Source organism: Paenibacillus nasutitermitis, assembly GCF_014641075.1.
Classification (GTDB): Bacteria; Bacillota; Bacilli; order Paenibacillales; family Paenibacillaceae; genus Paenibacillus_Z; species Paenibacillus_Z nasutitermitis.
This window is the reverse complement of record NZ_BMHP01000013.1, coordinates 1-57,671: the sequence shown is the minus strand read 5'-3', so window position 1 is coordinate 57,671 and position 57,671 is coordinate 1. Positions and strand designations below refer to the sequence as shown.

30 protein-coding genes and 1 pseudogene (1 of these 31 running past the window's edge) are annotated in these 57,671 nt (G+C 42.7%); all 31 read right to left on the bottom strand.

Translation table 11 applies throughout. The annotated features are described in order from the left end of the window. Positions 1 to 2,090 (bottom strand): annotated as a pseudogene (locus IEY46_RS34000) (DEAD/DEAH box helicase family protein) (it extends 361 nt beyond the left edge of the window). Beyond that, positions 2,074 to 2,400 (bottom strand): nucleoside triphosphate pyrophosphohydrolase, encoded by a 327-nt coding sequence (locus IEY46_RS33995; RefSeq protein ID WP_189000213.1) that lies wholly within the window; start codon positions 2,398 to 2,400, stop codon positions 2,074 to 2,076. The pseudogene IEY46_RS34000 and the gene IEY46_RS33995 overlap by 17 nt, the downstream one beginning before the upstream one ends. A 523-nt stretch (positions 2,401 to 2,923) precedes the next feature. Further along, positions 2,924 to 5,173 (bottom strand): hypothetical protein, encoded by a 2,250-nt coding sequence (locus tag IEY46_RS33990; RefSeq protein ID WP_189000211.1) that lies wholly within the window; start codon positions 5,171 to 5,173, stop codon positions 2,924 to 2,926. Then, positions 5,170 to 6,087 (bottom strand): caspase family protein, encoded by a 918-nt coding sequence (locus IEY46_RS33985; protein WP_189000207.1) that lies wholly within the window; start codon positions 6,085 to 6,087, stop codon positions 5,170 to 5,172. Before IEY46_RS33985 ends, IEY46_RS33990 begins: the two co-directional genes overlap by 4 nt. A gap of 185 nt (positions 6,088 to 6,272) precedes the next feature. Continuing rightward, entirely contained in the window at positions 6,273 to 6,530 is a 258-nt protein-coding gene (locus tag IEY46_RS33980) for a hypothetical protein (RefSeq protein WP_229750732.1), read from the bottom strand. Between the two features lie 649 nt (positions 6,531 to 7,179). Then, positions 7,180 to 7,410, bottom strand: coding sequence for an AAA family ATPase (locus IEY46_RS33975; RefSeq protein ID WP_268239558.1), 231 nt, complete (start codon positions 7,408 to 7,410; stop codon positions 7,180 to 7,182). 204 nt (positions 7,411 to 7,614) lie between these two features. Continuing rightward, positions 7,615 to 8,919, bottom strand: coding sequence for a TIGR02679 domain-containing protein (locus IEY46_RS33970; protein WP_189000200.1), 1,305 nt, complete (start codon positions 8,917 to 8,919; stop codon positions 7,615 to 7,617). 18 nt (positions 8,920 to 8,937) lie between these two features. Further along, positions 8,938 to 13,116, bottom strand: coding sequence for a TIGR02680 family protein (locus IEY46_RS33965; protein WP_189000198.1), 4,179 nt, complete (start codon positions 13,114 to 13,116; stop codon positions 8,938 to 8,940). Positions 13,117 to 13,118: 2 nt separating this feature from the next. Continuing rightward, the gene (locus tag IEY46_RS33960; RefSeq protein WP_189000195.1) at positions 13,119 to 14,315 is read right to left on the bottom strand and encodes a TIGR02678 family protein; all 1,197 of its coding nucleotides are present in this window, start codon (positions 14,313 to 14,315) and stop codon (positions 13,119 to 13,121) included. Then, complete coding sequence (locus IEY46_RS33955) at positions 14,287 to 15,825, bottom strand: TIGR02677 family protein (RefSeq protein WP_229750730.1); 1,539 nt, start codon at positions 15,823 to 15,825, stop codon at positions 14,287 to 14,289. The genes IEY46_RS33960 and IEY46_RS33955 overlap by 29 nt, the downstream gene beginning before the upstream one ends. Before the next feature lie 902 nt (positions 15,826 to 16,727). Further along, positions 16,728 to 17,120 (bottom strand): HD domain-containing protein, encoded by a 393-nt coding sequence (locus IEY46_RS33950; RefSeq protein WP_308422872.1) that lies wholly within the window; start codon positions 17,118 to 17,120, stop codon positions 16,728 to 16,730. Positions 17,121 to 17,545: 425 nt separating this feature from the next. After that, on the bottom strand, positions 17,546 to 17,740 hold the full coding sequence (locus IEY46_RS33945; protein ID WP_189000189.1) for a hypothetical protein: 195 nt from the start codon (positions 17,738 to 17,740) through the stop codon (positions 17,546 to 17,548). 922 nt (positions 17,741 to 18,662) lie between these two features. Further along, entirely contained in the window at positions 18,663 to 19,934 is a 1,272-nt protein-coding gene (locus IEY46_RS33940) for an McrC family protein (RefSeq protein WP_189000187.1), read from the bottom strand. Continuing rightward, positions 19,931 to 22,285 (bottom strand): DUF8426 domain-containing protein, encoded by a 2,355-nt coding sequence (locus tag IEY46_RS33935; RefSeq protein WP_189000185.1) that lies wholly within the window; start codon positions 22,283 to 22,285, stop codon positions 19,931 to 19,933. The genes IEY46_RS33940 and IEY46_RS33935 overlap by 4 nt, the downstream gene beginning before the upstream one ends. A gap of 79 nt (positions 22,286 to 22,364) precedes the next feature. Then, positions 22,365 to 25,115 carry a DEAD/DEAH box helicase gene (locus IEY46_RS33930; RefSeq protein WP_229750729.1) on the bottom strand — a complete coding sequence of 917 codons (2,751 nt, stop codon included), beginning with the start codon at positions 25,113 to 25,115 and terminating at the stop codon, positions 22,365 to 22,367. 3 nt (positions 25,116 to 25,118) lie between these two features. Continuing rightward, entirely contained in the window at positions 25,119 to 27,593 is a 2,475-nt protein-coding gene (locus tag IEY46_RS33925; protein WP_189000181.1) for a DEAD/DEAH box helicase, read from the bottom strand. Between the two features lie 678 nt (positions 27,594 to 28,271). Further along, the gene (locus IEY46_RS33920) at positions 28,272 to 33,128 is read right to left on the bottom strand and encodes a PDDEXK-like endonuclease domain-containing protein (RefSeq protein WP_189000179.1); all 4,857 of its coding nucleotides are present in this window, start codon (positions 33,126 to 33,128) and stop codon (positions 28,272 to 28,274) included. A 469-nt stretch (positions 33,129 to 33,597) separates the two neighbouring features. After that, positions 33,598 to 36,819: a DEAD/DEAH box helicase gene (locus tag IEY46_RS33915; RefSeq protein WP_189000177.1), complete on the bottom strand. Its 3,222-nt coding sequence runs from the start codon at positions 36,817 to 36,819 to the stop codon at positions 33,598 to 33,600. Positions 36,820 to 36,831: 12 nt separating this feature from the next. Next, the gene (locus IEY46_RS33910; RefSeq protein ID WP_189000175.1) at positions 36,832 to 37,614 is read right to left on the bottom strand and encodes a hypothetical protein; all 783 of its coding nucleotides are present in this window, start codon (positions 37,612 to 37,614) and stop codon (positions 36,832 to 36,834) included. Then, positions 37,550 to 39,448, bottom strand: a complete 1,899-nt coding sequence (gene pglZ / locus IEY46_RS33905) for a BREX-3 system phosphatase PglZ (RefSeq protein ID WP_189000173.1) — start codon at positions 39,446 to 39,448, stop codon at positions 37,550 to 37,552. The genes IEY46_RS33910 and pglZ overlap by 65 nt, the downstream gene beginning before the upstream one ends. 19 nt (positions 39,449 to 39,467) lie before the next feature. Continuing rightward, complete coding sequence (locus IEY46_RS33900; RefSeq protein WP_189000171.1) at positions 39,468 to 42,278, bottom strand: DNA methyltransferase; 2,811 nt, start codon at positions 42,276 to 42,278, stop codon at positions 39,468 to 39,470. Between the two features lie 8 nt (positions 42,279 to 42,286). After that, on the bottom strand, positions 42,287 to 45,970 hold the full coding sequence (locus tag IEY46_RS33895; protein WP_189000169.1) for a DUF6079 family protein: 3,684 nt from the start codon (positions 45,968 to 45,970) through the stop codon (positions 42,287 to 42,289). A gap of 18 nt (positions 45,971 to 45,988) precedes the next feature. Next, positions 45,989 to 46,444: a BREX-3 system P-loop-containing protein BrxF gene (gene brxF, locus IEY46_RS33890; RefSeq protein ID WP_189000167.1), complete on the bottom strand. Its 456-nt coding sequence runs from the start codon at positions 46,442 to 46,444 to the stop codon at positions 45,989 to 45,991. Between the two features lie 97 nt (positions 46,445 to 46,541). Continuing rightward, positions 46,542 to 49,841: a UvrD-helicase domain-containing protein gene (locus tag IEY46_RS33885; RefSeq protein WP_189000165.1), complete on the bottom strand. Its 3,300-nt coding sequence runs from the start codon at positions 49,839 to 49,841 to the stop codon at positions 46,542 to 46,544. Further along, positions 49,834 to 52,710 carry a PD-(D/E)XK nuclease family protein gene (locus tag IEY46_RS33880; RefSeq protein WP_189000164.1) on the bottom strand — a complete coding sequence of 959 codons (2,877 nt, stop codon included), beginning with the start codon at positions 52,708 to 52,710 and terminating at the stop codon, positions 49,834 to 49,836. Before IEY46_RS33880 ends, IEY46_RS33885 begins: the two co-directional genes overlap by 8 nt. A 629-nt stretch (positions 52,711 to 53,339) precedes the next feature. After that, on the bottom strand, positions 53,340 to 54,179 hold the full coding sequence (locus IEY46_RS33875) for a hypothetical protein (RefSeq protein WP_189000162.1): 840 nt from the start codon (positions 54,177 to 54,179) through the stop codon (positions 53,340 to 53,342). Positions 54,180 to 54,199: 20 nt separating this feature from the next. Continuing rightward, positions 54,200 to 54,907: a hypothetical protein gene (locus IEY46_RS33870; protein WP_189000160.1), complete on the bottom strand. Its 708-nt coding sequence runs from the start codon at positions 54,905 to 54,907 to the stop codon at positions 54,200 to 54,202. Between the two features lie 57 nt (positions 54,908 to 54,964). Next, entirely contained in the window at positions 54,965 to 55,276 is a 312-nt protein-coding gene (locus tag IEY46_RS33865) for a VWA domain-containing protein (RefSeq protein ID WP_268239557.1), read from the bottom strand. Positions 55,277 to 55,405: 129 nt separating this feature from the next. Beyond that, the gene (locus tag IEY46_RS33860; protein WP_189000156.1) at positions 55,406 to 55,759 is read right to left on the bottom strand and encodes a hypothetical protein; all 354 of its coding nucleotides are present in this window, start codon (positions 55,757 to 55,759) and stop codon (positions 55,406 to 55,408) included. Between the two features lie 135 nt (positions 55,760 to 55,894). Further along, positions 55,895 to 56,845 (bottom strand): helix-turn-helix transcriptional regulator, encoded by a 951-nt coding sequence (locus IEY46_RS33855; RefSeq protein WP_189000154.1) that lies wholly within the window; start codon positions 56,843 to 56,845, stop codon positions 55,895 to 55,897. A gap of 249 nt (positions 56,846 to 57,094) precedes the next feature. After that, on the bottom strand, positions 57,095 to 57,259 hold the full coding sequence (locus tag IEY46_RS33850; protein ID WP_189000152.1) for a hypothetical protein: 165 nt from the start codon (positions 57,257 to 57,259) through the stop codon (positions 57,095 to 57,097). Positions 57,260 to 57,671: the final 412 nt, after the last annotated feature.

The window sequence follows — 57,671 nt, the reverse complement described above, 5'->3', positions numbered from 1 at the left end:
CGTTCGAGCATATTTAACAGCACGACCATTTTGTAGCTCTTCGACATGGCCGTCTTCTCCACATCCCGGAGCCACGCCTCATAACGGTAATAGACCTCGCTCTCCGCAGGGGTCAGACATTCAGCCCAATGGAGAAAACCAACATAAGAGCCGAACTCATTGCGATATTCCATGCTGTTGGACCTTCCATGCAGATGCAGCTCAAGATAGGTCGGAGTTCTCCCCCTCTCATTCTTCAACTCCAGGAACGAACGGAGCAGCTGATCCCGGTGCGGCATTCTTTTGCGGCTCAATTCATCAAGCAGATTGATAACTTCGGTCTCCAGGTTGATTTCACAATCCAGCGGAACGGAGGGAATGATCGGCTCTTTCTTGCTGCCTTTCCCCTGCCCGTCGTCTCTGGCGAATAGACTCAGCTTCACATCGGCATTACGGTAATTGCCAATCAGATCGATAATGGAGCAGTATGATTTGTCATCGGTCAGGCGAAGACCGCGCCCAATTTGCTGGGTGAACACCGTCAGGGATTCCGTAGGCCGCACAAAAAGCAGCGTGTCCACGCTCGGAATATCCACGCCTTCATTGAACAAATCCACCGTAAAAATAACCTCCAGGCTCCCTTCGGTTATTTGGCGTATCGCCTCTTCTCTGGTCATTCCGACCGTTCCCGAGTGAAGGCTGAGGGAAGCGATTCCCTGCTCCTGAAAATATTGCGACAGATAATCCGCCTGCCGAATGGACGAACAGAAACCAATTGTCCGGGTCTGTCTGTGCTTATCCCATGCCTCGTAGATCTTGACCGCCTGACTCTCCCGGAGCTGAAGGGCAGCGAGCTGCTCCTCATCATACCGGCTGCCCATCCATCGAAGCTTCGTGTAATCCGTATCGTCGTGGATCCCGAAATAACGAAAAGGCGATAACCATCCGCGGCGAATCGCTTCAATAAAATGAATCTGGTAGGCCACATTGCCGTCGCAGATCGCATAAATATCTTTGCCGTCCATACGATCGGGTGTCGCGGTGATGCCCAGCAGAAATTTCGGCTTAAAATAGCTGATGACCGATTGATAGGATGCTGCCGCGGCATGGTGGAATTCATCCACCACGATCAGGTCGAACCGATCCGGGGCAAAAGACTCGCGGTGCTTCTTCATCCCCAGCGTATAAATGGAAGCAAACACGCAGTCCGCTTCCCCATCTTTAAACTGGCCATTGTAGATGCCATATGTACGATCAGGCATGATCCGTTTGAAGGATTTATGTGCCTGATACAGAATTTCCTCACGGTGGGCAACGAACAGGATCCGGGTGAAGCGCTGGGCAAAAAAGCCTGCCAGATACGTCTTGCCCAGACCAGTGGCCATCACGACCATGGCTTTGTCATATTCCTCTTCCAGGGTTCGCTCCAGTTCTTCAAGCGCCGCCTCCTGTGCTGCCCTTGGTTTAAGGGGTATCCAGGAATCGGTTGAGGGCTCGGCTTCCTGATGCTCAGATTCGGACGGGCGGTATTCGGCCTCTTCCATCTACGTGATTTGCCGGATCAGCTCCGGATTCTTGCGGTGATAATGCTTATACTCCTCTTCGTACAAAGAGATGGTGCTTTCGTTGAGCGACAGCGTGGATTCATGATAGAAATTGCGCATGAACTTCTCAATGGCAAGCTGAAACGTGTATGGTTCCACCTGGGCATTCATAGCCAAATTCCATTCCATGCCCATCCTCATCGCAGACAGCGAGAAATTGGAGGAGCCTACGATCAGGAGCCCTTCATCATTCTCGTAATCAAACAAATAGGCTTTGGGGTGAAAAGAAGTCCCGGAGCTGCGCCATAGCCGTGCTTCCAGCCGATCATCGATTTCCTTGAGCGCCCTGAGCCCCTCAGGCTGGGTGATATACAAGTAATCTCCGGTAAGCATCATCACTTCCGCCCCCTTATCCAGGGCTCGCTTGAGATGAGGTGCCAGCAGCCTCACACCGGACTGCATCACAAAGGATGTCATGATATAAATACCCGAGGCATTCTGCATGCCGGTAATGAGTTCGTCTGCCAGGTTGCCTGTAATCAGCTTGACGTTAATCTTCGTTGACATCAATCAAATACACCCGATCTTCAAAGCCGCCGCGGGCTTCTGCTTTTTTCACCCGAATAGCTTCGAGCTGCTCCCAGCTTGCCCCCTGCGCCCCAGCCAATGCCCGGATCACTTCCAGCATATCTGCCAACTCTTCCAGAGCATCCTGCGGATTCGCAGCCTGGAAATACTCTTCAGTCTCTTCGCGGAGCTTGGTCCGTAGCACACTCTGATATTCGTCGGCACTCAATATGCGAGTGTGAGGTGTCTTTCCATTTGCTTCAATAATTTGAGGGATTTTATCCCGAACAAGTTTGTTGTATGTTGGCACGGTTTCACCTGCTTATTTGGATAATACTTACATGGTAAGTTTAACATAAAAGAGGCAGCTGCTGTTTTTAAATAAGGGGGATTGGGTAGGGTGGAAATATAAAGAACCTGAGCGGAATTGATTTAAAAATCGCTCAGGTCCATTTTTTGTTCATTATAAAGATTTACATGTACCGTATGCGGGAACAAACCTGCTTCGGATCTAGTCCGTTGTAACCCGAAGAAACCTTGATATGACGCGGTTTTTGCCAACTACCTTCGGATCTTTGGGCTGCAATCCTAGGGCTCCTATTGATTTTTTACATCAATTTTACATCAAGATTAATGCCAAATCAGTCCCACATAAGTTTGGAAAGTAGGGGCAGAATCACAGGAAAATACATCAAGGAATCCTCGAAGCAACTCTTGTTCCAAGAGTTGCTTCGAGGTGGTTCGGTCAGCTGAAAGTTTCTATCACCGACAGACGACATTACGCGACATGATAAAAGATGGTGGAACGAATTCATCTTCTAAAGTAATGCACGTTACGTTTCGTTGATTAACCTATAAAACTCCGGCTTTTCCATTCTGGAATCATAATTGTGCTTATAATCCAAGTAAAGAGTTTCTTTTTCTTGTAGATAAGATGACTGCGAACGCTTCGCTTTATTTGCCGCAACCTTGATATTATGATTTCTGCACTGATCAATTAATGCCTTGTTCATCCTATTGGAGAATATTTCACTCCAATCTTCATAAAAATTCTCGTTACACTTCATTTTAAAATCATGCATATGAATCAACCAATCAACGACGCGGGGATACCGATCAGCGGCGGTAAACTCATCCTCCGGAATACACTTCAATAAAATGCCCCACATACAATCCTTCTGTTCCGTTTCGGTTGCATAATCGATCCAATTGATTTCATGCTGCCATAGTGGCAATACGTCACCCATGTATTTCACATTGTATAAGTATTTATAGAATCCAGTCATCAATTCATCGAATGCAATTTTCTCATTTCCTTCCAGTCTAAACACTTCAGATAACATGGTGCTTTTGCCGTCGATGTTCACTCTCTTGGTGAAAGTGTGATTATATGCGTCACTGAATACTCGATACCAAGTGACATCTGCCGTACTACCGTTAAACCCTAATATTTTAGAACCTAAGTTCTGCCTAAGTTTTCCTTTAGTTCTGGGTCCTACATCTGAGAATAGTTCTTTGAATCTCTCTGTGGCTTTCGCAATCATAATTTTAGCAAACGGAATGATTTGTTCTTTATTCTTAAGATTTTCCTGTAATGCATTGATATTAATGTATCCATTACCAAGATGCTCCTTATCAATAATAGACGTCATGACAGAAGTAATTGATACGATATTCATTTCGTTCATCAGGGTCATCACATGGTGTTTGTGTTCGGATATTTCTTGTATATTTCCACAGAACAATCCGAATCGTTTACGCATAACCTCTAACCGTTTATAAGCAAGCGTCTCTGGTACACCAGATCGCTTTAAGGTATTGGCGATTCGATTGCTATCAAAAACCGTCTCCAGTACTCTTCCATCAAAATTGGGGTAATCGTTATTCTTTTCCTTTAATAGGAGCCAATCTTTATTATGAATAATAGTTTCTTCATTCTGCTCATCTACATAAGAAGCTATAATGTAAGTCATAATATTAGGCTTCTGGGAGTACAGTACTTCAATCTCCTTCAAGAAGTCATTGGCGGCACCAGCCCGGATCGGCTCTACGAAAAATGCCACAGACAATTTGGGATAATCATCGTTAAAGATTCTATGATATCTTTCGCGTAACACCCGGTCATCGATAGCCTGGGCATGATCTAGCCCAAAAGTATCAACAAGCAAAATCGTTTTAAAATTGAGCGAATGCAATTTTTCGAAATATTGTTTGCTGATGACAGATGTTATCCTTGTTTTATTAACAATGCTTGAAAGGGATCGTTTTTCCGTCGAGTTTTCAACTTGGCTGACTTTTAAGCAGAGCTCGAGAAATTCCGTCTTGCTTCCGTCTGCTAGATCAAATGAAAATGTAGTATCTTCGATATCATTTTGGATTTCCGCACTCCCTCTGTATACGGATCTGATTGTCTCCATTATGTACTTGTAAGCAGTTGTGAAATACTGGGACCATACCATTTCGATCGCTTCTTCTTCTCTTTCCTTGTTAGTGCTTATCGCATCTGATTGCGTTTTGTCCCCATCATCAGCAGCATTGGAGGTTTTCAACCTTCGTTTGATCTCATTTATCCTCTTTATGTCGAGAAGATGAATATCTTCCTTAGAGTCTTCGTCATTCAAGGTTACTATAATTTGGCACGCTTCAACGAACAACTGATCTAATGTACTTGTTAGTAAAGGTGATAAAAAAGAAAATTCGCGAATGTCAAAGAAGTCACTTGAATGAATAACAACTTCTTTGACATCGTCCAAGTATTCAGCTATTTGTTCTTTCATCCAGTCAAGTGTAAGCAACGGTCTACCTAGGCCTGGTTCCATATAGGCGTATAGTTTCTCGATCACTTGGGCTGTTCTTCTTTGCACAAAATTTCTTTCGCTCATGAGAGCAATATTCACTGATATTGGTTGGTCCGTATCTGTCACTAAAAAGTTATACTCGGAGTAAGAACGCGTGGTTTGTCCTTTTCCGACGGAATTAATCTTTTCCGGATATTTACTGAATGACCTTATGAATGCTGACTTGCCTGAGGCAGATTTCCCTATTACGGCAACACCAATTGACTGATTTTGCGACTTCTTCAACTTATCGTCACCTCTCCGGATCTTTCAAGAGTCAGTTCATCAATTTTCTGCAGTATAATTTGTATAAATTGTTCTTTGCTCTTTTCCTTTACAAGTCCCTTATCAAAGTCCGAATAATACCAGTTTTCAATCTCGCTGACCAACTGAGAGTAGCATAAATTTCGCTCAATTATTTTATTTAGCTTACTATCCAACTCCGCTTGGCTTTCGACAACAACTTCTATCTCAAGGAACTCTTGTCGCCCCTTGAAATAAAAGTCCCCCAACATGGAGGAGTAGTCCCAGGGAATTTGATCACGGTGTTCTTTCATTACTTCTCTGCGCACTGCTTTAAAAATATCTTCTATTTTCTCATCCCCTTGTTTTTCGATCATTTTTCCCATTGAACTCGTAAAAATACCATGATTACCGGATTCATGAGATGCTCCATCCGGCCCGGTAGCGAATGCTATGTACACACCCCTTGACTTGAAAATATCCCTTGCTGGGGAAGTCTCTCCTCTTGAAAGGAAGTGTCTCTGCACTCTTTTTCTGCAGCAATCGAGCAATACAAGACCAGTAAAATCATCACATGATGAAAAATTAAGGATTAACTCAGTAGTATCCACCAGACTATCCAGCAAAGCATCGTCGCCAAGGCTAACACAATCGCTTGGCACAATATATTGACGTCCCTCTAACTCTACTCCATGTCCGGCAAAAAATAGGAGCCCCGTATCATACTCCCTTAATCTCCAGCAGAACGACGCCAAGGCCTCACGCAAGGTTTCCTTGTTCGAGTCTAGTAATAACTCAGTCTCGAAATCGCAGGACTTGAGCACCTCTTGCATATATATCGCATCATTCACCGAACAATGAAGCGGTTGCCAATTCAAATACTTGTTTATTCCAATGATGTATGCCAACCTGCCCAAAGAGAAATCCCCCTTCTATAAGGATGATTCTAGCCAATAACACGCCACAAACTAATGAGTTTTTGACTAATTCCAATAATTGAAACTGCGACAATCAAGGACGAGAAAATTATGCCCTAGACTGTCACTGTTTCATTGAACTAACTTCTACATTCGTGGAATTATCCTTATGTCTCATTATGTTCCTACTTGGATTTTCTTATTTCTTCAAAAACAGCATCCTTAATTTCACTAGTTAGTTTAGCCCAATCAGTTTTACTATTCCTTTGAATATTGTCAATAATAGATTTGAAACGAACGTTATCGTCACTTACCAAAAACCTTCCAAACATGCGATCATGCTCAAAAATTATCTCTCCTACTTGATCTTCAATTGTAACTGAAACTGGATAAAACGGGTCTTCAAATCTCTCTGGAATAGGTGTAATGAAACAACCCCGCATGGAAATCATCCTTTCTTTTTAACCTTAGAATTGTTTCTTTCCCTCGCCAACAGTTTTGTCAATATGATTTCTTCGATATTACTCATTATGATCCTATAGTGAGTCTTGATAAATCCGAGTCAAAGGATCTTAACTTCCGAGACAGCAGCCGTTATAGACGAGATAAACAACTCTTTGGGTAACACTGATCTGTGATTTCCGTTTCCGGCAACTAACAGATTCCCATTAAGCATTTCTAGCAATACTATTGTTGAGGGTCTTCATTTGTCCAACCTTATTCCGGCTCTTCGCTATACTTCGTGGGAAAAGTCGAGGTATTCGTTACTAATAGAGCGATTTGACATGGAGCCTCTACGGGCATGATTTCAAGCGAAAGGGCGAAACCACAAGGGTTTCGGATGGCAGGACAGCCTTTCATGCCCGCCACTCCATGTAAAATCGCAATCTAGTTTACCCATTTCGAATTGCGAGGAAGCCTTTTTCCTCAACACTCTTCTTCAACTTGTCAATTTTATAATCGTGTAAAATAGATGGATATTCGTATGTCTCATTAATTGCTATTACTCGTTTGGATCTACATGTTTTATTACTGAATCAAACGTAGAAATTTGTTTATTCTTGTTTTTCCAATGACTTCTGCGATGACTTTTCAACCCGTTTTATCTAGTTTACTAACAATTTTATCCACCCCGCGAACATTGGTGGCAGTACCTTCTTCCAGGAACGAAAAGAATTCCTCTACCGGAATTTTCTTTATATCATTTAACAAATAGTTCAAGGCGGATAAAATTGAACTCTTGCCGACATTATTCTCGCCTATCAGAAAGGTAGCGTCCGAAAAAAACACCTCTGTATCCAGATGCCTACGAAAACCTTCAATTTTCTAACTATAAAGTTGCATACGTAAACTCACCCATTCATCGATTATAATAATAACAAGGATTCGACAAATGGTTACATTTTCCTGCAAAAATAAAAAACAAGCGAAAATAGAAGTATTTCCTCATTTTCACTTATTTTCATTTCATATCAAAACTGCCATTATTATCGGTGCTGAACACTGCGCCGACTCCATCTTGGGATTTTAGGTTGTTAATTCACGAAGAATGTCATTGTAATAATGCTCAATTAACTTTTCTTGAAAGGCGGACTTCCGATGTTCAAGCATAATTTGAATAAGTTCTTGTAGCTGTGGTTCTTTAATGTTGGTTAACATCTTTTCAGAATCAAACGTTTCATCAGATAAACTTAGCAGATAACTTTCATTATCGAACCGCCATGGCTTAACTTTAGACTCTAACCGCTTTATAAGATTTTCAGCGATAGATAAGCCTTGCGGATCATGGTCGCCAGCATAAAAAATAACATTGTTACTTTTAGCTATTTTATCGAGTAACTGGAGTGCGGATAATTTCATTCTTCCATGAGTACATAGGATACTTGGCATGAACGGCTTGTCTTGAAATTCTTCAATTAAACTTGCATACAAAGATGAGTTCTCAACAACGAATACCTTTTGCTTATATGCTTCTACTCTCTTTAGACGAAATACATCACGTAAAGGTAAATTACAAATCGTTTTTTCTTCAATAGCGCCCTCAAGCACCTTAAACAAATCTTCGTTATCTTTATATCCACGAATCCCGAAGCAAGAAACAAAGTTAAGTACATCATCTCGCCATATCCTGTGAGTGCTAAGGATCTCCGTGATTTCTTCTGCATTGGGATTGGGTTTATATACCCAGCCTTCCCTTTCTAGTAGTAATTGTAAAAAAGAAATGAGGAGATGCCCCGCTTCTGTTTTAACATCAAAGAAATGCGGACTATCCGTTACATCTGTTGCGAAAAGTGCGAGTCTCTTGGGTTGTTGAAGCGGAAGTTTATTTACCGCATTAAGGGAAGCACCTAGCACGGTTTTAAGTGCTTTTTTGTCTTGTTGATAAAGTGCATGAACTTGCAGTGTCCCTGGAGACTTCTCGCTAATTTTAGCCATGATAAAATCGGAATTGGAACCAGGATGCGCCTGATGGAGTTCAATGAAGAAACGTTCTTTCTCCTGTTCAAATGTCAATTGTTTTTCTTTGTTCGTGATGATTGTTTTGCCGGTATACGCCTCTATTAGCGTTAAGAGTGTGATGCCGGAAAATTTTGTGCCTTGGAGCTTTTCTTCAAAAAGAAGTAAGGGGACGGATAGCTTGTCCCCGTTTCTCTTAAGTTTGTCTCCGATTACACCTCGGATGGTAATAAACTCGTCATCCGTAACGTGTTCCAGGATGGCGTTGCCGCCAATGCGTTCTAAGCCTTTATACCGTTTTTCAAACTCAACGAAAAGACGGTCGAAGCCCTTCTTCTCTTTGAAATATTTCGCAGCCTCGTTGGCTATGCTCATGACGTGTTCCCCACTTAGTTAAAATAAGGTGATTTGCGAGTTAAATGATTCGCTGTTATCTTCCGGAACTTCTTGAGATTCATCGACAGGCAGTTTTCGAATGCCGTTCCATGTATAGGCTGTGGACATAACCACGTTTGCATTGCCTAACCGGCTTAGAACCGCAATATAAAGGTCCGGTACTTCTTCGTAGCAAGCCCATATTGCTTGCGAATTCAGCGTGTAATCAAAATCATATGATTCGATAACTTTGAATGCTTCTCTGATGTTCTTTTCGTCGACGCCGGCAAATGCTTCATCCAGTGCAAATATGCGCGGTGCATCAGGTCTCGCATTTTGCAGCCTGGCATCTACCGCGGCAAGTAGCGGAGTATACATTGCCATCGCACGCTCGCCGCCTGAGAAGGTATTAAAATTACTTTTCTTCATTTCTCTGCGCGGTTCGCCGGCCTTGGTGTAATAAATGATGAATTGGTACCAATCGCGGTAATCAAGCACTTTCATGATGTCTTCAATAAAGGAAGAAGTGCCACTTAGTTCGGATTTGCGTTTGGCTTCGTGCACTTTGGACCGGAAGTGCTGCGCGACTTTCTTTCTGTCGGTATCCGAGAGAAGGACTGGGTCTTTTTCGAGGATACGCATCAAATCCACTGTGTCCAGTTCGTCCTCGTTTGGATTGCTTTTTGGCGACCACACCATGTCAAACTTTAGTCCACTTGAAATTTGGGTGCGTTCCATGATTTCGTTGATGCGCAGTACCCATTCTTTTGCGTTGCGGATTTTTCCTTTGATGATTTCTCCGACATGATTAATGAGAATGTCTTCGTAAATCTCGATATCCTTCTCTGCCATCACATCGGCGAGAATTTTATCTTGCTCTTCGAGTTTGGTTTTGGAATAGTTCGGCGATACCCGGCGAGCTTGGTACTCCAGCGTAACCTTTTCGCGCTTCGCAATCATCAACAGGATGTCACAAAGACTGCTTTGGTCAGCGGTTAATTCCGGTGCGTCCAGTTCAAATTCGACCGGCTCCATGCTGAGATTGTATTCAGGCAGTCCTTTGTCTGCTTCACCAAAGACGGTGCCCATATCACTCTTAATTTTAACTCTATCTTTTTTCGTAAGAAGATTACCAAACTTCTGCATAACGACAGTTGCAAGAGAAACAGGGTCCGCATCTAACGGTAAGCCCAGTCGTTCTCCGAATTCATTAACGTCTTGCAAAAGTGCTTTTTCCCAAGCACCAACAAACCACGTTAAGAAGCGCTTTTTTTGTTCTCCAAGCGGCAAACGGTCTTTTAAAGTTTTCAATGCATTATCTAATTCCCCGAAAGAACGATTAAGGTCGGAGAGGTCATTGGGTAATTTGTCTAGCTTGTCGGCAATCGACTTTGCAAGTTCGCGTATACCGTCGGCATCTATTTCTTTTAATTGTGTTTCGTAGCTATCTATCCTTACGGTAAGGCTTTTTAGTTGACCATCAAGTGCAAGTACCGCCCCTTTCGCCTCTTCGATGGCATCGCCGATTTCCTGTATTTTTTCATCTTGGTTTTCGAGCAGTGTTTGCTTATCGAAATATGAACGGCAGGCGCTTTTCAAGTTTGTGAGAGCCGATTTAAAATTGCCGATGTACTGGCATTCCTGATAAATCGCTTGCTCGTTTTTGTCTACGGAAAGGGATTCAAATTCCGAGTTGATTTTAGCAAGCAGTGCATCAAGAACCGTTTTTTGTTCCTTGAACTTATCATTCAAACGCACGAGGTCCGGTTCTAAAATATCGGCAATGTAGCTAACGATGGTTTCCAGTTTCCGTTTCGCGTCTTTAAGCGCAGCGAACTTCGGAAACCGTTTGAACTCTTCTTCTACTGCCCCTATAATGACTTTGCTTTCATCAATGTCGGTTTGGAGTCGCGCAATTTCGTTGTCCAGCCCTACAATCTTCTCCATCAAGGAAGCTATCTTGCGCAGGCGTTCTTGTTCACGCGCATGTTTGCCAATATATTTTGCCCCCCCATAGTGCGGAGCCGTGCCAAAGACAAAGGAACCTTTGAAAGCACCGTTATCCGATACATAATGTGCATCAGTGTCCGAAATCGAAATCCCTTTAAGGACCGCTAAGACATCTGCTTCCGTTATTTCATCGCCGCTTGCAACATCAAAGTATTGCGTTAGGTTGTTTGTAGTTGCGGGGTTGTTGCTGCTTTGGACTGCTTGAGTCTGCGCCGCGCCTTGATAGGGAGTCGGCACAATAAGCGAGGTCAAAATACCCACTTCCGCGAGCACGGATTCTAAGCGCGATTTCTGCTCATCTGAGAGGCTTTGTTTAAATTCAACCGCAGCATAGAAAGGGACAAAGGGGATGCCTTTGGCTTTAAGTTCTGCGATTTGTTTTTGCTTTGGTTCAGGAAGTTCAGGTTCAATTTCCTCGTTTGCTTCAAGCGCCGCCTTTTCCTGTCCTACACGTGATTTCTCATCCATTTTGGCTTGCTTTTGAGAAGCGAGCATTGCTTGTGTAAGCTGAAGATTGGAGATTTGCTCATCCCGCTCCCGCAGGATAGGTGCAAGCATTTCTTCCTCGGTTACCGATTCCAAGTAGCCATTCATCATCCGCTTTACCGTCGTAGCGCAATTAACGCTAAGTGTGAAGGCGTGAAGGTCTTTTATCCAGGTCTCAACTTCGACATAGCTATTATTACGTTCGCGGTCGTATTGGTCCGCTTGGTCACTTCTAAGCTGTCTTTGTACATCCAAAGCCGTTTGCTTTTCTCCGATTTGTTCGCGCATGTCGATAAGTACGCGTTTCTTTTGCTCGTAATCGGACCACTGTTTATGAAGCGATTCAAGCTGTTGAAGGCGAACCCGTGTCTGCGTCTCCCAATGGAAAAAATCATACCTTCCTTCACTTACATGCCGTTTGTAATGGTCGATGAAAGCGTCATAAATATCCGCGAACGAAGTGTCGTAAGCTATTTCTTCTAGGATTTCTAGCACGGCTTTCATTTCTTTTTCAATTTCCCAAAGGTCGTCTTCAATTTTGCGTCGGACATCCTGCTCGGACGATAATGCTTGTTTTTTGTTGTCGAAACGGGACGACTTGTCTGTTTTGTCGCCCTCTAACTTTTGAAATGTATTTTTAGCCGAATTGAGTGCATCTTCAAGATTGCTAACTTCGTCATGTTTAAGTTCAGACCTTGCTTCTTTAAGCCCCTCGATTTCACTTTTAATCACTTTGATTTGAAGCTCTGCAGCATTAAATGCTTCGGTTTTATCGGCAATTTCAGTAAGTGTGGCGTCATATTCGGCGTTCACGTTTTGCAGCTCTTGCATGTTATCGATGAAATGTTTTGCCTTATCCGCAAACACGTAAGAAACGTAATCGTCGTAGCCTTTATCGAGTTTAACGGCGAACGATAAGTCGGCTTGCGTCTTCATGATTTCGCGCTGGGTTTGGTCTTGTGCTTGTACGGTTGTAGTCAGTGCCGATAATTCTTGCTCGGTTAATGAAGGCAAGGAATGATTGAGAGTATCCTTCAGATCATCAGGTCCGCCACCTTTTGTAAGTTTCGGGCTTTTCAGGCGAACAAGCACATCCGTAAACAGTTTGAGTCCGGATTCATCAGGGAAACCAAAAAGTTTGTCATTGATGAGTTTGGCATACTGGTTTAAATCCACCACATGACCGGAGTCTCCAACATCGTTTACGAATTGTTTTCTATTGAACGGGATGTTTTCGAGGGAACCGTCCAGCATCTCGGTTTTATAAAGTGACAGTGAATTCTTTCCTTTTTTAATCCGACGATTCGGGATAACAAAGCCCCATGCATCCTCCATCTTCCGGTTTTTTCGTTTAGCATACATGCCGATGCCCGTTGTCATGTACTCTTCCTTGTCGCCAAGTTTGTACTCAACAACAACGTAACCAATACGTTCTGTAATGTCTTTGTTGAGCGACTCTTCGCCAAGCAAAATATCATAAAACTTGCGGTCGCTCGATTCAAACGGGTCCAGGCGTTTTGGGTCTTTGTTGCCGTCGATAAGGAAGGTAAAGACCGTATTCATGGCAATGGACTTTCCTGCACCGTTGTGACCTTTAATGAGGAGTCTGCCATTTCTGAATTTATATTCTTCGTTCGGGAAGTACCAATAGTTAAAAAAAATAATGCGGTTTGGCTTCCAACGTTCAATATGTCTTTTCATAGTTAAGCTCCCTTCGAGCTCTCTTCTTTCGATTTTTCAAAAAAACGACCGATAACGTCGTAAAGTTTGAGTTCGCTATCCTTCGTAACTTCGGCTAATTTCCAATCCATTAGTGTATTTACAATACTTTTTTTGATTTCGGGAATGCTCATGCCTTTTAAGCTGCTTGTCCACGTATGGCTGTGCTCGCCAACCAAGTGCCGGCACATCATATCCAAATCCGTAGGGGTCAAAACGACAGTGCCGTCTTTTTGCTCTGCGAGTGCATCATCATTATCTATGATTTTTAACCGAAGCAAACTCGCGAATTGGATAACCAAATTGGCTTCCGAATTACTTGCGGGGAAAAATTTACGGAACGTGCCGACACTATCTCTCACCAAAAAGGCACTGGCGTCGTAAACATCAAGGTTCATTTCATAGTAGGTTTCGGCGTGTTCATTAAGATAACGCCCATATTGCTGAAGGTACTCAAAATCCGCTTGAGGCACCTCGTATTTGTACATGGCAGGTTCTAAAAACAGTTTACGGTACAAGACGTGTTTTCTTTCGATGCCCAGCTCGCGTTCTTGCATCTCTTGCAACGACATGACATCGTGAAGGGTCATCTTTGTTTCTAGCCCAAAATTGATGTTGCGCATAAAATATTTCACGAGTCCGGTAGAGCGAAGCAAAGCATCTCCGGTTTCTTTGTCTTGGAAATCTTCGATGTTTTTATCGACGACTTCGATTAAGCATCGACGAACCGTTTCTTTTAAAGCGCGAACGAGCGATAAACGATTGCGGTAACCATCGTTGCCTTTCCAAGTCAGTGTTAGAGAAGAATCCACTAAACTGCTATCCGTCCCGCTTCGGGGATAATAAGAAGCAACAGCTTGGCATACATCAGATAGAGTAAATTGCTTCGACGTTTTGCCATCGAGGAATGCAAGTATACAGTAAAACATGACATAGTCTTTTGTTTCCCTGAAATCAGAGATACCGTTTGCCGCTTGCGGTGTAATTTGAAATTTTTCAAGCTTTGCGAAATCCGCACCCAAGACCAGCTTAAAGCGGAAATAATCTTTAAAATAATCGCGTAAAGCGCCTTCGTTTTTCTTTATTTCATAAAACAATTCCGGATTATCTTTTCGTACAATCCAAAAATTATCGAGTAGTTGATGGATGCACTCAAGAAACTCCTGCGAGGGCTTTTTCACGTACTTTCACCTCTGTAAATGTCAATTGAAAATCTGGTAACGAAAGGTTACCATCTGTACATCGCATTTCGACGTTTTCTTTGCCCAGAATGTGGAGCTTAAATTTAACGCCAAGCTCTGTAGAACCTTCGTAGACGCCAAAACCGATTTCATTAAGCAAAGCCGCATTAATCCAATCAAGAAGTGCCCTGCGTACAAATGGTTCGACCATGTCCATTTCTTTTATAACGAGATAGGGCTGGCTGACCAGTTCTAAGAGCACGCTTTCTTCGTATGCCAGTCGTTCTTTCATTAACCGCAGCTCTTCGAGTTGTTCCTGCGTGACTTTGGTTAGCTTAAGATTTCGCTTCGTTTGCGTTTCGCCGGTCGGTCTCACCCGGTACGTCACATCTACTTCGTCGGGCTCAAAGTCCCAAACCGTTCCGTCATTTCTATCCGATGGTTTTCTTGCGAGTTTAAAATGCTGAATGCCTTCAAATCCAAACAGATAAGAAAAAATTTTGTGCGCTTCGTCAAGCGTTGAAGCGTGCGCCATATCCGCCAGTCGCAAAAATTCGGTCACGCGGCTCTTTTTAACGAATTGCCGCTCCGCATGAAAATGAGCGAGCTTGGACATTTTGCTGATGGCGTCTCGAGTACGCACTTCCATTTGATAGGCCTTGCTCGGCTTTGTTCCGTTTGCGATAAACCAGTTGCGGATGCCTATCCAAACATCAAAGAAGGTCTCTGTATATTCTAGGTCTGATACTACGGCAGTTGTTGGGATAGTTTTTTTGTAGCGAATGAGCTGCGTAATAATCGACTCGATTTTTTTCTCCGAAATTCGGGTGATGATATTGATAATAGATGGAGAATTCCGGTTGAGTTCAACAATGAAGTCCGTTAAGTAGGAACGGAATTGATTCTTAAACACAATAAAAGCATCAGTCTCCATTTTGCTATCGAGTTTATCACCACTAATGTGATTCAAGTAATCGGACGCATCATTATCCAGTTTCGTGAAACGTTCATACAGTTCGTCCCATGCAGCATAAAGGTCTTCAAGGTCCTTAGTATCCAAATCCGTTGCGACAGAAAAACTGTTTACGCGGATAAGGGCATTGTACAAACGTTCTGTTAAATTTTTGTCGAGGGAACCGCCGCGAATTCGATTAAGCTTTTTTTCCAAAAAAATAAGCGTTTTTTCCAACTCGATTGTGTACTCCGTCAATGAATACGTTTTCCTGTTTTTTATGAGTTCTTCAAGCGTCGCAGCGTCCGTATTGTCTTGATTTAATATTAGATTTTTATTGCCTACGAGGACGGATAAATCGCCTTCAAGTTTCTCCATCGTGTAATCCCCAAACTCCGGGTATTGCTGAAGATAGCTGAGGATTTCAATTGGTAGAACATCGTTATTAAAAATACGATGCTGCTCATACATGTATCTTAAAATTGCACGATAGTATTTTGTATCTTGTGTGGAAAGATAAATGGCTTCAGGCACTTGGCGCATAACTGACATGTCCATCTTAGCTGAGCTCTCCCCTTTCAATTCAGTTGCTACTGCGGTCATATGCACGACGACGCTTACTATCTCATTTGAGATACCACGTTGACGATACCCTTGGTGTTGAAGTTTTTTTATTAACAGTACTTACGCAATCTACCGTAAACGAACTCACGCAAATCATCATTATTATTTATCGCGGCTGTAACCTCCCTGAAGTTCTTCATTATTGCTGCTCGTTGTATTTACGGCTTGCACTTACCACATTTCTTTAACTCATAATGCGGATAGTTATTTTCCGACCAAAACGATGCCTCCTCCACGAGCGAGAAATCTAATTTGTTGAGCCGCATACAACATCTCCTGGCCGCATAATAAGATAAATTTTGATAATTTTGGATTTGAGAATCAAATTTTTCTCCGAGTCTACTTCCACTTCTTCCTTAATTATGACACGACCATTTGACCTCTACTTGTCACCGAATGGTTGTTCCTATATAAAACGAACCTTAAAATAATTGAAGTCCGCAAGTTTAGTTTCTTTTATAACAACCCGCGTTTAATACCACGCTTGAAACGATGAAAAACCTCAGAAGGATACATGTTTAATGCGCTCATGAGTACGACTTGGGCTTCCGCTCTTCAATATCACATAGGTTGCCATACGCAGTTTCAAAAGCCAGATCAATAAACTTCTGGTTTTTCGAAGTTTACTCCACCCCGGTTGCGTCAACTTGGCTCCAAAAACTTGCTCTATCTCATCTTGCAACTCATCTAAGAGCGGAAATCGCGATGCGTATCCAAGACTTTCAATTAGCCCAGTGTAATACCATTGCTGGCTCTCACGTCCCCGTTTGAATCGCTTCCACGTCTCTTCGCTATACTGCTCCAAATCCCGTCTGATTGAGCGTATATTGTGCAGCTTATCTGCACAAGACACAAGACACCTGACGAATGGCCAGATTGGACGTTTTCAGAACCTCCAGCGTGTGCTGTTTTCTCTCCCCCCAAATGGCTCCTTTATCGGGTTCAGAGCAGCCCTGAACAGTTCCAAGAACAACGGGGCCGAACAGCGCACGCAATTGTTCATCGGTCGTCTCGGTATCCTCAAGCGTATCATGCAGGATCCCGGCAGCTACAACTTCCTCGTTACAACCTGCTTTCAGCAAAATCATTCCGACCGCATACGGATGACTGATATATGGAATTTCTGTCCCTTTTCGCGTCTGATTTCGATGTGAATAGGCGCCAAATTCGATCGCTTTTTCAATGATTGAATGACAGCTCAATCCATGTTTATCTGCGACATTGGTCATTCAACAGACTGCTTTCCTTCAAATCATTTCCTCTATGGATTTTCTCATGATATCCGTGAGGGAGCTTAAGCGCTAGTTCCTTATTGCATTCGCCGGGCTTAATGTATAAACCCCATACTTGATCAATCAGGAGCCCCTTTAATCAGCCGCACAAAATAGTTGGGCGTGCTGAGATGGATAGCACGGAATATCAGGATGCGTTGCCATTTGTATTCTGCAGCTGGCACACTTAGAATTATTTTAAGGCATCGGTACAGATTAGAGCCCTATCCTCACCCACAGCTTGTCCTCTTTGATTTCAATCCCATGAATGGAGCCGACCGGCACCTTTGGTACGACATCCAAACCATTCAAATCAAAGGTGACTATACTTTGCACATAAGAAATGAACGGCGGCCGCGGCGGCCGATTCAAAACCTTGCGTTTTACAGACTCGATCTCGGCCGGCGGAAGGTCACTCCTTCAAAATGAAGCAGCCGCTTATCCATCTCCTTCGGTTTCAGCGCGATCGTAAACGGAATCGGGACGAGTAATTTTTTCGTTCGTCCGCTAATGGTTAATCTTTCGTCGGCAAGCTCCAGCTTGAGCTGTTCTACGCCTTCAATTGGCTGTTGCAACATCAAATATTCGAGCATGGTAGTCGTAACCGGGTTTGTAATCCCTAGTGTTTTAAATTGTCGAATAAACCGTTCATTAAGACCACTCCTTTTTGGTAAACATATCAGGAAAATTATCGTGCAAAGAATTGATCAGTCTGTTGTCGATGCTCATCCGTGATATGAACGCTAATCGCTTTATACAAGTGGAAGATTCTCGGTTTCGAGCAAACTCTCCTTGCACGATCCACAAACAGCTAACTTGAGTTTATCGGCTTCTACTTTATTCTTCTGACCGTAATTGGAGCATTCGATGATACCGACCATGTAAATACCTCCACTTTTTCAAATAAAATTGTTTACTAGATTGTGAAAACGCCATTATTCGAGTGTTTCATAGCTATGAATAAGACTTCTGGGTATTTTTACCTACTTGTTCATTATACAAACTTTTGCAAGATGAGGATAGAGTGTTAATAATAACCACTAGGTATTAAGAGTATAACGCACTGAACTACCGGCAGGCTGTCAGCGAAAATACGTTCGATTACGCAGGCGAACTCGTTTCTGCTGTAAATCGGTTCAATTGCAAACCTTTCCGATCCATCGCCCTAATACATACATCAGCAAATCACCTCAACTCCATCTCCATCCTCCCCCAGGTACAACTGCAGGAACGACCCGCAACCGGACTCTATCACAGGTTCGATAGATTCTGACCGGGATCACACAGACAACGTTATGAACCGGCGTGCGAGCATAGGTACGGACACCACGAATGTTCGTGACTACTGCACTCTGAGTTTTAATTCATCAAAATAACGAATAGAAGAGCCAATATAAATAAAAGCACCTCAAACAATTTGAGATGCCTAACAATTGTATGCTATTGGTTTTTTTTCTTGTTGTAGTTGCGCCATCCATCCACGTCATGACTCAATATTTTCTAATAAATTGCATTAATCACCGCTTGAACGATATCTCTTTTCGCAGAAGTTAAATCTTCTTGAGAAATGTCAATATGAAAAGCACTGATATAGATATTCTCAGCTCCATTCTGAATGACATAAGTAGCCAGCGGATTTTTCAATTCTTTATTGCTACGAAACATAGGATAAACCAGATACAGCCGGTTGCATTGATATCTCACAGCATAAGCGAGCATTTGATAAACATCCGACTCAGATAAGTCAACCTTTGAATCGCTCACTGGATTTTTATATTTAGCATCCACGATGATTTGAATATTGGATCCTGACTGAATGGTTATATCAGGTTTTAATAAAAATACGTTATTCTGTGCATCCAAGTAACGTTGTGGTTTCTGGTAATTCACTTCCATTCCTTCAGACGATAGATCCTCTTGAAGCCACTGATACAGGGAATATTCGAATAACTGATTTAACGGAACAAGGAATGTAAAAGTACGTTCATCTCCTGCATGCACACCTGGCTGTCTGTTATGATAGAACATCCTTGCTAGCTCGAATACGGGACGATAGGACGCATTCAATCGATTGAACCGAACTTGACGAAACAATGTCTCACTTAATCGCACAACTGATATATCCTCAAGCATCAAAACTGCAATGTTTAAGTTCTTCTTATTTTCTTCGCTCTTAGTTAATGTGCGAAGAGAAAGCATGGTCATTTTGAAGATCTGGTTCAGTACGTTGTTTTCCGTAAACTCCTGATAACCGACATAATGCTTGTGTTTAAACACACCATTCCGTAGCAGCTGTTGTTGGAATAAAATTCTGCCTTTGACCGTGACCATGTTTTCTTCTTGTTCTTTGTACTGCCGATAGATTTGCTTATTGAATAAGTCCAAAAACTTCGATACAAATAAGTTAATAAAGATCTCTAGCAAATCCCCATTCATCGCCGCAATTTGTTGCGGATTCGGAATATCTTTGACCGAGAGAAATCCGCTGGACGCCAGCAAGCGAAACAGCATGCTACCCGATAGAAACTTCTCTTCTTCGACATCCTCTACGGACACGGCATCTTCAAATAATTTAGGCAGAATTTGAATTTGAAGTGATGGTGTCGCGATGAATCCAACATACTTACGCAGGAGCAGTCGATCATCTGCTCTGAGGATGAGATTTTGCTTTCCCCATAGTGGTTCCAGAGATAATAATTCTTTTTTCTGAACATCCGTTAATTGTTGTTGGGAGTACCTATCCTCAAAGACTGTCAGGATTTTCTTGTTCATGCCTCTGATCCTTTATACAGGCTCACTAAAGCTTTTTCAAACTCCGATATTGTTTCAGGGCTCGAAGGCAAAGTACTCAAAAATCGGAAGCTTCCGGATTTTTCTATAAACCTTGTCCCCACCACAGATTGAATAGATGCTACATCATTATAAAAGTACTCCGATATGAGCGGCAAAACTTTATAGTACCAACTCTTGTAAAGGTCATCGATCGTGAGTACATCCATTAAATAAGCATGGCCGATACGATGATCTCGGTCTATCTTTTCTGATATTTTCTCGTTCATGCTTTTCAGAAGTAACGCGAGTTCAACATAACCTACCTTAGCATTGTTCTGATCGAACAAGGAATAATCCGGCTCAATTTCCACAAACACGAATCGTCTTCTTAATGCTGTATCCAGCATTGCAATTGAACGATCTGACGTATTCATTGTTCCAATAATGTATAGATTTCTCGGCAGCGTGAACGGCTTTTTTGAATAAGGCAAAATCGTACTTATGTTTTGGCGTTTATCCTTTTCAACCAAGGTCATGAGCTCGCCAAAAATTTTAGAGATATTACCGCGATTAATTTCGTCGATAATTAGATAGTAGGGTAGTTGCTGTACGTGCTGAGCTTTTAGTATTGTTGTTGCAGAAGCATCAACGTCACCAATCAACCTTTGTACATCGGACATTTGAATGCGGGGCAGCTCATAGATTGTTTTCAATGTAAGACGGACACCGCCATTCATATCGGAAATATCCATCGGTTCTGAAAATTCCTTGAGCCAGGTAACCTCCCTAATATGAGGAGATGGTCTGCCTTTCAAAAATGTATAATCACCCGTAATCACGCCAATATCCCGAATCGTCCACGGACCATCATAAATGAATACGAAGTCACCTTTATTCATTTGATTTATCATGGTGTCTAGCGTGTTGGCGTCCATAGTCGGATTTTGTGCATCATCGTCTCTTTCGCTTTTTAATAAAGCATATATATCATTATAAGATTTGTCTGAAAGGTCGTACTGATCCAGCCAGTCCACTGCAATATGTTGTTCACTCTTGCATCGATTGTAGATGATATCGTCGTTGCGACGACCAAGAGAAACTTTCCAGACCCTTGAATTGGTTCGAATTAATTCTGTGCCGCTAATTCCCGAAAGCTGCGACTCCGCTTTAATGATTTGGGTTGATGCAGCTTCAACCATTTGTTTGAGAACGCCTGACTCTACTTTATAGTGAATATCCCCGCCTCCGCGTTCTTGCTCGGATCCATCATCTAATTGAGGTCGTATCCCTTCAATGAATTCTTCATAAGAGTATGATTGATGGAACGTTATGAAACGAACCCTTTCCTCTTTCTCAACAGTATTAAAGGGAACATACCGTTTTTGTTGCTTATACTCAAACGCTTCAATGATATTCTTCGTCGCAAACGTCTTCCCAGTTCCCGGAGGGCCATATAAGATTAAGTTAGGGCTGAATTCCAGAAGCTCAGCGTATGTACGATACTGCTCAAAATTTTCCGGCCATTCCTCTTCGACTAATGACTCAGGGGAAAATGCAGATGATTGTGTCGTACTAGTAGGGCCTGGTTTCGTAATTGGCGTTCTACGTCGGCCTACCAAAATATTATCGTAAAGTTTTGCAGGATTGCTAACCACAAAATATCCTTGTTTTTCAAGCTCATTTAATGCACTTGTTAAATAATTTCGCTTATATGGAGCTTCCTCTTCAGCAAATGCAAGCAGTTCATGGAGCGTATAACGTTCATTTTCCGAATTTTTCTCTTCATACAGTTTGCGAAGACCATGATAAGGCTGTGATTGCCCTCCCTTCCATTCCAAAAACGCGGTTATCCGCGCCTCTTGCAGATTATTAATGACAACCATGACATCATTCTCTACAATTGGCGGCAGCTGCGTACTTAGCGTAACGAAGAAATGCCTTTCCGACTGAAATGATAACTGATCCCATTGCTCTCTTGGGAATATTGAAGTCGTTTCAATCGGAAAGAAGCCGCAGCCAAAAGTCGATTTCGAAATTTTATTCAATAGGTTAAGGTCCACATTAAAATAGGGACTCTTAACAAATTGCGATACAGGTACCGGTTGCGCAAGCTGTTTAACCTCATCGAAAAATACGACACCTGTATCAGCCGGATTAATCGGATTCATTTTATTCCCATATTCTCTTACTTTCCATAACGCAATTACGCTTGAGTTCGTTACTATAAATACATAGTCCCCGGGTTCAATGCCTCCGTACCACGAGTCTCCTTCGTCTCCTGCGGCGTAATACTTCTCCTGAATTTGGATTGGTCTCTTGCTGTCGAATTTCCCGAAAAAGAACCTGCTCATCTGCTTAACTCCTTAGTATTTGATGTAATCAACTCAATAATACGTATAATACAACCTCGATAAGACTCATGCCGAATATTCAATTATAAAACCCCTGCAGATACTCCAGCACAACCAGTCCCCCAGATTTATGAAGCGGTTCATTCTGTCTCTCGCAATGAAACAATTGAATGCATGACGGACAGCCGTCTGAACAACCGCAGCTGCTCATAATTTGTCTGGCTTTCTCCAATAACACACCGAATTTCTCGGCTATAACCTCTACAATACCGGAGCCTCCCCCAGCTTGGCTGTCGTAGAAGAACAGTCCAGGCATCCCGAAAACTGCTGAGCCGGAGTAAAACGAAGTATGTTGAAAATCTGCCATATTGCACTTTACAATCGCTGGAATCGCCGATGCGATTGCATGCTCAATGGCGTGTAAACTGCCTTCAATTAACTCCTCATGGGCAATAGGCTCACGTTCATGTACTTCCTTCAGAAGTCCTCTAATTACGTTCTTTCCTTCCTGATCCCACATCAGCCAAAAGGCTTCTGTTTGAAAAGTAACCGGATACGTATTCGTTAGCTGAACCGTCTCTTGGGGCATGGCGCCATGGTTATAAATTTTCTTATACCCGAATGTGCTGCGCTTAACGATTATATTTCCAAGGTTCGCCTTGATCTCATCTCCACTCTTAAGTGGATTGTAAATGTCATGAACCTCAATGCTATCTCGAACAATGCCCCGTGTATGATAATCCGCCCTAACCGGCTCTACTAACACTTTCCGCTGCTTGTTGTTGACCCACTTCACTTTATAGAAAGTCCGGTTATCCGAGCCAAGAAAGACGGCTTCAACGTGAAAGTCCCGAATTAATGAACGCCCATCGACACTTTGAAATAAAATTTCTTCATTCCAGCCGTTTTTGGTTATTACCGTATAGGTGTCCCCCATCGTAACTAAAGTTTGATAGCGCGGAGGGTCGCCTTGATACAGGAGTTTGCCTTCGATTTGTTGCCACTGATCGCTAGTATCGGCGACTACTTTACGCAGCGTAGATGAGCGAACGTAATTGATCGCATTGGTAACTGTTCCTCCCTGCTCGTGAGCAGCGTAGATGAGATGCTCTTTCAGAAGTCGTGGATTATTGGTATTAATCGTTGCCGACTCAGGAGGGAGCTCAAAGAACTCCCCTGGATTACGGGCAAAATATTGCTGCAGCGGCTCTTCTTGTACCATCATGATGACCACGCCGTCTCTGCTGCGACCTACTCGCCCAGCTTGTTGCCAGAAGGAAGCTTGTGATCCAGGGTATCCGAGCAAAATGCATACATCCAGACATTTGACATCAATACCAACTTCCAAAGCACTGGTAGTGACCACTCCCAGAATCTCGCCTTGCTCCAACTTTCGAATCGTCATCTCTTTGGTCTCTTGCGTTAAGTAAGCATGGTAGGGCAGGAAGAGCTCCTGTCGTTCATCTAACTCTGCCCCACTATGGTCTTGTAAATGATTGCGAATAATAATATTTAATTCACGACTAAGGAGCTGCGCTTGCTGACGGTTACGCGAGAAGATAATGCTTCTCGGCCATCGTCCGTCTTTATATAAGGTACGAAGAATCTCGTAAAGATCGGATACCGTCGCTCTCTTCTTCTGCTCATCTTCCGCATAGCCTGGATTCCACATCAGAATATCTTTTCTCTTCACAGGTGCATGAGCCCCAACAATCTCATGAAACCCTTGGATTCCCCGTTTTCCCGTTAGTTCCTCAGCCAAATACTTAGGATTGGCAATCGTAGCCGAACAGGCAATAAATTGGAGGTTTTTATTCCCCAGCCTCTCACAAAGCATTCGCATCCTGCGAAGTACCAACGACACTTTAGAACCTAATAACCCAGAGAATTGATGAAGTTCGTCGATGACGATGTATCGAAGGTTTCTGAGATATCTCAGTAGATTAGGCCCTTTTCCCGTCGGGGAGATCGTACTTTGAAGAATTAAATGCAAATAATGAACATTCGTCAGCCAGTATCGCCCTTCTGAGTACACCAAACTGGAAGCTTGATCTTTTCTCATATGTTCCGGAACATTTCGTTGTCCATGCAGAACGCCGGCAGATACCTCCTGTCCGTTCACCAAGAACCGGGAGAATCCATTCATCGAAACGCTATTTCCTTGTTCGCCTGAAGGGTCGGCCCATTTTTGCAAATGAGCAAACTGGTCTTCGACGAGCGCCTTGTACGGTGCCAAATAAAGCGTGCATGCATCCGGATCAGCTGCCAATTTCTCCATAATGGGAATGTTGTAAGCCAACGATTTACCCGACGCTGTCTTTGTGCATATGACAACATTACGTCCTTGTCGAATGGACTGTATGGCTTCTCCTTGATGCTCATACAACTGCTCTATTCCCATGGTTTGAAGCTTAAGCATCAGCCAACTGGACAAGGGAATATGCTCAGCATATGCTCCTTGCTGTTCATCAATTTCATGGGTGTGTACGTCACTTCGAATACGCTGGCCAAGTTCCAATAAGTCCTCGACGAGTCTTCCGCTATCAAAGTCTTGCTGCACGGGAAGCCTTCTATCCATGAGTAATTCTGCTTCTTCAGGCATCAACATTCCCTCTATGACGGAACTTCCATCATGAGAACAATACAGGCCGGCATGACGATTCTGGAACATTTCTACATGATCTTTGATTGAACGCCAGTCGGAAATTCGAACACCGTTAGCACGCTGCTGAACCTCGCGATAATAGCCCTCAACATCAGCCTTATAGCTGATTTGAACGAAGTCACCGTACGGTCTTTGCCCCCCGCATGTTGAACAGAATACAGGCATATTTTATTCGTTCCCTTCAATCAAGTTCTTCAGCAGTAACTTAGCCCCAGGCTTGAATAATTCAACATTCCACTTACCGGGAAGCTGGACACAGCTCGGACAACCCTCAACACATGGACAGCTTTGAATAAGCTCCAGTGCTTTTCGCATGACGTTTGGGATCTTCTCATAGATGGCTTCTATAGTTCCAAGACCAGAGCCGTTCTCACCAAAGAATCCGATGACTGGCCGATTGGCAAATGTAGTCATTCCACTTGCAGAAAATCCCGTGAAATCATTTGAGTCACAAATAATCATATCCGGAATGACCGAGGTCATGGCGTGCCCTGCTGCATGAAGAGACGCCTCAGCCAGCGCATCAGTGGAGCGGCCCTCGTCTGCCCATTCTTTCACATGGTCCTTTAGGTGCTTCCATTGATTATCCGTTAATGTTAACCACATGCCTTCCGGTGCAAATCTAGTTACATAGGGATGTTCGAGTTGCACCTGTTCTGAATCATGCTTTTGTCCGAAATACACCTTCTTGTAACCAAACACACTACGCTTAATCTCCAGCTCACCATAAACTGTGTTGATACCGTCCATATCCTGCATTTGATACGTCTGCAAGATATCTATGGCATCCCGGTAAGCAGACTGGGTATGATAGGTTAACTCCGAGATGGGAAGAAGAATAATTTCCCCTTTCCTACGATTAATTGAATCTACTCGATAGGAACGGTCACCAGGCGTCCAGTAAATAGCTCCTTCGTGGAAATCTCGAAATGCGCTCCATTCATCTAATCCGTCCACCACCGTCTGATCTTGCCCACGAATGGTAACGCTATAGTTTTGGCCCGAGATCGAACGAAGACTAAACTTGTGATTCGCTGTCACTTCCTCATTAGCCGCGGATGACGAAGCGATTTGGAGAGCCGAGCGGATATAATCTTCTTGCAAAGCAGGAAACATGCTTTGTAAGTCCATAACCGTTACTTCCCTGCCCAGTTCTTCTCTCAGTAGAGGAAGATGGAGGGCTAGCAGTTTATAATTCGTAGGGTTGATTCTTACAACTTCTGGTGCTTTATGAATAAACTCAAGCGGGTTCCGCATGTAATATTGTTGAAGCGGATCGTCCTGCCAGATGAGTATGGCAACGCCTTCCCCTTTGCGCCCAACGCGTCCAATTTGCTGGGAGAAGGCTGCTTTCGATCCTGGATAACCAACCAGAACAGCTAGACTCAAATCCCCAATATCAATGCCAACTTCCAATGCATTCGTTGTGATAATGACATGAATATCATGGGACTTTAGCCGTTCAATAATCCGTTTGCGAGTCTCATTGGGCAATATTCCCGTGTAGAATGCGGCCAGCTTCTCCCCTTCGACTTTATCCTTGGTTAAACGAAGAGGTTGACGCAGCACGTCCTTGATATATCGGGTAAATACCATCGTTTGACTACGAGAAGGCTGAAAAACAATGCTCTTGATCACCTTCTGATCGACGGTCATGACCTGCTTAGCCATGGTAATCGCATCTGTAGAGGGTGCACGGCGCACCTGCTCTCCTACTGACATCCCTGGATTCCAAAGCACAATTTCTTTCTTCTGATGAGCGGAGCCATCCGTATTAATGAGCGTAAATCCGTCAAGGCCTGTAAGCTCTTCCGCCAGCCGTACCGGGTTTTCTATCGTAGCAGAGCTTGTGATGAATTGGATGGCGTGTGTATTCCCAAGCTCTCTACAAACCTTAAGCAATCGCCGAAGGACAAGTGCGACATGACTCCCATATGTACCACGGTACATATGCATCTCATCAAGCACAATGAATCTGAGATTACGGAGATAATTCCGAATATGCTGACCGGATGCGTATTTCAGCTTCTGAACCTGCCCGAGAATCGAGTAATGAATCATATCCGGATTGGTCATCCACACTTGCGCATGCTCCATGATCCGTTGACGCGGCCCATTCTCCGTATCTCCATCCAGTCGACCGATATGAATTGTTCTGTTCCCCAACTCCAGTCGAGTCTCAAACCACTCATCCAACGAGGTTGAATCAGCAGGCTTAGTCATGCCAAACCGTTTTATTTGGTCCAATTGGTCATTAGCCAGTGCCTTTGTTGGAAATATGTACAATGCGCGTTCATCAGGATTTTGATAGAGATGACTTAAGATTGGAAGGTTATAGGACAACGTCTTACCCGATGATGTAGAAGTGACTAGAACCACATTGGATCCCAATTGTACCGCATCCGTCGTTTGGGCTTGATGGATATATAGTTGATTGATACTCATACGAAGTAATGCTTCTTTTATGGGTTGCGGTGTGGAGTCGGGGATGTTCATATACACAGGCTCCTTTGCAGGCAGCGTATGTACATATACCTCAGCCGTTTCTTCACCGGCCAGCTTGTTTAGTTTCTCCAGTACTTCTGCAGATGAGAATTCGCTGCTGATAACGCCGGGTATTCTTGTATCCTCACATAGGAGCATTTCTTCCTTCTCCAGCGGAACGACTGCGCAACAATTTGGGCAGTATAAGTCTTCTTTAAGTCCTGCAAACGCTCCATTCAATGAATTCCAATCTGAGCATTTTATTCCTGTAGGGGTATACTCCAATATTCGCTGCTCCCCCACTTGACTAATTTTATGAGAGATTTGAACTGCTTTCAGCATACTCGCGCACTCAGAACATTTTAGGAATGCCATCCGAACCCCTCCAAATTGGATATCTATTGGTTGTATTAAATCATATTGATTAGGCAGTAGGTTGTCATGGAATATATGTTCGCTGTGGAATTAATTTCCTAGTGTTCTTGTTACTTCGACAAATAAGATCAATAGTCCTGTTTAGTGATAAATGAGAAGAAACGGCTAACCCATCCTTGGTGGATTAGAAAGTTTCTTCCCTCAAAAATATCAGAAAAGGATAACGGAATTTTATATACTTTCTAATATTTTAAAAAAGACGACTGTAATCGTCGTCTTTAATCATAACTTTGACTATTGCAAATTATTCGTATGGATTTGATCTGAAGGTCATCCCTGGATTGGTAAGAGAAAGCAAATACTGATGCTTCAATAGCATCCGATCATCTGGATATCAGCTTGCCATCCAATTCAATCGGTAACGCTTGCCCTCTTCACTAAAGTGTTCCCCAGAATAATCGATTACCCACCGTGTTTGGTAAACCAACCTGGTTTATGATTTGTCGATTGACTTCCCTTTGGCAAATAAGAAAATTTAATACCTTGCGAAATAAGAGGTTTGAGCATACTCTTAATCTCTTGTCCCCCAATCACCCAAAGCGCCCCGCCTTTACTCCGCTTATCGATAAATTGTAGATTATGCTGCTTAAGAAATGATAAGAGATCACCAGGAATGAGTGGAGGATCTATATCGAAATCTATCGTTTGTTGTTGAGGCATCTCGGGCATTTCTGGAATTTCCGGCTTTTCTTCCGATGAGATATCCACTTTTTCTCGCTTGGCGACTTTTGGCTTGCGCGCCTGCGAAGTTTTACGTTCTGCATAGATTATATCTGGTTGAGCATCCCATTCCTTTCGCATTTCCTCTGCTCGTTGAATGATTTGTTGTTTCAAGCAATCATCTTCAATTTGATGTTCTTCTTGTTGTTTATGAAGATCTCTCGTAACTCCGTAGTCTTCCAGCGCGCGACATACATCTTGCATCGTCTTGACAGGATTGCGAAAATAAACGCTGCCTCTAATACGAATAAACGTCCATCCAAGTCGCTCAAGTATCATTTGACGTGATATATCTTGGCTTAGGTTTTCACTCGTGTGAAATTGTTCACCATCGCATTCGATGGCTATACGTTTACCGCTACCTTCAACAACAAGATCTATTCGATATGCGCCGACTTTCCATTGAGGAACGACATGGAAGCCTTCATTTAACAATCGTTCCATCACCTGTCGTTCAAATTCGGAATCCAGTCTCGGTTCCGCTTGTTTCAATTTCTCAGTTAACGCATATGGATTAATCATATGTTGAATCAATCGTTTCCTAAGATCGCCATCTTTAAGTTCAACTGATTCGTTCAAAGAATACACGAGCCACATTTGATCACGCGCGCGACTTGCTGCAACATTATATCGTTTTTTCATTCGTTCACCGGGATCGCTAAGCATTCTCAATGGTCCATCTCCAGAAGCGACGTGCACCATAGACAAAAACATGACATCCCTTTCGTCCCCTTGAAATTGGGCGGAATTCCCACAGCGAATTTTTCGCTTTCTATACTCCAGTGGGTCCATATGTCGTTGTAAAATCGTATCGATTAATATCGCTTGCTCTTCTCCAAGTAAAGAAATGACACCAATTGTTGCTTCTTCATAGGACTCATGCTCTACTGCTGCCATCACAAGTGAAGTGATCGTGATGGCTTCGACTTGATTTGTTTTCCCCGATTGAGTATTAGCTTCTACTCTATACGCAATCGTATGTGGACGTCTGGATACTCCGCTATTATCTCTAAGTGGCTTGATGGCCATATTATAAGATAATGAATTGCTAAATTGAATAATCGGCTCCACGCAACGAAAATGCTCGCGAAGCTGCGTCTTGCCCGCGAACGTCATACCAGCTAGATCATAAAGGGAAGTTTGACCATCGTACAAGGTTGCATTCGGAATATCGATCAGCGTCGATTCGATTAATTTTTGAACTTCCATTTGTTTCTGCCCTACGGCATCCGGGCTAACTTGATTGTCATCACCAACAACAATGACTTGTTTGCCTAAATACAAGGCCGTTAACGCCATAATATCCGCTTGACTTGCTTCGTCGATAATTACAACGTCAAACTGGTTCGTAAAGGGATCAAAGCTTTCAACAACTTTATTAATTGGCATGATCCATACGGGAACTGCGGACTGGCACAAAGGCATCAGCTTTCTAGCCTCAGCAAGACGGAACGGTGCCATCGAACCAGTCGCTTTACCAATACGTTTCATTTGTAGCTTCCAGCCCTGCAATGCCATCTGCTGCTCAAGGTTCGTCTTTCGCTTGACCGCCAACCATGCTTTTTGTTCAACAAGTTCAACCGAAATCCGCTTGAATGCTTCGCGAGCATCGCTTAATTTTGTCTGTAGCTTCTCCGGCGATAATTCTTGTCTCCGTTTCAATTCATGATCCAACTGCCGTATTAGCCAGGCTTTGTGCCAATTTACTGATATCTCGGAAGAAGCATGTACGCCATCGCGTTCACGAATCGCTTCTGCCCAATTCGGTGCTGCAGATTCAAGTTTAATAAGCATCTCGTTTCGCCGTTGTAATTCTTGCGATTTACCCCAAATTTCAGACAAGCTATCATACATCGATGCGTAAGTTGTTGGGTCCAAGTTTTTCACCGCAGATAGCAATCCATTAATGGAACGACTGGAATCAGTGGCATGTTGACCCAAGAGCTCTGTTAGACTTGTCAATTGGTGGGTAATCTCAAGCAATTTCTTCTCATTAAAGAGTGAATCTACAATTATTGGCAGATCAATTTCAATATTGGATTTGAAATGAATTAAATCCGAATAAGGGATTAACTCATTTGGCTTACTGCTCATTAATTGATTCCAATTGATCCCTTTCTCTTCCCACTGCTTTTGAATTTGATTCCGCGCTGTCTGGTCCCAGTTTATTAATTCTTGTAGTTGATCTTTCAATTGAGGAAGCAGCAATTCCGGCTCACTACCGAACGACTCAACGGACCTCCCCCCGATGGACGTTACTTGTCTGTTCCAACGCGACATCAGAGACATTCTCGTTAGCCGATGACGAACAATAATATCGACAGCTTCAAAATGCGCTAAACTTGAGGGTGAGGCACCGTTAACTTGAACTTGCTTTGAAGCACGCGACCATTTTGGACGCAAGACAAGTTGAATCATGTTTATTTTTCTATTCGATCTTATAAACTGAATCATTTCTTGTAGCGTTCCTTCAAGTTGCTGAAGTTCAATGACGTCTTCTGGTATTACAACTTCAAACCGGAAACATGTTGATTTAGCTAAGTTATAAAGTTCTATTAAATGACCCATCTCAGCCATCAGTTCTTTCCATACCGCCATGGACTCCTCTTCAAGCTGCCCGCTTGAGAGAATGACTAATTTCCATTTTTCATCTAACGAATATTTACCGACTTGCACCAAGGATTCCTTTAGTAGCGTTGTAATCGAATCCAGATCTATGTCTATTGAAGAATTCCAGTAGGGATGGTGCAACTCTCTAGGTTTCAACGCAAGCTCATGATATTGTTCAACCAAAGCAGTGAACATCTGCGGAGTTGGCAGCATATGAAGTGGAAGCTTTAACGCCTGCAATTCCATTTCATCATTGTAAGAAAGCAGTTTATTGCTCAAGTACAACGCTGTTAATTCTTTTTCTTGTAGGGGTAAACTACTGCCTGCGCGAATATCGCCTGGGATAAGTGTAAGAAGGTTTTTTTCTGCCGCAATTAACTTTGCCGATTCTATGGGTTGATAGGATTGACCCAGAATAACAATTGGGGTATATTCATATTCCCTTGTTAGACGCAAATCCTTGTTTATATAGTGAATTTCATGAAGTAATTCTTTTCGCATTTGTTCCAATGTCTCGATATTACGATTTAATGAAGCATTAGTCATCGAACTGAGCCGCTCGGATATGATGTCAATAGACTGATCCATTTGCTGATTTCCGATTTCTTCATTTATGACACTTACGCATAGTCCTTGTAGAGGCTCCGCAACTTTATCCCGCAAAACCTGTAATGCCTTGGACGTATGACTGGTTACAAGAATACTCTTCCCCTCAGCCAGGAGATGTCCAATTAGATTCGCAATCGTATGCGTCTTACCCGTACCTGGAGGACCTTGCACCAGAACAGAACCGTACCGCTTAATCTTCAAAGCAATATCCAACTGTTCTGCATTCGCTTCTTTGGTAAAATAAACCTCTTCGTCATCACCATTCACATCTAAGATTTGGAACGCTTCCGTTTCTTCCGTTGATCGATCTCGCAGATCGATTCCTGTAATTGAGGTTACGGCTTCAGGAAATGTTGTCGTTTCATCCAAGTGTTCTAAGATACGTTCCAAGGATTGCGCAAACCCATGAGACCGAGAACGCAGAAAAAAGACCGGTTTTCGGATAATTACCGGATGATTGTCAAGTTCTTGATTCCTGCTTTCCCCATAAGCAAAAAATTTACCGCTTGCCGACAAAATACTTGATACTCGCTTCAAATAATCGCCTGCTATCTGGTGGTCTAGAGGCGTACAAGGTAACCGAATCAGTTCCTCCGTACAAGCTTTGATTGTAGTCGCTGATACATGTTCCATATCTTGTAGAAGTGGACTATAAAAGCTTCCGCCGACCTCAATCGGAATAACGGTGAATTCAGGTACGGACGGGTCGAAGATCAATTTTACTTTCTGTAATAAGATCGGATGATGAATGGTTTCAGATTCTGACACTGTCCAGTCCAATATTCCGTCTCCAACAATTAATTCAACCTGGTCTTGTTCACGCTCCAACGTTGAGTTAAGCGCATACAGACTCTCAAATATATTCGAAGCTGCTCTTGCCGGAAGTTCTTGCAATTTCCAAGCTGTTCTTTCATTATTCCATTGATCAAACCATTCAAATCGATCTTCATCATCCTCAAACTGTTCAGCATCCTCGTTGCTCGAAGCTTTTTCGCCAATAATCTCGGGCTCGTTTTCAACCTTTTGCCAGCCTGGGATCAACCAGTCACGAATAAGCTCAGGAGGTTCGGGACACTGAGTTAAAATCGGCCTTCTTACCTTAAGTAAGACATCTAACGAATCTTCTGCATCAGGTTCACTACCAAGTTCTAAAAATCGACATTCAATATCCTCATGCTTGGGCAGGTCAGATAACCAAAGCTTCCAATGTTGATCATCTATCGATTTTTTAACCGGATTTTTGATTTGATTTAATCCCTGCAGATACTTAAAAATCTGAGTAAGCCTCATTCTCACTGCATCTGTCGAATTAGTGCCCATGCCTTAAGCACCTCCATTGTATGACTTAAGTTTCAAAACCGATATACTATATTTTCGTCGATATCCAACATATTCCTGCCCACTGCTGGCTTTATAATAACAAAGTTCCCCGACAATAAGCTGTCAGGGAACTGATGTTTGGATATATTATTCGATTGGAGAATCTGTTCGCCCATTGAAAGTCCACATTATTCGGGACAAAGTAACTACTAGTCATCAGCGATTTAAGAAATTTTGTCAGCGGCAGGCTCAGGATGTAAAGCTGTGGGAGATGGCCAAACGAGGCGTTAATTCTCACTTCCTATGTCTTTGTCAATATCCAACAAAATTCTGCCTATCGACTATACCAACCAAAAAGTTCCCGGAATAGGGAATAAAGGGAAATGAAGTAGGATTTTATTATATGCGCGATTCTTTAGGTTTTATGTGCTTAATCAATAGCCGTCAATAAGTTCCGCGGCATACAAACTCATATTTGGATAAACGTCGGTAAATCTGTTAGTTTTCTCTCTACTTTCACAGTACCGTCTTTCACAACATAAATATAAGTCCGATCTTCTATCTCTTTCAAATCTTCGGAATATTCTTCGGATGGCCAATACATTTCGTCATCGGAAATGATGATAAACCGTGGCTCCCCGTTAAATCTTTCACTATAAAAGTCAACCAGCGAACATGGATTAAATGTCTTTATATTTGCCCGCCCATTTTGTCGTTCGTAATCCTGGATAAGGTCCTTGTAATCTACTGAAATGAGTCTTTGGGATTTCCCTCTTGGTATAACCTCCAGTTGGGCAATTCGTTTTGGAGGCTTCATTCCAATATTTTTTTGTCTTTGGACTAAAGCTAATCTCCGCTCCTTACGCATTTCCACGTCAATTAGATTAGCATCCACTTGATTAATTAAAGCACCATTACGATTTTCATCATTTTCCCGTTCATACTTGCCCCGGCGTTCAATTAAATCATCAATTTGTTTTTTAAACGTTTTGTCCAAATAGCTTGATACTCGTTCTAGCTGCTCTTCGCGTTTTTGTCGAACCTGGTCCCGTAAATCCATTGCTGCCTTCACCGCGGCGGAACGAAATGAACTATCTAACGACTCACTTAAAGTGGTAAGTTCACCGACAAACTCCTGCTGAAACAACCAATAAGGATCTAATCGAATTAATGAATCATCCTGTCGTTTACCTAGAAGGATAAGTTCATTAGCTAATTCATTCCCTGTGCCATCGGCAACACTATTAAGATAAACCTCAATTGACAAAGGTTCACTTACCGGACAATACACCATATAGCGATCTATTGCTAATTTCTCATTTTCTTTACGTGTAAGAATCATTCCTAATTTAAATAGAGGATGATCCTCAGAAATGATATCGATTCCTTCTTTGACATAACCCCTAAATGAAGTGAAACGAATTGCGTCCTCCAGTTGATACAATGGAAGGCGATTGGTTTTTGATATATCTCGAATGTATTTGGGCAATCGTTCAATTCGTTTTATCTTCTCATTTTGGATCTGGTGTATCCGTACATTACATTTCTTGAGGATATGTTCTGTAAATAACCCAAAATTTCGTTCGGGGTGTTTTTTTATCACCAGATCATGCTGTTCCCTTCGCATCTTGGGCAAATCAAAAATATCTTCGGAGAGCCTCTCCCGCTCTACCTCTTCAAGCAGCTTTTTATGCTCTTCTGAGAGTTTCCGCTCCATAGTTGCAATAATAACGTCTAGCTTCTCACGGTGAATGACGGCAGCTTGCATTAACGATGCCAAATCATTGAAATCTCCATCAACGATGTCACCGATAAAATCGTATACAAGGTCAGCACCTAAATCTTCCCTCATACGTTCCATTTTCTCAAGCAGACGAATCATTACGTCGCCTTCTCGTGTATTAGATGCAACAAGATTAAAGATAGCCACTTCATTCTTTTGACCAATTCGATGAATACGCCCCATACGTTGTTCTAGCTTATTGGGGTTCCACGGAATGTCGTAGTTTATCATCTGATTACAAAACTGTAGGTTGATCGACTCTCCACCGGCATCTGTAGCAAGCATGATCTGGCACTCATTACGGAACAATTCAACTTGTCTTCTACGCTCATCCATAGATAAACGCCCAACAATCTTCGCGATCTGAGGAACACGCTTTAATAAGCGTTTCTCTAAAAAATCAAGTGTGTCCGCCGATTCCGTGAAGATAAGAATCTTTTCCCCTTGATTCAATAAACCATTCCAACCAAATAAGGTTTGCTCTAATTCATCATATTTTCGCTCTACAGCTGTTTCTTTCAGATGAGACGTTTTCCTTATTAGTCTTTCTAACTCATTAATTTCGATCCTTAGCTCCTCCGGATCGAGGTTATCCGTTGAACTTTCAAGTTCATCTTCTAAAAGCTCTTGAGTTTCCAACGATTCGTCTTCATACTCGTCCCAATCAAATTCTACTTTATTTTTGCCTTGTTTCTTTTTACTTGCGATCGTTTCTTCTAACAGTTTAATTAACCGGTCTCTTCTACGCTTAAGCGATAAATCAATGGCATTGACAGATGAGCTGAGTCTTCTTTGGAGTAGCATCATAGCAAAAGCTGTGCTGTTGCTTCCGGCATTCATCGCTCGATTAAAGTAGAGACGAACATAATCTGTAACCGCTTCGTACAGATCAAGTTCTTCTTCAGATAAAGTATACTGAATCGTTCTAGCTGTCCGTTTAGGAAAAAGCGGCGTCCCATCAAAATTTTTTAGCGTTTCCTTTAACCTTCGAATAATAAACGGATTTGCCTTTTCGCGTAGAGATTCCGTTACCGATAAGTTAGAAAAAATATCATCATCTACTAAACGCATCAGATGCCGGAAATTCTCCATGTCACCTTTATGTGGAGTGGCTGTTAACAGTACGCAGTGCTCTGCTTGTCTAAGTACAGTTTCCCCTAGGTGATATAGCTTTGTTTTAGATGTCTTCTTATTTGTAACACCATGAGTGTAGGCCGCCATTTTGTGAGCTTCATCCACAATTACAAGATCAAAATTCGCTTCACTTACCAGGCTTTTCACATCATCACGAGCAGCCCAGTAAACGGAAGCAAGACAGCAACCATGTTCTAAGAATGGGTTTTTGGAACCGTACTGTTTTGTTACAGAGCGATTTATTATAAAGAAATCTTCGTGGAATTTATCCTGCAACTCTTCCTGCCATTGTTTCAAAACTAATGGCGGAACAAGAATTAAGATTCTCTCAACACTTTCACGTGCTTTAAGCTCTTTAATGAGCATACCTGACATAATCGTCTTCCCTGCACCTGGATCATCCGCAAGTAAGAAGCGTACCTGGGGCATTTGAAGCATACGGCTATAAACCGCTTCGATCTGATGTGGCAATGGAATTAAATTTTTGTTACCCAATGCCCTTTTCGAAGAATATTTACTATTGACTAACAATGCGTGATATCGCAGATAATGCTGAAGATCACTTGCAGCTATCTGCTGGTCCAAACTAATTCGCCCACTTATTCTCTTTAAAGACTCAAGCTCGGCTTTATCCAACATTAACTCATAATACCGATTCGAATCCCGTCCTAATGCAGCAATAGAGAAAAAGCCTTCATCGAAGGCTTCAACTTTTTTAATTTCAACACTCTCTGGAAACTGAGCTCCTTGTACAATTTCACCGACTTTAATCATTATCCCACCGCCTTACCTCAATACTACCATCACCATGTCTATCCCCTGCCGCGTTACTTGTAGCCGACTATTTCTCAATTCGCTTTCCGTTATATCTAGATTGAATGGGAACAAACAAGGTTCCGTAGCAATTTGCTTTAATTCTATGGCTGATTTCTCGGTGGCTTTCAGCATGATCTCAATAAGCCAAAGTTTAAATTCTAACTGGTGAATGGGTATCTTTTCAGCATTCACATACAGTTTTTTTTGCTCACTGATTACTTCTAAGTGTTTGAAGGTTCCAAGTACGGCTCCCATTGATACACTGACTCGCCTACGTTCACCATAAAGCGCAAAAATTTTCCTACTTAACTGCAAACTTGAGAATTCCCCATGAAGCTGAAAGAGACGCCCCACTTGATCAGCAACATCCCTGAAGAATGGATATGCAAGAAGCTTCATTCCCCAGTGCAGGAGTAATCTTTCTTCTCTAGAAGCGTTCGCAAATAATTGTAAGCCACGATCCCGAAGTTCCACATTCTCGTTGTCGACTAACACCCAAATTTTAAACAAAATCGTTCTAGCATTCAGTCTTGCCTTTGCACCAGCAATATCAGCCATCAAATTTTGATCGACGAGATCATATAGCTGTTGTCGATTTTCAACTCTTGAAAACTCACGTGCGATATGATCCAACTGGTGCAATTGCAGTTTTTGATCAAATCCAACCGCCTTTTTCAATCTGACACCTTCATTCTCTTCTTTTCTTAACTCGCACGAAAGGAACGATAACCTCTTCAATGCTGGTTCCGCCATGGCTCACTACAACCTCGCCTTCTTTAACAAAAGCCTCGCCACTTTTAGCTGCCAATACAAAGAATTCATCCGGGAGACCGATTGATTCCCATTTTTGCGACGAGTATTTCTGTGCAGCCCGATCCCGCAACTCCTCTGAATTGTAAATTCTAACTCGCTCCCCGCGGGTATCCGCTAATACGCCTTCGCGAATGGCTCCGATACCTACGCTTTCTTTGTTGCCATGATCAGAGGTAATATATACATCAAATCCAGCTTCCAATAAGTCGTGAAGTAAGGATTGCAAGTAACCGGTTTTTAACCAAATAGATATTTGCCCATGCATTCCCCTATGACCTTGAATCGTGTTATGTGTCAACTTATCAATAATGTCGACTACAAGTCCCGCAACTTTAACGCTCGATTTAGATAACGCCTTAATTTCCGATTTATTATATTCCCCTTGGCCTAATGATTTCTCATACGTGACATAGATTGGCGCAATACCATATTTAGCCCAACATGCTCTCCATTCTTTCTCCTCATTAGCTGTTGTATGAATGGTTGAGTAGTAAGTTTTCGGTATTTCCCCCGAGAAAATGGCTTGTCTAGATACAGAGGTTAAAGTAGGGATCCAAGCAAATGTACCGTTTTCTATAAAGTCAAAAGAAGACTGTAACTCTGAACGCACTTGACTCCACTGTACAAAACTTAATCCGTCCATTACAATTATAGCCTTTTTAGGACTTCCTTGCAGGTGCATATGCTCAGCCACTTTATGAAGCATTACCGGTGTATGCTGATCTGATAACGAAGCCAAAGCCCCATAATGATTATTTAGCCAGAGAGCAAATCGCTCTTCTATGAGCTGCTCAATGGAGTTTATTTTCTTACTAATTTCTGATGAAGAATCTAACGTAAACATGATTGATTTCACAGTACTGAATAAACCAATAAGGTTGACCCAGCCGCGACGGTCAATGTCAAGTTCTAACATTTTTTCAATCTGACTGATATGTTCGCTTATTAACACGATTTGAGACTGTTCTTCATTCAGTTGTTTTACTCCAAATAATAATGAATCAGGCAATGAATCTTTATTAAACGGAATAGGTCTTAATTTCCCCATACGAAATAAACCAGCAAGTGTATCTTGTAATTTGGTATCCCACTGTGGATGATTCTTAGGAGTACCACTTTCCAAGAAATCACACCATTCTTGCTGTAAGAAGGAATACAAAGCATCTGAAGATTGAATTAATTCAGATATAACTAATTGTGGATTACTGTTTTTATGATTTAATGCATCTATCAGATATTTTTCTATCGTTTCAGGCATTGTAAAAGGAAGTTGATGTCGGCTAATACAAAGTAGAATAAATTCAGCCGCGGTATCAATAGTGTCGAATGGTAATTTGTAAATTCGTTTCAATAAGAAGTTGATGGTATCATTGTCTGATCTCTTGACTGGTATGTCATCCATCAACGACAAAGCATCTAGTGTTCTAAAATCGAGTTCCTGCACTATAGGTGCAGATAACATTGGGAACAATTCACTCTTACAAATTGAAATATGTTTACCCTGAGCCCATATATCGTAGGGGATATCACTGATATCATCTGACTTCGGATGTATTAGCAAATAACTATTAAATGGATTCGGTCTATACTGGCTTTCATACCAATACCTGAATACGGCCCGATCTTGAAATTCTACAACGTCTATCCCTAACTTGTGCAACTCGCTGATAATGGCCTCATCTTGCAACAAGGAATCTGGGTCTGTCACTAACGTAATATGGTAGAAAGGTGCTTGAAAATGTTCAAGCACCTTTTGACGCCAATTTTTATTCAAATCGTCTACACTTCCTTAACTACAGGCCGAGTCTGATCTGTGCGTTATCGTAATACATTAGCAATTTATCATCTTCTTGAAGTACATTTTCAGGGAGGCGCTCCCCGATTGTTACGATTGTTTGATAGTCTTTTTCTCCCCAAGCCTTCTTGAATCCAGCTCGGATAGCTTCAGTGCGAAACTGTTTGAGCTTTTTGCGGTTACCAACCAACTCATCCCGATATGTTTCAAATTCACGAAGTAATGATTTTTCACGTAACCTTTCCAAATCTGCTTGCTTGTTAGGGTCTGGGACATACCAACGCTCTTTTGCCTTCCTCATTAATACTGGGTCATTCTTAGTCAAGTTCCTTAGTTCTTTATAATCAGAACTTAAATACGTATGAATCTGACTGGGAACAGGACTAATCCCATCATATTGCAAGAAATTCTGTTCTAATAATATATCCAGTTCGGGAAGAAGTTCTTGTTTGGATATGTGTTGGATTTCTTTCATAAAATTTGAGTGTAGATCTTGCCGAGTTTGCGGTTTAGCTAATAATTGTTGTCTTAACCATTCAATCGCAGAATTCTCATCTGTAACAAATAAATTCATCTGACTAAAGTCTCTTACTAATGTACGTTTCTTATCATATTCGGCAACCTGAGCCTCTAAAAATACCATCCCATCTCTGAACGGAAATCGTTGAATTACACCATTTTGAAACTCAGCCGAAGAAACAGGAACATTAAAACCATTTTGAACATAGTACGATATCATTCTATCAAAAAGCACTCTCGGAGTTCGCTCAACTATCAAATCTGCAGAACCTTTATTACCAATAAAAACCGGTAAGTTCTCGAGATGATTTCTAACAAATGCCCAGGTTGATTCTTCGGTATTCGAATTTGATTCAATTCTATTCTTCATTTCCTCAGAAGGCTTATAAGCAGAAATGACCAAATCTTGCTTTACTGCAGTAGTGGTAGTAACTGCTTTAAAACTCCCTTGTTTTTTATCAAGCGCAGAAACATTTGCAACGATAAAACCTGCTTCTGTTAGTGCAGTCTGAATACTATTCCAGACACTTGCTTTAGTATTGGAGAATTCAACTGTCATCCATCTCCCAGGTTTAAGTACCCGATATGCCTCTTTAAAACAATTTGTCATGAGCTGACGATATTCATCTAAACCCTTTTGTTGTACGCTGTTTTCAATTGCTTCTGGTTTATTATCTGTTGAAACTTTAAGCCAAGATTCCCAAAGGAAATTTAACTCAGAGTAATTTAGATTTGCACCAAATGGTGGGTCAATGAATATGTAGTCAAGAGAACTATCAGGTGCTTCTATTTTGGATACATCGCCAGTACTAATAGCATAATTGCTATATTCACTCTTAAAAGAAAATATTTTTTCCAAACGCGAGATGCTTCTCTTATAAGAAGAAGAAGCACTCAAACCACGAACTAGTGATGGAGCATAAAGAGTACCCGACAGGATACCTCCTCCTTGGCCTTTATAATCAGGTTTTTTAACTACATATCGATAAAGTTTTGTAATTGTATTTATTATTGAGAACGTAGGAAGAAACGTGTAGTCATACCTTTTGCACCTATCTGTTAGTGCCGATAACCAAAAGAGACTTGATTTTGTGTAAAAATGATGAGAGTGAGTTATCCCATGTGAACCTTTAGGCTGACGGGTATTAAATCCATCAATTAACTCGTTTGTTGGATGCCAATAAGGTACTTCCATATTCTCAATCTTTTGTATTAATTCAAAGTCAAGATCATCAGGAAGTTTTTCTTGTCGCTTACCACTAACTGAGTAATTTATAAGAACGGGCACTTGTTTTGCCTGAATAGTTGTTTCTTGCAGCGCTGCGTCATATTTAGAGATTTTTGCACGTTCCATTTGCTTTTTACCCAATATGGTATCGCAATGTGGACAAGGGAATACATCCTTAACACGGCCTACCTCTCTATCCACAGCAGCATTCCAAAATACAACTTCTCCTGAACACTCTGGACAAATAAAAACATCAGACCAAACAATATAATTAATTGCTCCTATCTGCCCATCCGAGTGTCTGGTCTCATACATCCAACCATATTTTTTTTCAACATAATCAAAAGTACTTTGAGCATCATCCCGAAAAGATTGAACATCTACTGGCATATTATAATTATTAGAAATGAAGGTGGCCGCAGGAGAAAGGTCGTTTAAGATAGCTCGTCGTACCCCAAGTTTGGAAAATGTCTTCCAAATGGATCTTCCTTCTTCGTCAACTTCCTCTCTCAGTATAGATCCATCGTTCTTTACCTGATAGCCTAATTCCATTACAGTGTTACGGTCACCACACAATTGGGCAGCAACCCCAGTCATACCAGTACCGCAAAATCCGTCAAAGACAATATCTCCAGGATCGGTATAGTGAAGAATGTACCGCATAATTGCTTTGTGCGGTACTTTAGTATGATAGCTGTGAGCATTGTATATTGGATCATTTTTACCCTCACTTACATCTGCGGCAAAAGGTTCACGATGGTATCTATTCTCATCTGAATTCGAGCTATCTGATGTATTCCATTCATAAATGAAATCCTTGAACCAAGGATTCGGGCAAGCAGTATAGTAAGGCGGGTCAGAAAGGGCCAAAATATCTTCATCATTGCCGATAGGATATCCTTCAATCTTTTTTAGCTCTGGCAACTTTTTGCGTAATTCTTCAGTAAAATACGCGCGGCGCGCGTCATCATTTTCAAATGTCAAACCCAAACAGGTTACTGGACCTGTTTGGGTTTCATTTTTCATCTCGAATAGGGTTCCTTGCTTTAAGTTATCACTCATATCTTAAGTTACTCCTTCTTTAACATGATCCGTACTCGATTAGTCGATTGTGAGCCAACCTGTTCCCTTACTAATTGTTCAAACCGCAGGCGCAGCTCCTCAATAGTCAATGGACTACCATCGCCAGCCATCTGCAACAACCGATTTAATGGCAATTCAACTTTCTGAATTCCTTCTAGGACTTCCTTTATTGTCTGGACTAAGCGCAAATCAACCGGTATCCCAAATGATTTATCGTCCATAAACTGTTTTATTAATTGTTTTTGTTCGCCAGTGAGTAATTCAATATTCTCTCGTAACTCACTATCATTCAGGTTAGTCAACAAGGTATTCGTCCAAGAATCAACTAATTCTTCTAATTCAGTTTCCAACTGCCGAACAGTTACTTGCTGTGCAAATTTTTCATCTTTTGGACGATAACGGCAATGCGGACAAACTGGAGAATGCTCCAATTCACCTTTTTGCAATTTCCAGCATATTTTCAAATCATCAGACTTAGCCTTCCATGCTTGTAATTGTTGTGCAGGCAGAATTGGGATCATAGAAATCTTCTGCAATGTATCGATACGTCCGTCACGTTTAAGTTGGTTGAGCTTATTCTCCTCTGTTGCTCCTAAGCGTGATGCTGCGTGTTGCGCGTAATAGAAAGCAATATATTGTTCCTTTAATTGATCTATTACTTGGAGTTCAGCACTGCAGTCACTGTTAGCCTTTAAGGAAAGGTATAGATCCTCCAAAGCACCTTCAACTTTTACATACCAATCATCAGCAATCGAGACATGATTTCTAGCACTTACGATATAGTTCGCTTTTTTTGTGATTTGGGAGGCAAGCTCACGCCACTTATTAAGCTTATCCATTAACATGATGGATTCTTGCTGGCTTTGAATTTCTTCAATTGTCTTTTTGAAATTTTTAAGTTTCGCCGGTGTATCGAACACTTGAAGACTCTGCATGAATTGATTCAGACTTTGAAGTCTGCCTTGGTAATCCTGTAACTCCTCATCCGATAGAAGTGGTAATTCCCAAGTAGGAATTTTGTCTTTAAGCTCGTGTTGCAGTTTTACCAGTTGAGTTAACAGTTGCTGTACTTTTGTTTGAAGGGTTTGAACCCCATTAGTCTGGGAATCTGGTTGAAGTAGTCCATGACTAATACTAAATAAATCAAATAATGCTCGCAACTCTGCTAGTGGTAAATCACTTGGTTTTTTTATATGGCTAAATTCAGCAATCCCTTCTGCCTTCAAAGCGATTAACTGGTTAAACTTCATGGAATCATAGGTTTCCCCATTAATTGTGATTACAATATCACCGGTGTAGACTAGAGTAGCTAATATTACACTTATGAGCTCCGGTTCTAATTGGAATTCTATCGTTTTCTTGACTTCCCAATCCCCTTGAGATTGGAGGACTTCAAGAAGTTCAGGGGCATTCAGAACCTGTCCATTGCCTTTACTATTTAACAAGCTCAAAACCCATTTGGCATATCCGGATTTCTGTACATTTATTTTTTCCCCATCCAATAACACTAGTCCTTCAAGTATGGTTCTTGCCGTCTTCGTTTTGGGATTAGAGATATTCGCTAATGTCTCCGGTATATATGTTTTTAACATGGCTTCACGAGTGATACTGATGCTACTATGCCTGAATGTAGGATAATCAGAATACTTCTCCTCAAACCATGTGGTTAAACAATCATCTGCCGCTGCATCGATGATTTCTCGCACTGTCGCTTGAGCTGGAGCAGATAGGCTCCATTCAGCAAGTTTCTTAGTTACACCCTTATACGTCATTTTATATGCAGATGGCATATTCTCAACAAGCCACTTCATTAATTTCCTTAAGAACTCCGCGGCCTTATCGTCATACAGCTTCTTGGTCGCGCTTGATGCAGTGATGGACATTTCCCTAGCGCCTGCGTAAAGACGAAGCGCAGTATGGAATGACTCATCCTTTGTGTCCAGTTTGAAGAACACTTCATCCGGGTTGGCTTCATCTTTGAATTTAGGCGGATCATACGGTTGAAGCATATAAACGTAGAAGTCCCGCTCCGGTTGTGCAGTGGAACGTTCATTTGGCGCCCCGAAAAATAGATACCCCGGCCGAGTTACTTTCTTTGAGTACCAGTTTAATTCGTGCTGCCAAATTCGATAACCAGATACTATACTTGGAGATCCATCGTCGGTTAACTTCTCGAGGACTTCAAAGTAATATCTGTCCAATTGGTTGCCAACTAGCATCCCGGCTTTTTCTTCAATCAAAGAGTCAACGTCGGTTACTTTCTCCAAATCAAGGTAATATTGTCCGTTATCTCGATTAAAGGAAATAAACTGGTAGCTGACGGATTTCATGATCTCATTTAAGATCGTATCAATAGTTGCATTTAGAAAATCAGAATCTAAATCAGGAAAATCAAAATATAAAAATAATTGGTCTCTCAATTCCGCTGAAGTGACGCCGATCTTTACTTTAATATCATCCGTTGTAAGTCTAAATACGGAAAGAGCCTGTACGATACGTCTAGCAATTGGTTTATAACTTGCCTTTGCTTTAGGGAAAGAACTTTCAATCCGATCCATGAGGACATCCGACTTTTCTAATACTTCACGTACATCTCGATCAGTACGCAAAGTACGGTCCCCTTTGATATAGAGCCAATAATTATCGTAAGAAATTACTCCCGGGCTATTTACTGGAACTTCGGTATCAAGAAGTTTCTCGGTCTCATCGCTAATGGTAGTTAATGCTACACGTTTCTCCACAACACTTACATTCTCAAATGCGGTTAAGTACGCAGGGTGAATAGGAAATAATGCAGTGCACTTCTCGATTTGTTCTCCAAGATTCTCAAAAAGTGGAGCAAATCTTTGTAAGTGTTCTCTTATTAAGGCTTTTTGACGGTCATCCTTTCGTAATAACCGCTGGGAAACGACGAATTCGATATCCTCACGAACTATGATCGCTTGCTCAGTACGCTCCTTGACTCTTCGAATTTCATTTGCTACGAATTGAAATTTGGGATTATCAAACAGCATTTCCTGTACGCCTGTAATAAATCTAAATCGAGTAGACTGTACAACTTCCCCCATTGCCCGTAGAAAGCCTAAGTCAAGAATGAGTTCTTGCTCCTTGCGTGTGCGCAAATAATCAAGTAATTCGTCTATCACCAACAAAAATCCGTGGTCTGGATACACCTCATGAAATGCAGCCATCATACGTTTCATTTCGTCTTTATTACTTACCAATGTAGCTACATTCGGCATTTCATAGTCCACATTAATCTCTTGAAGGTAATTAGTCATTTCTCGAAATAAAACTTCGCCAAGTGGCAATTGAATTCCATCAAATTCTACACGTAATACTTTGAATTTCCCTTCTATTTCTTTTGCCTTTTTCGCAATTTTCTCATGATGGATATATTGTGAGGTCCCATCAGACTCAGCAATAGCTGCTATTACACTCATCAGGTGAGATTTACCGGTACCATAGTTACCAACGATCATAATTCCTTTGTGGTCAATAGGACGTTGGAATTGAAGTTGTTCAAAAATAATATCATCGATTACTTCTGCCATACGGTCCGATATTACATATGTTTGAACTAATTGTTGAGCTAGTTGATCTTCAGCGGCATCCTTTAGAACAACTACAGACTTTATCGGTTCAAATTGGATCAATTCTCTATACTTCATCGTAAAATCCCTCCACAATTAATAGAACATAATACTATTACTGTACTCGGTATTCTGGTAGTACTCTGGGTGCTCCGGAGTCGCATAATAGAGCACTCCATTTTCAGCTTTACCAGGCCATATTACCAACAGAACTGTATTTCCACTCTGTGCTTCTAGCAACTTAATTGGATTTTGCTTTAACTCAGGATCAAATAAATATTCGATATTGTGTATGCATACAACATTATGCTTTTGATCATTTATGGCCTTCCTTAGCCACTTCGCAACATCAAAAGGGCGTTTGTCAGAGGGGACTAATCTTAGTTGTTCTGATAAATATAGGCCTATGTTTACTGTCGGAATACCTTCACGATTTATGTCATTGATGAGCTTCTGTTGGTTCGTAGTTGTCGGAAGAAGGAAAAAAACTTTATATCTCTGATTACTCAAACTTGAGATCTCAGCATGTAATAGCTCAAGTTTCTCAACCATAAGGTTAACTCCTCTGAATGCAAGTTCTAGAATCTATGCTAATAGGACTATAGGTTTATAATTCGACAAGTGAACCTGTTATCCTTCACTTAAGGCGTCACGTTACCCAAATTCCTAACTGGGCAAAATACAAGCCAGCTTCTTTCACCTTGTAACCAAAAGTTTCTGCCCATTCTGAAGCATAAGCCTGAACCTGCCGCTGGTAGAAATCAATGAATGTCTGCAACTTCTCTTCCGTCACACTGTCCATCTTGAAATCAACAATGACCCAGCCATCCTCTTCCTCAAAAAGGAAGTCAATGACTCCACGAATATAGGCATACTTAATTGAACCTGTTTCTTCTAATGCAGACGCAACCTCTGATCCAGCATCCCCAACATCGCTAAATCCTCTGATTCCGGCGGTAATCTTTCGAATCATCAGCGGAACCTCGAATAAGCGGCTGCGAGCGCGCAAACTCCGCTGCCATAGTTCGCTGGCAATAACGCTTTTTACAATTCGACTGGCTTCGCTTACGAGATCCGTAATCATGCCTTCCTCATCCGCTAAAAAGCGTACAGTGTCCTCGATTTCCGACTCCGGTAACCCCTTGCCCAGCATTTCAATCGCTCGATGGACGACACTTCCAAATGCCATTCCTTTACCTTCCGCGGACCATTCCGGCTTATCTCCAGTTGCTTTGGTTTGACCGGTAACTGACATGACCGCATAGGTAGGCTCAGCAATCGCATCTAACCTTTGCTTTCGGATTTCCGCCACGTTTCGCAAATCTGGCCCTATTGTCAATTCAGTCTTCTTCTCCGGCTTCATCATCGGCACATCAAGCTCACGTACGAAGTCCATACCATCTACAAGTGATGTCCAAGGGCACTTCGCCGGCTGATCAGGATACAAGCTGATGACCAGCATCTGCTTCGGACGTGTAGCAGCGACATAAAGCAGTCGGTCTTTCTCAGCATTTGAGAAAGCACGCTCTCGCTCGTTCATCTCTCCCCAACCTAAAGGTTGAGCGATTACTTCTGTTTTGAACTCTCCGATCGATTTACTTATCGTAAAGTAACCTGAAGCCGGGTCTGCGGAACGATCAATATACTGCGTCGCATCATGATCAGACTCCCCGCAGGGACAGGCCAAGAACACTACGGGTGCTTCAAGTCCTTTGGCTTTATGCAGATTCATAATACGGACAGCCTGGTTGCCGCCAGCGTATAGGCTCGATGTCTCCATTCCTCGATCCGCGAGCATTTGCTCGATCAAGCGACACAATTCCGCCCAGCTTGAACTCGCCAAAGGATCTCCATGTAGTAGCTGCAGCATTCTAACCAATGTCCCCGCACGAACGGAGCCAGCAGGTAACGTCGACACGTATGGTAAAATACCCAGATCATCCACGATTCGACTGAACGCGGTCGCCGCGCTTAACGTGCGAACCCACCTCTTATACTTCTGAAGCCTTCCAAGCACCTTAACAACTGCCTTGACCTCTTCCCTGCATGCTTCTAGCTCCGGCAAGTCAAATAATGAGAACGAAAATCCTTCCTGTTTATAAGCCCATAACTGCCGATCGCTCAAGCCAAACAGCATTCCGCGCATAACTGTGAGCAACGCCGGTTTATCGGCGGAATCCTCTAAAAACCGTACCAGCTGTAAAAGTGCCAGTAGCTCCTTATAGACTGTCGTGCTACCCGAAGTATCAGCCGGTATGCCAAACAAATCCAACTGTTCTGCGTAGAGGTGGATGAACTCCCTTGTTTTCGTCAGAATCAGAAAATCACTTGGAACCGCATCACGGCTTCCTCCATCACGATCAACAATCTGCAAGTTGCCATTATTACAAGCCCATGAGATATATTTTGCAATCTGCTCGGCATCTGTTTGTGCGACTACAGCTTTACCACCAGGCATTTTGGGATAATTAAGAACGTAAATACCATGTGGCGTTTTACGACCAGCTTTGGGATCGTACGTTCGCGTTTCCATCATCACGAACGCAGCCTGGTGCTCCGTCTCCCAAGGCGGTAACTTGCCGACAAACTGACCATTAATGAAATCGCCGATGGAACGAGCAGAACGGAAATTGGCCGTTAGACGTAAAACTGCACCGCATTCCTGAATCCGTTTCTTGATTTCGTTATATATAGAAATATCCGCCCTGCGGAAACGATAGATTGACTGTTTCGGGTCCCCAACCACGAACAAGGAACCCGGCCGTGGTGTAAGCTGCCGCCAGTCTTTCTCGAATTCCCCATTCACCGAATCCCCTGTGAGCAGAAACATCAACTCAGCTTGAATCGGATCGGTATCCTGAAATTCATCGACAAGCAGCCTCTGGTATCGTTCGGCGAAATAGGCTCTTACTTCGCTATTTTCACGCACAAGCTTGGCAGCTTCCATGAGTAAGTCTTGGAAATTTAGTTTTCCCGCGGCGTATCGGCGTGCTTCGTAATAAGCAAGTATAGGCAGCACGAAGCGGATCAGCTTTGGATACATATATTCACGCCATTCTTGAAGGAACGGTAAAAGCACGTTGATCTGCCATTCGGGAAATAGTTTCTTCATCTCGCCGGCATGTTCTTTGGACGTCCACCTATTCAGCGTCACATCGAGCTTGCGGTCAAACTCCTTTGCGATCTCGAGAATTCGCATATCATCCGACAGATCGATGTACCGCATCTTCTGACGCGTCTGCCGAACAAGCTTCTGAACCGTATCCCAGCCTTTCTCAGGCTGGGTCGTCGGAATATAAGGCGCTGCAGCATCGAGCAAGGGAAACAGTGTATCCCGAATTCGATCAAAGCCCGGCTGCTCCCGTTTCTCACAAGGAAGCTCGACATCAGTAAAAAAAGACACACGATCAAATACGTCCCGAAGTGTGTTAACATCCACACGCAGTGACAATAATTCTTCGAATTGTAACCGCGCTTCTTCATCCAGCTCAGCCATGAAATTGTCCCAACAACTCGCGCGGAATTGCTTATCGCTTTCTTCGTCCATTTCTTCAAATGAAGGATCCAGCCCTGCCTCAATTGGACGCTCTCGCAATAGCGATCCACAGAACGAATGTATAGTTCCGATAAAAATAAGATCAAGATTCCCTAACGCCTCGGATAACCGCTCGCGCACTAAAGAAGTATCCGATGAAATTCGATATGCTTTCTCCAATGCCAATCGGAAACGTTCTTTCATTTCTTCTGCAGCTTTGTTGGTGAAAGTAATGGCAGCGATTTGGCCGACGCTAATGCCGGACTCGATTAACGCAAGAAGCCTGCCAACCAAACTGGTCGTTTTACCCGAGCCAGCCCCTGCCTCAACGAGTAAAGTCGTATCTAAATCCGTAAGTATCCGATCACGGTCAGCTTGGTCTGCAGGTCCCGTTAAGACATTCGGTTCAGCCAATCCTCTCCACCTCCAGCAGCGTGCTTAATATATCAGCATTTAAAGACGAATCACGTTTGCCCGCCATCCACTCCGAATGAGATCCACACACGGTCTGGTAGTCACACCACCCACAGACCTTCGAATCCCTAGCCGGAACGTAGATCCCTCTATTCCGGGATTCCAGCAAATTTGCAATGATGGCAGTCAACTCTTCCCTTCGATTCTGGGTTCTTCTTACATACTCGCCACGCCCACGCTCCGTTGGAAAATAATATTCCGCCTCAGTAACCTTGGCTTCGGGGTCCACCCCCGCTTCGTGAAGCCATTGTTCTACAGCGATTGAATATATAGCATGCTGCAGCTGTGTTCCGCCGCTGAAATATTCTAAAGCCTTGTACTTGCTTGTGCTGCCCGTTTTATAATCGATAATTCGGTATTCGTGAGGCCCAGTCCGATCAACCCGGTCGACGAAACCTTTCAGCTGAAAACGAATGTCGCCCGACAAATGAATCTCCATTGGCTCTCCATCATGCGTCGCGAGCTCCAATTCGAAGAAGCAAGGTTGATCTGTTTTGCCGACTTCATTGAGATAAAAGACTTCTACATCTCTCCGGATTTCCTCACATTCCTTGGCGAATACATGCATACTAGGGGCGGGGATGGACAGCGCATTCTCCTCGATCACCGTTTCCATAATTTCAATCAATCGGCCTCTGTCATGCATTGCGGGTTTCGTTCCCTTATCAGTAACATCCTCTAAATACCTTCTGAAAACGTCATGCAGCAAGGAGCCTCTTTCGCTTGCTTGCAGCCAGCGGGTCCGATCGAGCTCTACAATTTCCTTCGGACGAAGTTTCAAGATGTAGTAAAAATAGTATTGCAGCCCACAGCTCGCATATTTCTCTAACTGACTTACACTAATAGTATCGCGGCGTTGAACCTCTTCTAAGTCATTAGTAATTGTGGAAGGATCGATCTCCAACCAACCATCATAAGCTGAGACCTTCTCATCCAGACGGAAAGTTTGAGCTTGATACCCCGCGGCAAGAGCAGGATATGTTTGAAGCATTGCCTGCCACCCATCCTTGCGTTTGCTCCTTGGGTCCTGCAGCAGTCGAGCCCACGCATCGATTCCGTCAATCGGAGTAAATAATTCGGCTGCATGCATGATATCCATTACACTGTAAGGCTCACCTAAAGAATGCTCTAATGCTCCAAAATCTAATGACGAATCCCCTGACTGCAAACGCAGAACTTGAAGCATTTCAAAAGCCGGACCTTGGCTCTTTTGCTCGCCTATATCATAAGAGGAATAGCTTAACCAGATCTCACCTCGAATTTGCGACAGTCGGGACTCACCATGTTCATGGGTTGGCTCCAAGTGCCTAGACAGCATAACTCGTTCTTGGTCCAAGAGAAGAGGATCTTGCACTGCAGATATACTCCAAATCCTCTCGTCCATACCCACGATCCAAGTCCGCTCTCTCCCGCTCCATCCGCCGTTTTGTAAAGAGCTAATATGAATCGCACCTGGTTTCGGTGTTGCCGTGGCGCGAATACGAATTCCAGCTAACATCTCTTTCACGTATTGGACAGCCAAATCTATCTGCATAGGTTCAGATGGACTTGTTGAGTAACGTTTAGTCATCTCCTTCAGCGTTGCCCCTACGTTAGCATCATCCAGTGACCGTGCAGGCACATATTTCTGAACAAAATCTGACACCCACCTTAACAGTAAAAGTGGATTCCATTCATTACCTTCGGGAAGCCGATCAAACCAATCTTTCAAGTAAGTATATAAAGCAGTGCCTTGCTCCCGCTCTTCATCACTCAGTCTTTCTGGGCGAAGTATAGTAAGATACCTTTCAATGCCCCAACCAATCCCGGACTTCTCCAGCAAGCGAACCCAATCGGATCGAGACCAACGTTCATCTGAAAACGAGATATAGCCATGTCGCAGCATCTCCGCAAGCCTCTTTACCGGGAAGCCTTCTGCAATCCAATCAAGTATACCTACAGCCGCTTTTCCGGCATCACAAAATACAAGTGGAAGCCCGTTCGAGAGCGTATAGTCGATGCCCAGTGCTTCGGCATGCGAGTGAACAATGGGTGCAAAGTGCTCATAATCAGACAAAATGATTTCCATCCGATCAAGAGCCACGCGGTCCGATATTATTCTGCGGAATCCCTCTCTGACTTCCGCTAAACTTCCGGTCGCACGAAACATCGTGAAACTATTTGTTGAAAAATCTTCGTTTATATAAAAGGGAGCATCCGATTCAAGGAAACAAAGACGATCTCCCGACAACTTGTGGATCATGCTCTGCTCCGCCCATGTCCACCCTGTTGGCGTAAGTGCCAGATAGACGGTATCGTCCGCCCCTGGTTTTAAGTACTCCGCCAATCCGGCAACATCCATCCGGGCGTTTTCCCGCAGATACGTTTCATATGTTGCGAGCAACCTTTTCAAATATTGGCCTTTATGCAGATTCGTGAAATGCTCCGCTTTTACTTCGTCAGAACGAATACCAGCTAGCCGCATATCGAGTATGGCAAGATTTACTTTGTTCACTATACCGGGCTTCAACATGGAGTCGCTTATATAACTCGCCGGATTCTCCACGGCGAATTGCTTCATCAGCTGACGAACTACCCAAACAGCCTGCTCCTCTTCGAGCAAACTGATTTTTCTGCGGAACTGCTCTGCCTTTGCATTTGCGGTCACTATACTGCGAAGAGTCTGCACTTCTATGTTAAAAAAAGCTCCGTAACACTTACATAGCTGCTCGAGGATTTGGTGTCCTTGCGCGTAGGATCTGGCCAACAACACTTTCGGAGTCAAAGGAGCCTCTTTTATTTTCTGATACAACCGATCGATCAAATCCATGATAAAGCCTCCTCGAGCGAATAATCCAATAGACCTACATTGTCTAAAACACACCTTCTTCCCTTCCACTAACCGGAAATAAAGGTGGCAAATACCTTGGTCGGGATCAAGCAGGATTCAATAAGCCATCTGCAATTAACCCATAAATGTAAACCGAATTTACCGATTTACTCATAACTTCCTGACTTACAGAAGCCCCCTGAAGCCGTAAATGATAATAGGGATATATTCTTTCGAATTCTTTGAATGTAATTTCCTGGGCACTTTCAGAGTGGAACTTGGTACGTTATCCTTTGCTTGACTGATGATAAGTGTAGTTCCATCCGTACTGACTCGAAACCATAATGGTGCCCTTTTGTTTTGTGGGACGGTGTGAATCTCAAAAGGTTGGCAATTAGCACGCTCGATAATTCGATTCCACGTCTCAATTACATGCAAGGTCTTGATCCTCCCTACTGATTTGTCTTGCTCGTCATAGAGCAATTACTTATTTTGTCGAATAGACGACCCAATTCACCTGCAAGCCCCTATTTCATAATCCAATATACCTACATTCGCTGAGAGTTACCCCCTTTCCTTCCTGTAATCGGAAAATCAAGACACCGGCGAATAACCGGTGCCTACTTCGATTACAGCTTGTTTGTTACAAGTGCCAGTTGATCCGTTTGTCCGCCTAATTTATTATCGACCGATACAATCCCGACAGGGTAAGCAACCACTGTAATCTGATCTCCAACTTGAATATCGCCGCTTCCAACCATACTAAAGATGTCTAAGATCGTTCCGTCCGGAGTCTGACCTACAACCTCGGATTTAATATAGTTGTCGCCGTCTGGCGGGTAGTCCTGAACGATCGCCACATCCACCGTAAATTGGATAGGCTTTCCATAATAGTTCCAGGGGGCTTTAAACACTGAACCTGCCTTTACAGTTGTTGGGGTGACGGCCGTATCTCCGATTGCCTCAAGCATTTGAAAAGCTAATTGTGGATTTCCGTTTTTCAATGCATCCATTTCAGATTTATCCCAGTCAGGATTTTTAGCCAATTCCAGAGCGGCTGCCTTCTCTTCCTCTTCCTTTTTGGCCTTTTCAGCTTCCTTCGCCGCCTTCTCCGCAGCCTCAGCCTTTACCTTATCTTCTTTCTCTTTCTGCTTAGCCTCTTCTTTCGTCTTGGAATCTGATTCTTTCTTCGCCTGCGCGTCTGCATCCTCTTTAGCTTTTGCGTCCGCGTCTACCTTGGCCTGGGATCTTTCAGCAGAGGATGTTACGCTCGCAACGCTAGCCGCCTCCGTTTCTGGGTCACTCGGCGCAGTAACACCAATCAATAGGAGTAGAACAACAGTACCGACCGCGAACATCCAACGTTTAACCCTTCGCTTGAATAGCTTGTCGAACATTTTGGGGTTGATGATACCGGCGATCGATGCGAAAAACAATAATGTGAAGATTACCATTAAAAATGATGTCATGGATATGTAGCCCCTCTCTTTTACTTTCTTTTCATCCTGCGATACTTCTCCTGGTTAAGCTCCTTACGCTTTTTACTCGAGTATTCGAAAATGTCTAGCTGGCTGTAAAGCTTCGCTGACTCTTCCGCCGTAATCGGACTGTTCATTGCAATCGACATTTGTAGCATTTGATCCGCTTGAACTTTCAGCAGCTTCTGCCCGTGTTCCATGTCGCCATTGTCGAAAGCCACCATGGCATCCTCGATGACCTTAGCCGACTTCGTTAATTCGACCTGCTGCTCTACTATGGCACTGCCAGGTTCGTTTATCAGATTGATATCCATTGTGAACGAAGCAGATACATCAATCTGGGTGCTGCATGCAACGGCTCTCTCCGTAACATCAATGTAGTTCCAGTTCAATTGAATCACGGTATGTTCGCCTTGGATGTGCGGGTAGAATGCCAGCTCGACAAGAATGGATTTTACCTCGTTGTGATATATGTCTCCTAATTGGAGAACCGGCTTGCCTGACTGCTCCTCTACCGGATATCCGTAGATAGCAACAATTTGAGTGCCTTCCGGAGGATTAAGCGTAAGTTTAACATTCTGGGCAACCACCGATAGCAAGAACTCCTGCTCAAAAATCTTGGGAATGCCGTCAGCCTTATCGATATAATAGAAATTACCGCCACCATGTTCGGCGATGCCTTCCATTAACTCCTCATCGAAACCATCGCCAACCCCCATCGTACTGATCCTACTCCTGAAGAACGATATTCTTTTGCAATCGCGAAGAGCTTTTGCTTATCCGTAATCCCTTCGTTCGCGTGGCCATCGGATAGCAAAATGACCCGATTGACCATTCCGTCCGGCTTGTTCTTCCGAGCGTGTTGCGCCGCTGAGGTTGGTCATTCCTCCCGTTTCGATGGATTCGATGCGATGCTTGATCAAATCCTTGTGCGTGATTTTGGAAGGGGGAATAATCGTCTGAATTTGATCATCAAAAGCAACGAGACTTAGCAGATCGAATACATTCATTTGATCGGCGACGAATTGGCAAGCTTTCTTGCTGTACATTAACGGTTCTCCAGACATGGACCCGCTTCGGTCAAGCACAAGAGACAAATTGATCGGTGACCGAATTAGTGCCTTCTCCCTTTCGTTTCCCTTCGCTTCGATAAGCAAGTACACTTTTTCGGCTCCGCCGATCGGTAAATAAACTTTGCTCCAAGCATGATTAAATGATTAAAAGATATGGCTTGACTCACTGTAGTTCCGCTTCCTCCGAATGGTTTTCATGATTTTCTGACTCGCTCGTCTATTTCTAAATGAATCTAGTCTCGACCATTTATCGTTACTGATGAATTCCAAAATACCCAAACATGTGACAAGTGTGATTTCGTTCTTTTTCTCGCAACGCACGTAACGCCAATATGACTGGTTGAAATACACGACCGGCTTGTCTTGCCACTCTAAGAAACACAATTCTCCCCGTGTTAACTTTTGAAGCTGATTTTGAAAACTATTAAAGTCGCCGCGGTATACCGCTGCTCTCTCACGATAACGTTCAAATGCGTGTTTCGTTATGATGAGCTTCATGGTCGATGCCTCCTCGTCTCGTCTTTGTACTTGTATCTTAAAGTTTCTATTTGGCACCTATTTGTCAGCGAATAAACGTTCGCAAAAATAAACCCCGCTTCAAAGTAGAAGCGAGGCTGTTCCTCTCCTGTATAGCTATTGATACATGTTGACCCACTGCGATAATTGAGCCTTGAGCGAATCCCGTACCGATTTAGGTTCAAGGATTTCCGCAGAAGGCCCGTATTGGAGTACCCATTTCAGAAACTCTTTTTCATTATTAACGGTCACTTCGAAAATAAGGCTTCCGTCCTTCTGATCCTTCATACGCGGATGAACGAATAGATCCTCTTCCTTTATGTACCGGGCCACATCGGCGGAAAACCGAACTTTGAACGCCATATTCTTTTCCCCGCGATCGATCGACCACGTGTTTTTTAAATATTGCTTAATGTTGAAATCGCCTTTGTCGAATGACTGTTCCGTAATTTCTACCTTTTGAAAACGGCTGATCCGGAACGTCCTTATCCCCTTCTTTAAATGACAATAGCCGAATAGGTAAAACAGTCGTTCACGCGGAACGAGATAATAAGGGTCAATTTTTCGTTCCGTCGTTTCATTTCGGTACTGAGTGTGATAAACTGTATCGATTGTCTTTTGCTCCAATATCGCTTGGATGATTGGCTGCAAGAAGTTCGGGCTTTCTTTACGGTATGCGGGCGAACCCATTTGAATGATGCTCGCGATATCTTCGATGATGTTAATCTGCTTGGATTTTTCCTTGAAATGCGTTGCCATGACTTTATCATAAGCCGTCTGGAAACCAGGCGGGAGCTTATCTTCGTCCAATACAGAAGGAAGCAGCGAAAATACTAATGCCTCCTGCTCCGAAAAATTTAGCGGATACATAGAGAACTTGCCCATAAACCTGTAGCCCTTCCCCTTTCCATCATTGGTTATGGGGGCTATCAAGTCGAGCACTCTTAAATCCCGATAGATCGTCCGTATGTCCACTTCACACTTAAAAGCAAGATCGTTTGCGGAAATGCCGGGGTTCGCTTGAATGGCATTGATCATTTTAAAAATACGAATCACTTTATCTACCAAGTTAATCCCCCTCAATTTCCCATAGTTGGTAATGTCCATTAGCATTATCGTATCATGGTTCGGATGATCTATGAAGTTGAATCGATAAAATTTCCTAATATTAAGAAAAGAACAGACCTACTTGCAGGGCCTGTTCTTACTAAGGATTCAATTTCTGTACAATGCATTCAATCCACGAAGGTATGGAGTCTGATCGATAAGTTACTGCACCATGATCTGCCCCTAATATAATCCTGCCTTTACTTATGACTAAATTCCTTGTCCTTGAGTATGATCCTGGATGGATTTGCGGAGTTCCTCGAGTTCCGTTTCACTTTCAACAGGGGAAGTGAGCACAGCTTGTCCTGAATCCGTAATTTGCTCAAGCACTTCTTCAAAATTATCTGGAACGAGCTGAATTTTTATTTTGCTCATATTCCACTCCTCGATTAAAAGTTAATTTGATTCATGAGTTTTCTGATCTCATATGTTCATTTAGGCAGAGATCCGCCCAATTTTTACATCAATTTTACATCAAACCTAATTTTTGACCACTGTATCACCAATATTTCCAACCTGTACTACATTTAAAAACCCAATAAAATCAAGGTTAATTTACGTGAAACCGCTAATAACCATGGGAACCGAATCTTACAATAGATGCAAGTTTGTAATTAATTCGGTTCATTCCTTATACTTCACCCGAATCCGATTCTATACACAATGAAGGGGATGGGCAAATGTTATGGGATGAGGTTCGAAGTCAATTCGATAGGCACTATGGCACTGGATTGTCAACAGTAAATCAGACAACCTTTTTAAGGGCTTCTTGGCGATACTGAATAGG

Excerpts from the sequence above, each read along its gene's own strand:
- IEY46_RS33980 (WP_229750732.1), bottom strand. The coding sequence starts at position 6,530 with ATGCGGGGTTGTTTCATTACACCTATTCCAGAGAGATTTGAAGACCCG.
- IEY46_RS33970 (WP_189000200.1), bottom strand. The coding sequence starts at position 8,919 with ATGAGCATAGCCAACGAGGCTGCGAAATATTTCAAAGAGAAGAAGGGC.
- IEY46_RS33965 (WP_189000198.1), bottom strand. The coding sequence starts at position 13,116 with ATGAAAAGACATATTGAACGTTGGAAGCCAAACCGCATTATTTTTTTT.
- IEY46_RS33955 (WP_229750730.1), bottom strand. The coding sequence starts at position 15,825 with ATGGACATGTCAGTTATGCGCCAAGTGCCTGAAGCCATTTATCTTTCC.
- IEY46_RS33950 (WP_308422872.1), bottom strand. The coding sequence starts at position 17,120 with ATGACCAATGTCGCAGATAAACATGGATTGAGCTGTCATTCAATCATT.
- IEY46_RS33945 (WP_189000189.1), bottom strand. The coding sequence starts at position 17,740 with ATGTTGCAACAGCCAATTGAAGGCGTAGAACAGCTCAAGCTGGAGCTT.
- IEY46_RS33940 (WP_189000187.1), bottom strand. The coding sequence starts at position 19,934 with ATGAACAAGAAAATCCTGACAGTCTTTGAGGATAGGTACTCCCAACAA.
- IEY46_RS33935 (WP_189000185.1), bottom strand. The coding sequence starts at position 22,285 with ATGAGCAGGTTCTTTTTCGGGAAATTCGACAGCAAGAGACCAATCCAA.
- IEY46_RS33930 (WP_229750729.1), bottom strand. The coding sequence starts at position 25,115 with ATGCCTGTATTCTGTTCAACATGCGGGGGGCAAAGACCGTACGGTGAC.
- IEY46_RS33925 (WP_189000181.1), bottom strand. The coding sequence starts at position 27,593 with ATGCTCCTATGTGAGGATACAAGAATACCCGGCGTTATCAGCAGCGAA.
- IEY46_RS33920 (WP_189000179.1), bottom strand. The coding sequence starts at position 33,128 with ATGGGCACTAATTCGACAGATGCAGTGAGAATGAGGCTTACTCAGATT.
- IEY46_RS33915 (WP_189000177.1), bottom strand. The coding sequence starts at position 36,819 with ATGATTAAAGTCGGTGAAATTGTACAAGGAGCTCAGTTTCCAGAGAGT.
- IEY46_RS33910 (WP_189000175.1), bottom strand. The coding sequence starts at position 37,614 with ATGGCGGAACCAGCATTGAAGAGGTTATCGTTCCTTTCGTGCGAGTTA.
- IEY46_RS33900 (WP_189000171.1), bottom strand. The coding sequence starts at position 42,278 with ATGAGTGATAACTTAAAGCAAGGAACCCTATTCGAGATGAAAAATGAA.
- IEY46_RS33895 (WP_189000169.1), bottom strand. The coding sequence starts at position 45,970 with ATGAAGTATAGAGAATTGATCCAATTTGAACCGATAAAGTCTGTAGTT.
- brxF (WP_189000167.1), bottom strand. The coding sequence starts at position 46,444 with ATGGTTGAGAAACTTGAGCTATTACATGCTGAGATCTCAAGTTTGAGT.
- IEY46_RS33880 (WP_189000164.1), bottom strand. The coding sequence starts at position 52,710 with ATGGATTTGATCGATCGGTTGTATCAGAAAATAAAAGAGGCTCCTTTG.
- IEY46_RS33875 (WP_189000162.1), bottom strand. The coding sequence starts at position 54,179 with ATGACATCATTTTTAATGGTAATCTTCACATTATTGTTTTTCGCATCG.
- IEY46_RS33870 (WP_189000160.1), bottom strand. The coding sequence starts at position 54,907 with ATGGGGGTTGGCGATGGTTTCGATGAGGAGTTAATGGAAGGCATCGCC.
- IEY46_RS33860 (WP_189000156.1), bottom strand. The coding sequence starts at position 55,759 with ATGAAGCTCATCATAACGAAACACGCATTTGAACGTTATCGTGAGAGA.
- IEY46_RS33850 (WP_189000152.1), bottom strand. The coding sequence starts at position 57,259 with ATGAGCAAAATAAAAATTCAGCTCGTTCCAGATAATTTTGAAGAAGTG.